Origin of the sequence: Blautia sp. AM47-4 (assembly GCF_003479865.1) — a bacterium.
In the GTDB taxonomy this organism is placed as follows: Bacteria; Bacillota; Clostridia; order Lachnospirales; family Lachnospiraceae; genus Fusicatenibacter; species Fusicatenibacter saccharivorans.
Window position 1 is genome coordinate 57,052 of the sequence record NZ_QUHY01000008.1, and the last position, 57,671, is coordinate 114,722.

At 50.5% G+C, this 57,671-nt stretch carries 45 protein-coding genes and 5 pseudogenes (2 of these 50 only partly in view); 11 read left to right on the plus strand and 39 right to left on the minus strand.

Annotated features, from left to right (window positions below; translation table 11 throughout):
• Window positions 1-565, plus strand: the end of a protein-coding gene (locus DW965_RS07425; RefSeq protein ID WP_117509487.1) for an HlyC/CorC family transporter. 689 nt of this gene lie to the left of the window's left edge; the window shows 565 of its 1,254 coding nt (coding positions 690-1,254); its start codon lies beyond the left edge, outside the window; its stop codon occupies window positions 563-565.
• A gap of 79 nt (window positions 566-644) precedes the next feature.
• Here the strand turns inward: DW965_RS07425 and DW965_RS07430 are convergent, their stop codons facing one another.
• Window positions 645-1,613 (minus strand): AraC family transcriptional regulator, encoded by a 969-nt coding sequence (locus DW965_RS07430; RefSeq protein ID WP_119198193.1) that lies wholly within the window; start codon window positions 1,611-1,613, stop codon window positions 645-647.
• A gap of 244 nt (window positions 1,614-1,857) precedes the next feature.
• On the opposite strand from DW965_RS07430, the gene DW965_RS07435 reads away from it, so the two are divergent.
• Window positions 1,858-2,289, plus strand: a complete 432-nt coding sequence (locus DW965_RS07435; RefSeq protein WP_119198194.1) for a MerR family transcriptional regulator — start codon at window positions 1,858-1,860, stop codon at window positions 2,287-2,289.
• A gap of 106 nt (window positions 2,290-2,395) precedes the next feature.
• Here the strand turns inward: DW965_RS07435 and DW965_RS07440 are convergent, their stop codons facing one another.
• From DW965_RS07440 to DW965_RS07450, 3 genes are read right to left on the minus strand one after another with little or no spacing between them, the layout of a single operon-like run.
• Entirely contained in the window at window positions 2,396-4,216 is a 1,821-nt protein-coding gene (locus DW965_RS07440) for a DUF6320 domain-containing protein (RefSeq protein WP_243036492.1), read from the minus strand.
• Window positions 4,217-4,229: 13 nt separating this feature from the next.
• Window positions 4,230-5,222: an alpha/beta hydrolase gene (locus tag DW965_RS07445; protein ID WP_119188530.1), complete on the minus strand. Its 993-nt coding sequence runs from the start codon at window positions 5,220-5,222 to the stop codon at window positions 4,230-4,232.
• Between the two features lie 18 nt (window positions 5,223-5,240).
• Window positions 5,241-6,359, minus strand: coding sequence for a DUF362 domain-containing protein (locus DW965_RS07450; RefSeq protein WP_055218644.1), 1,119 nt, complete (start codon window positions 6,357-6,359; stop codon window positions 5,241-5,243).
• A 246-nt stretch (window positions 6,360-6,605) separates the two neighbouring features.
• Between DW965_RS07450 and DW965_RS07455 the strand changes: the two genes are divergently transcribed.
• A complete protein-coding gene (locus DW965_RS07455) occupies window positions 6,606-7,958 on the plus strand; it encodes a 5-bromo-4-chloroindolyl phosphate hydrolysis family protein (RefSeq protein WP_119198195.1) in 1,353 nt (450 codons plus the stop codon).
• A 73-nt stretch (window positions 7,959-8,031) separates the two neighbouring features.
• Window positions 8,032-9,179: pseudogene (locus DW965_RS07460) on the plus strand (toxic anion resistance protein).
• A gap of 81 nt (window positions 9,180-9,260) precedes the next feature.
• Here DW965_RS07460 and DW965_RS07465 read toward each other — a convergent pair.
• The 19 genes from DW965_RS07465 to gpr form a co-directional block, all read right to left on the minus strand.
• Window positions 9,261-9,773: a dihydrofolate reductase gene (locus DW965_RS07465; protein WP_118659214.1), complete on the minus strand. Its 513-nt coding sequence runs from the start codon at window positions 9,771-9,773 to the stop codon at window positions 9,261-9,263.
• Window positions 9,770-10,651 carry an ATP-dependent sacrificial sulfur transferase LarE gene (larE, locus tag DW965_RS07470; protein ID WP_330410110.1) on the minus strand — a complete coding sequence of 294 codons (882 nt, stop codon included), beginning with the start codon at window positions 10,649-10,651 and terminating at the stop codon, window positions 9,770-9,772. Before larE ends, DW965_RS07465 begins: the two co-directional genes overlap by 4 nt.
• A 111-nt stretch (window positions 10,652-10,762) precedes the next feature.
• Window positions 10,763-13,366 carry a L,D-transpeptidase family protein gene (locus DW965_RS07475; RefSeq protein WP_117509497.1) on the minus strand — a complete coding sequence of 868 codons (2,604 nt, stop codon included), beginning with the start codon at window positions 13,364-13,366 and terminating at the stop codon, window positions 10,763-10,765.
• 187 nt (window positions 13,367-13,553) lie between these two features.
• The gene (locus DW965_RS07480; RefSeq protein WP_158565815.1) at window positions 13,554-14,654 is read right to left on the minus strand and encodes an LCP family protein; all 1,101 of its coding nucleotides are present in this window, start codon (window positions 14,652-14,654) and stop codon (window positions 13,554-13,556) included.
• 80 nt (window positions 14,655-14,734) lie between these two features.
• Window positions 14,735-15,883, minus strand: coding sequence for a UDP-galactopyranose mutase (glf, locus tag DW965_RS07485; RefSeq protein ID WP_118666362.1), 1,149 nt, complete (start codon window positions 15,881-15,883; stop codon window positions 14,735-14,737).
• Window positions 15,884-15,895: 12 nt separating this feature from the next.
• Window positions 15,896-16,168, minus strand: coding sequence for an HPr family phosphocarrier protein (locus DW965_RS07490; RefSeq protein ID WP_022462230.1), 273 nt, complete (start codon window positions 16,166-16,168; stop codon window positions 15,896-15,898).
• A gap of 11 nt (window positions 16,169-16,179) precedes the next feature.
• Complete coding sequence (locus tag DW965_RS07495) at window positions 16,180-17,496, minus strand: CdaR family protein (protein WP_158554979.1); 1,317 nt, start codon at window positions 17,494-17,496, stop codon at window positions 16,180-16,182.
• A complete protein-coding gene (gene cdaA / locus DW965_RS07500) occupies window positions 17,493-18,380 on the minus strand; it encodes a diadenylate cyclase CdaA (protein ID WP_330410111.1) in 888 nt (295 codons plus the stop codon). The genes DW965_RS07495 and cdaA overlap by 4 nt, the downstream gene beginning before the upstream one ends.
• Window positions 18,381-18,436: 56 nt before the next feature.
• Complete coding sequence (locus tag DW965_RS07505; protein ID WP_119198196.1) at window positions 18,437-19,615, minus strand: hypothetical protein; 1,179 nt, start codon at window positions 19,613-19,615, stop codon at window positions 18,437-18,439.
• Window positions 19,612-19,845, minus strand: coding sequence for a hypothetical protein (locus tag DW965_RS07510; RefSeq protein WP_119188535.1), 234 nt, complete (start codon window positions 19,843-19,845; stop codon window positions 19,612-19,614). Before DW965_RS07510 ends, DW965_RS07505 begins: the two co-directional genes overlap by 4 nt.
• A gap of 286 nt (window positions 19,846-20,131) precedes the next feature.
• A complete protein-coding gene (locus DW965_RS07515; RefSeq protein ID WP_158568322.1) occupies window positions 20,132-20,851 on the minus strand; it encodes a ComF family protein in 720 nt (239 codons plus the stop codon).
• Window positions 20,852-20,917: 66 nt separating this feature from the next.
• The gene (recD2, locus tag DW965_RS07520; RefSeq protein ID WP_119198198.1) at window positions 20,918-23,173 is read right to left on the minus strand and encodes an SF1B family DNA helicase RecD2; all 2,256 of its coding nucleotides are present in this window, start codon (window positions 23,171-23,173) and stop codon (window positions 20,918-20,920) included.
• A 6-nt stretch (window positions 23,174-23,179) separates the two neighbouring features.
• Window positions 23,180-24,178 (minus strand): rod shape-determining protein, encoded by a 999-nt coding sequence (locus DW965_RS07525; protein WP_117509505.1) that lies wholly within the window; start codon window positions 24,176-24,178, stop codon window positions 23,180-23,182.
• A gap of 168 nt (window positions 24,179-24,346) precedes the next feature.
• Window positions 24,347-27,175 (minus strand): excinuclease ABC subunit UvrA, encoded by a 2,829-nt coding sequence (uvrA, locus tag DW965_RS07530; protein WP_117509506.1) that lies wholly within the window; start codon window positions 27,173-27,175, stop codon window positions 24,347-24,349.
• Between the two features lie 124 nt (window positions 27,176-27,299).
• The gene (hemW, locus tag DW965_RS07535) at window positions 27,300-28,433 is read right to left on the minus strand and encodes a radical SAM family heme chaperone HemW (RefSeq protein WP_119198199.1); all 1,134 of its coding nucleotides are present in this window, start codon (window positions 28,431-28,433) and stop codon (window positions 27,300-27,302) included.
• 88 nt (window positions 28,434-28,521) lie between these two features.
• On the minus strand, window positions 28,522-30,336 hold the full coding sequence (gene lepA, locus DW965_RS07540; RefSeq protein WP_119198200.1) for a translation elongation factor 4: 1,815 nt from the start codon (window positions 30,334-30,336) through the stop codon (window positions 28,522-28,524).
• A gap of 95 nt (window positions 30,337-30,431) precedes the next feature.
• Window positions 30,432-31,067 (minus strand): stage II sporulation protein P, encoded by a 636-nt coding sequence (locus DW965_RS07545; RefSeq protein WP_330421020.1) that lies wholly within the window; start codon window positions 31,065-31,067, stop codon window positions 30,432-30,434.
• Window positions 31,061-31,837 (minus strand): hypothetical protein, encoded by a 777-nt coding sequence (locus DW965_RS19860; RefSeq protein WP_243036495.1) that lies wholly within the window; start codon window positions 31,835-31,837, stop codon window positions 31,061-31,063. Before DW965_RS19860 ends, DW965_RS07545 begins: the two co-directional genes overlap by 7 nt.
• Before the next feature lie 23 nt (window positions 31,838-31,860).
• Window positions 31,861-32,748, minus strand: coding sequence for a GPR endopeptidase (gene gpr, locus DW965_RS07550; protein ID WP_119198201.1), 888 nt, complete (start codon window positions 32,746-32,748; stop codon window positions 31,861-31,863).
• Window positions 32,749-32,929: 181 nt separating this feature from the next.
• Here gpr and rpsT point away from each other — a divergent pair, with 181 nt between their 5' ends.
• Window positions 32,930-33,193 (plus strand): 30S ribosomal protein S20, encoded by a 264-nt coding sequence (rpsT, locus tag DW965_RS07555; protein ID WP_022462214.1) that lies wholly within the window; start codon window positions 32,930-32,932, stop codon window positions 33,191-33,193.
• Window positions 33,194-33,362: 169 nt separating this feature from the next.
• Here the strand turns inward: rpsT and holA are convergent, their stop codons facing one another.
• From holA to argC, 11 genes and pseudogenes are all read right to left on the minus strand, one after another.
• Window positions 33,363-34,346, minus strand: coding sequence for a DNA polymerase III subunit delta (gene holA / locus DW965_RS07560; RefSeq protein ID WP_117509509.1), 984 nt, complete (start codon window positions 34,344-34,346; stop codon window positions 33,363-33,365).
• 71 nt (window positions 34,347-34,417) lie between these two features.
• On the minus strand, window positions 34,418-36,691 hold the full coding sequence (locus DW965_RS07565) for a DNA internalization-related competence protein ComEC/Rec2 (RefSeq protein WP_119198202.1): 2,274 nt from the start codon (window positions 36,689-36,691) through the stop codon (window positions 34,418-34,420).
• Window positions 36,688-37,611, minus strand: coding sequence for a GerMN domain-containing protein (locus DW965_RS07570; protein WP_119198203.1), 924 nt, complete (start codon window positions 37,609-37,611; stop codon window positions 36,688-36,690). The genes DW965_RS07565 and DW965_RS07570 overlap by 4 nt, the downstream gene beginning before the upstream one ends.
• A gap of 12 nt (window positions 37,612-37,623) precedes the next feature.
• A complete protein-coding gene (locus DW965_RS07575; protein ID WP_022462210.1) occupies window positions 37,624-39,102 on the minus strand; it encodes a sensor histidine kinase in 1,479 nt (492 codons plus the stop codon).
• Window positions 39,047-39,735, minus strand: a pseudogene (locus DW965_RS22080) (response regulator transcription factor). The gene DW965_RS07575 and the pseudogene DW965_RS22080 overlap by 56 nt, the downstream one beginning before the upstream one ends.
• 17 nt (window positions 39,736-39,752) lie before the next feature.
• Window positions 39,753-40,457 (minus strand): helix-hairpin-helix domain-containing protein, encoded by a 705-nt coding sequence (locus DW965_RS07585; RefSeq protein WP_119198204.1) that lies wholly within the window; start codon window positions 40,455-40,457, stop codon window positions 39,753-39,755.
• A gap of 113 nt (window positions 40,458-40,570) precedes the next feature.
• Window positions 40,571-41,002, minus strand: a complete 432-nt coding sequence (locus tag DW965_RS07590; RefSeq protein WP_055218605.1) for a DMT family transporter — start codon at window positions 41,000-41,002, stop codon at window positions 40,571-40,573.
• A gap of 292 nt (window positions 41,003-41,294) precedes the next feature.
• A pseudogene (locus tag DW965_RS07595) lies at window positions 41,295-42,484 on the minus strand (aspartate aminotransferase family protein).
• Window positions 42,471-43,367, minus strand: a complete 897-nt coding sequence (gene argB, locus DW965_RS07600; protein WP_117761227.1) for an acetylglutamate kinase — start codon at window positions 43,365-43,367, stop codon at window positions 42,471-42,473. Before argB ends, DW965_RS07595 begins: the two are co-directional and overlap by 14 nt.
• Window positions 43,368-43,474: 107 nt before the next feature.
• A complete protein-coding gene (gene argJ, locus DW965_RS22085) occupies window positions 43,475-44,698 on the minus strand; it encodes a bifunctional glutamate N-acetyltransferase/amino-acid acetyltransferase ArgJ (protein ID WP_117761037.1) in 1,224 nt (407 codons plus the stop codon).
• 52 nt (window positions 44,699-44,750) lie between these two features.
• Window positions 44,751-45,790 (minus strand): annotated as a pseudogene (gene argC, locus DW965_RS22090) (N-acetyl-gamma-glutamyl-phosphate reductase).
• 281 nt (window positions 45,791-46,071) lie between these two features.
• On the opposite strand from argC, the gene DW965_RS07615 reads away from it, so the two are divergent.
• Entirely contained in the window at window positions 46,072-47,304 is a 1,233-nt protein-coding gene (locus tag DW965_RS07615; protein ID WP_055218598.1) for an argininosuccinate synthase, read from the plus strand.
• 97 nt (window positions 47,305-47,401) lie between these two features.
• Here the strand turns inward: DW965_RS07615 and DW965_RS07620 are convergent, their stop codons facing one another.
• The 4 genes and pseudogenes from DW965_RS07620 to DW965_RS07635 form a co-directional block, all read right to left on the minus strand.
• Complete coding sequence (locus DW965_RS07620) at window positions 47,402-48,952, minus strand: N-acetylmuramoyl-L-alanine amidase (protein ID WP_119198205.1); 1,551 nt, start codon at window positions 48,950-48,952, stop codon at window positions 47,402-47,404.
• Window positions 48,949-49,218, minus strand: coding sequence for a hypothetical protein (locus DW965_RS07625; RefSeq protein ID WP_119198206.1), 270 nt, complete (start codon window positions 49,216-49,218; stop codon window positions 48,949-48,951). The genes DW965_RS07620 and DW965_RS07625 overlap by 4 nt, the downstream gene beginning before the upstream one ends.
• 15 nt (window positions 49,219-49,233) lie before the next feature.
• Complete coding sequence (locus DW965_RS07630) at window positions 49,234-50,418, minus strand: iron-containing alcohol dehydrogenase (RefSeq protein ID WP_119198217.1); 1,185 nt, start codon at window positions 50,416-50,418, stop codon at window positions 49,234-49,236.
• Window positions 50,419-50,441: 23 nt separating this feature from the next.
• Window positions 50,442-51,280: pseudogene (locus DW965_RS07635) on the minus strand (carbon-nitrogen hydrolase family protein).
• Between the two features lie 643 nt (window positions 51,281-51,923).
• Between DW965_RS07635 and DW965_RS07645 the strand changes: the two are divergent.
• Window positions 51,924-53,687 carry an ABC transporter ATP-binding protein gene (locus DW965_RS07645; RefSeq protein WP_055218593.1) on the plus strand — a complete coding sequence of 588 codons (1,764 nt, stop codon included), beginning with the start codon at window positions 51,924-51,926 and terminating at the stop codon, window positions 53,685-53,687.
• Window positions 53,688-53,754: 67 nt separating this feature from the next.
• Complete coding sequence (locus DW965_RS07650; RefSeq protein WP_119198209.1) at window positions 53,755-55,539, plus strand: ABC transporter ATP-binding protein; 1,785 nt, start codon at window positions 53,755-53,757, stop codon at window positions 55,537-55,539.
• Window positions 55,540-55,541: 2 nt separating this feature from the next.
• On the opposite strand, the gene DW965_RS19865 is transcribed toward DW965_RS07650, so the two are convergent.
• The gene (locus DW965_RS19865) at window positions 55,542-55,949 is read right to left on the minus strand and encodes a hypothetical protein (RefSeq protein ID WP_243036498.1); all 408 of its coding nucleotides are present in this window, start codon (window positions 55,947-55,949) and stop codon (window positions 55,542-55,544) included.
• Between DW965_RS19865 and DW965_RS07660 the strand changes: the two genes are divergently transcribed.
• The 3 genes in view from DW965_RS07660 to DW965_RS07670 are tightly spaced (each overlapping or abutting the next) and all read left to right on the plus strand, a layout consistent with a single transcriptional unit that may run on beyond the window.
• The gene (locus tag DW965_RS07660; RefSeq protein ID WP_243030493.1) at window positions 55,909-56,862 is read left to right on the plus strand and encodes a metal ABC transporter substrate-binding protein; all 954 of its coding nucleotides are present in this window, start codon (window positions 55,909-55,911) and stop codon (window positions 56,860-56,862) included. The two genes, DW965_RS19865 and DW965_RS07660, sit on opposite strands and share 41 nt — an antisense overlap.
• The gene (locus DW965_RS07665) at window positions 56,863-57,570 is read left to right on the plus strand and encodes a metal ABC transporter ATP-binding protein (protein ID WP_117804114.1); all 708 of its coding nucleotides are present in this window, start codon (window positions 56,863-56,865) and stop codon (window positions 57,568-57,570) included.
• A protein-coding gene (locus DW965_RS07670) for a metal ABC transporter permease (RefSeq protein ID WP_119198210.1) crosses the window boundary here: on the plus strand, window positions 57,567-57,671 show its beginning. Its footprint extends 720 nt past the window's final position; only the first 105 of its 825 coding nucleotides appear in the window; its start codon is at window positions 57,567-57,569; its stop codon lies off the right edge, out of view. Before DW965_RS07665 ends, DW965_RS07670 begins: the two co-directional genes overlap by 4 nt.

The window sequence follows — 57,671 nt, forward strand, 5'->3', positions numbered from 1 at the left end:
CGGATTTTCCCGGCTGCCGGTGTATGATGATGATATCGACCACATTGTGGGAATTGTGTATCAGAAGGATTTCCACAACCACATTTACCACACCAACAAACCGCTAAGCAGCATCATCCGCCCGGCGCTCTTTGTAACCGAGAATACGAAGGTCGGCCCGCTGCTGAAAAAAATGCAGGCGAAGAAATCGCATATTGCCATTATCATTGATGAATTCGGCGGCACCGACGGTATCATCACCATGGAAGATATCCTCGAAGAGCTCGTCGGCGAAATCTGGGATGAGCATGATGCGGTTGTACAGGAAATCCAGAAAGTTTCCGAAAACGAATACCTCGTGACCGGAACGGCAAGCATCGACAAGGTGTATGAAGAGCTCGATATTGACAAAGAATTTGACGTCTTTACGGTCAGCGGATGGATCATGGGGATCCTCGAGCGCGTGCCAAAGGAAGGCGATCATTTCGTCTCGGATGGCCTCGACGTAACCGTACTGAAAATGGCAGACCGGAGAGTCGACAAGGTACGGATCGTGCGGCTGCCGAAGGATGAAAATGAACAGTAAGTAATTGATACGATTTACACGCAAAAAACGGATCGAAAATCTGGTTTTAAGTTCAGATTCTCGATCCGTTTTTCTTGTCCTATTGTATTTTCTTCTCCACCCGGTACTTCTTCGGCGATATTCCATAGCGCTCTTTGAAAATCCGATGAAAATAACTCATGTTCTCGTACCCGACCCGCTCGCCGATGTCTGCCACGGAAAGTCCTGTCGTTTCCAGCAGATACGCGGCCTGGGTGATGCGTTTGTTCTGGACAAGTTCAGTGTAGTTTTTCCCGGTCAGGCGGCGGATCATGCGGCTTAAGGTGTAAAAATCGTAGTGCAGTTCTTCCGCCAGTTCCGAAAGACTGCCCTCCCGGTAATGTTCCTCGATATAGCGGTATACGCCGAGCAGCATCTCCTGTTCAAAATACTGCTCTCCCACCTGCACGCGTTCGGTGTAGTTCATGAGCTGCAGGAATAAAAGGCCCATCGTAATCTGATTGATGCTCCGCTTATTGCTCTGGTGATGTAAGAGCGTCCAGACGAGATTTTCGATCAGATTCTGCACCGGAAGGACATCCGCAATTCTGTAATGCAGATAACAGAGCGGTACCTCCCCGCTTTTCAGACAGCCGACGATAAAATCCTTTAACTGATTCTCCTCTGCCCCGATCATTCGCAGCGTCTGGTCAAAAAACTCCGGCAGAATCAGAAAGTTGATCGCGATATCGTCACGCCCTGCCGGTTCAATTTCCTGCACTGCATTCTGATTCAGAATCAGCAGCTCACCCGTTTTCAGCTCGATCCGGTCCCCGTTGATGGTGTGCACGGTGCTTCCCTGGCACATGTAGATCATCTCGACATAATTGTGGCTGTGCGCCGGAAAACGAATAAACCGCGTGTGCGGCCGAATATCAATCAATTTTCCCCTCTCCAGCAGCTTTCCCGCATCCATCACAAACTTCTGCCCGCTCGAATACCGCTCCTTTTCCACTTCCGTCTTGCCGTCCAGAATCGCCTGTTCCTCCTCCGTAATCCGGGACAGGTCTGCTATAATTTCCTGTTTCACGATTATTCCTCACATTTTTCACGTTTTTTCTGCTTTCTATTATATTCCATTCTAGTGCAAATAAGCAATGTACTTTTTCTTCTCACTTTCTGATAAATATTCCTTTCCTACGCATCAAAACAGCAAGTGCTGCACTGCCAAGTGAAACGTAACGAAGATTCTCTCTTTACAATTTCACTTTCTTAAAGTATACTTTAAGAAGTTATTCTACTATTCAAACTCTATCGTTCAAGGAGGTTTTTCCATGGAACAGCAGACCTACACCATTCGTGAAATGTCCGAGCGTTTTGGACTTCCGGCCTCTACGCTTCGTTATTATGAGGAGATCGGACTTTTGACGGATGTCATTCATACCGAAAGTAAGAAACGAATTTACACCCAGCAGCACATTGACTGCATGACCGCAATTCTCTGCTTCAAACGCACCGGGCTTCCGATTGCGGGGATTCAGGAGTTTTTCCGGCTTGAGAACGATATCCCGGGAAATATTGACCAGATGGTTGCCATTCTCAAGGAACATGAGCAGAATACACGCGAGAAAATCGAGCGCATGGAATCTGATCTCGAGCATATTCAGCAGAAAGTGCGGTATTACAGCGCGGTTCGCGATGCGATTAAAAATGGGGATGAAATGCCGTCGTGGGATTCCTGTAGCTGTGAGGAGAAGACGCAGTAGATTTCTCTCCAGGCTTTTCCGCCGCAGACACACACAAGTTTCAAAAGAGCAGGTAAGAAAAGGGACCAACATCCACTTTTCTTACCTGCTCTTCTTATTTTTTCTATCACCTTTTCCCTTCATACCCGGAATTTTTTCTGCATTTCCCGCATAAAATCTTTTCCGCGGAAAAAAACAGCCCGATCAGATACAGCACACTGAGGCCCACGCAGATCACGGACGGCCAGGTAATGCGGACAGTTCCCGTCAGCCACAAAATCGCTGGAACGATTCCTGCTGCTCCGGACTGCATCAGATAAAAAAGATATTCACTGACCTCCATTTTGTACGCTCTTGCCAGAATCTGCATCGTCGCGCCATTCAGAAGAACGGCGAGCGGAATTGCGAAATCGACAGACCAGCCGATCCAGCCCGTCGCATAATCCCACAGAATCGCACCGATCATAATAAAGATCAATTGCCACATACTGTTTTTGAGTGGATTTTTCCGTTTCTGATATCCCACCCGGATCAGAAGCCAGGCGCAGAACACACCCGCTGTCGCATAACCTGCCCACCACATCTGCGGCGTTGCAAGGAAATTCATCATCCAGCAGAGTACGACAGCCGCGATGCAGGTGAAAGAAAAAATTTTCAATCCCAGTTTGGCCGTCCCGTGCGGCTGTTCTTTCTGTCCCGGAAAATCATTTTCCTCCTGTTCACAGGCGATGCCCTCTTTCTGCAGCAGATGCATCAGGTTCCGTTCAATATTGGAATCGGCGATTTTAGATGTGATTCCAAGCACCATGCTGTCACCGTAGGAACAGGAACACATCTGTACTTTGTCGGTGCTGGTGAAAAATCCGAACCGCTCAATATATGTTTCATACTCCGGCGGCATCTGAATCCGGCCGATATTGGAATAGACGGTCGTAATGCTTCGTCCGCCGAGCGTTGTGCCCGCCATCAGCGCCAGATTTTTGATTTCCAGCGGCACGGCGCGCAGCACCGGATTCCGCTCAATCCGCACCAGATCGTTCATACGTGTGGAAATCTCCTGCTTCAGCGCCTCTTTCTGCATCGCGGCTCCCGTGATCTGCAGGGCATCCTCAAACGATGCCTCCGGCCCAAGATCACAGGCAATCTCGATCCAGCTCCAGAAATTCGTCATCGATGCGGATGGGAAAAAGTTGCGGAGATTGGCTGGAACCATCAGAGAAACCGGCTTTTTCAGCCTGCTTTTCGGGATTTCTTCATATACCGCATATACCAGCGCCGCCGCAAGGTACGCCGTCACCGACACGCCATGTGCTTTTGCGCACTTATGAACTGCTTCCGCGGAAAGCAGAATCTCGGTAATTTCCATCTCCTCCTGCTCCAGATACTCGCCTTTGATCTGGTATGCCGGGCGGCTTTTTTCTTTTTCATTTTTCTTTCCGGTGTAATACTGGGAAAAGCTGTCCTCCTCGAAATCTGTCTCTGTCAGCATGTCTTCGCTGACCTTTGAAAAGATTTCCTCGGGATGACACAAGATCAGATAATTGCTCACCAGTTCTTTCAGAAACAGCATCGCACCGGTGCCGTCTGTCAGGGCATGGAATACTTCGAAATTGATTCGGGTTTTATAGTAAGAAACCTGGAAAAGAAGCGTTTTGTGGTCGGGTACGTAAATCTCACTGCACGGCGGACGCTTTTCCTCTTCTACTTTTGCTGGCAGATCGCGCTGCTCCAGATAAAACCAGAAAAGACCTTTCCGCAGTACCATGGAAAACACCGGGTAATGCTCCATTGTCTGCTCCAGCGCTTTCTGCAGCAGATCCGCCTGGATGTCCTCTTTCAGCTGGCAGTAAAACCGGAAGACTCTCGTATCCTTTTTTCCGGTAGCCGCTGGAAATGCCTGTGCCGCGTTGTCCAGCTTTCTCCAGCGCGAAGAATGTTCTTTCTTCATTTTCTATGCCTCCTTACGCCTTCCCGTGTGTCAATTGTTTCTTCACTGCTGCTATGTTTTCCAGTTCTTCGTCTGCATTTTTCTGCTGTTTTTCTTTTCTTAAAAATGCATTCATATACTGAAAACTTTCCTGCACATATAGGTGTTCAATGCCAAGCGCAAAATAGCCGTGCAATGCGCCCTTGATCCGATGATGTTCAACCAGATTGCCAGCCCTTTTCAGCTTTTTCGCATAATCCTCGCCCTCATCGCGCAGCGGATCGTACTGCGCCGTCAGTACCAGCGTGTCCGGCAGTCCCTGCAGATTTTCTGCCAGCACCGGTGCAAAGTACGGATTTTTGCGGTCTTCTTCGGTCCGCTGATACAGAATTACATAATCTTCCATTTTGACACTGGTCAGAAGGTATCCGGTTCCATTGGTTTTCACGGATTTGTACGGTGATTTCTCTGTGTAACAGGAATTCACCGCCGGATAAATCAAAATCTGTTTCCCCGGCAGCAGTTCTTTTTTGTCCCTCGCCATCAGGCAGACCGCAGCCGCAAGATTTCCTCCTGCGCTGTCGCCCATGATCGTGACATTTTCCGGCGTTACCTCCAGCAGAATCTCCCCGCGCAGCATTGCCTGGGCGGCGGCGTAGCAGTCTTCTAAGCCTGTCGGGAAACGATGCTCAGGTGCAAGACGGTATTCTACCGATACAACAATCTGCCCCGTCGACTGCGCCATGCGTGCGCAGACACGGTCGTATGTCTCCACACTCTCGGTTGTCCAGCCGCCGCCATGGAAGAACAGAATCGCTTCTTTTGCACCATGCTCCTCCATTTTTTCATCCGGGAAGAACAGCCGAATCGGAACCTTGTAGTCCCCATTATATATTTCCATATCCAATTTTCGCAGAAAAATACGGATCGGATCCAGCTTCTTGATATCGGCAAGCCGACGGGCGGATTCTACTTCAATTCCGCCGTAGGACAATACATTTAAAATGGCTTTGACTGCTTTTTTCATTCACTCTCTCCTCTGTTGCTATTTTTCTGCTTCTGTTTTTCGTCTAGTTGCAATGTACTGCTTCAAAAATTCATACATCTGCTCATCGGTCGGTGGGCAGCCTTTCAGATTGTATTTAAACCCTGAAGTACAACTTCCCACACCAAGCGCCCCGCTCTTTCCCCGGTATCCCTGCCCGATGCAGATTTTTTCGTGGAGTTCCTGCAGCAGTCCTTCCTCCCTCAGCCGGTCGAGCGCCGGGATCAGATAGCCGTAGCAGGCACTGCAGGACTCAACTTCCTCTACGGCATCCTGCAGTTCCACGATCTTCCGTTTTTCCGGAATCACTCTTTTTTCACCAATTTCGCCAATTTGGCGGATTGAAAGCCGTGTGAGATCAGCGCTGCCCACGCCCAACTCTTCTGCCATTTTGACATACGGGACATCTTCTGGCTTATAATGCAGTTCCGCGCAGACATATGCATCGATCAACACCGGATCTAACCCAGCGAAAAGGCGATTCATAATAAACGGATTACCGCCATCCTCAAAGTCAAGGTCTCCGCAGATATTATCCACCAAAATAAAATCCTGATGAATCCCAAGCCCCAGATGCGCAATTGGCCGATGAAGTCCCATGGCATGAAAATGACGTTTTTCTTTATTCGGCAAGAGACCTTTCATGTTTTTCAGTGCGCAGGTAATTTTAGTCTGGCAATGGCCTTTCATGACCGGGACATTGATCATAAAATCCACCTTTTTCGCACATTCGCAAATCTGAAGTTCCATATCACCACACTGCACCGGCATGCTTTTTTCCTTCTGCGCATCGATAAGCGGAACGCCGTACTGTTCCGAAAGCATACGGTATCCACAGACCTCAAACGATTCCTCCGTCTTATCTCCCACCCAGGAGCCTTCCATGATTTGAAGGTTAGTAAATCCGTTTTCCTGAAGATATTCGATGATCCCCGCAACCACCTCCGGATGTGTCGTCCCTCCAAACTCCGCCGGGACAGGTGCTACCAGATTTGGCTTAATACCGATGAGACTGACCTTCGAAGGAATGAGCGTAGCTAAGGCACATTCGTTCAAAAGCTGTTTTGTCATTTCTTTATATTCCATTCCCTGTATCTGGATAATTTCGTTTTTATTCATTTGGTATTGCGGCCCCTTTATTCTGATTTGATTTTTTCTGACATTCGATATTCTTTAGTATATAATAGTTACTGCTTTCTTTCAACTCATCCAAAAACAAAATCATTTCCTGTGAACTGTAACCATTCCCGTCAGCTCCAGCTTCATAGAAAATTAAGCACTGTATGCTTGTAAGATTTCCAATCGCATTGTATAATAAATGGAAAACGGTACACAGAAAAAGTACCTCATCAGAAAGGAACTGTCATGAGTTTTGAAGATGATTTAAAGGATGTCGGCGACAGTATTGGAAAGCTTGTGGATAACGCTGTAAATTCTCAGGATTTTCAGGAATTAAACCAGAAGATTTCAGACACCATCAACCAGTTTGTCTACCCAAACCGGAAGGGACCATTCCGTGCAAATGGCACACAGGAGCCGTCCCGCGGCTATTCCGCAGATACTTCCTACAGCAGCCAGCATTCTTCCCATAATAATACAGCGCAGCAGACCGGACCGCATCACTATTCCTACGGGCCGGGAGGCACGATGCCGGGTAAGAGCGCGAACCCGGTTCCCAAACCTTCCCATACCTGGCAGACCCCGCAGAATACGGAATGGAACAGCCGCATACAGGAACGTCGTGTACTGCGCGAGCGCTTTATGCCATCCACCGATCTTGCACTTGTCGGCGGATTTCAGACGGCTGCCGGCTGGGGTGTCACCGGACTGTTCGGCTGCTGCACAACGCTTAGTCTGTATTCCTTATTTGCAGGTCCAGACAACAGCGCGCTGATTCCTTCTCTTATTTTTGCCGCATTTACCATCGGCGGCGGCATTCTTCTGAAAAAGGGAAGTAAAAACCGGCGTCTGGTCCGCCATTTCCGCCAGATCTGTACGCTGATCGGCACAAAGGAATATATTTCCACGAAAGAACTCTGCGACAGTATGCACTGTGAGAAAGGTGAGCTTCTGACCGATATTACGACCATGATTGATAAATCCATGCTGCGCCAGGGCCACCTCGACGAGAATGGTACCTGTCTGATGGTGACAAATGACTGCTACGACCAGTACCGCGCAATGCTCGCCAGCCAGAAGGAACAGCAGATTGCTGAGCAGAAAGCACGTGAACAGCTGGAGGCCTCCGGTGTAACGCCGGAATACCAGCAGATGCTGGAAGAATGTGAATCGTATATTCAGAAGATCCATCAGTGCAACCTGGATCTGCCGGGTGAAGTCATCACAGCCAAGCTGAGTCGTCTCGAAACGGTTGTTACCCGGATTCTCGAGGAGGCAAAAAAGCGCCCAAAAGAAGCCGCCGCCCTGCGGAAATTTATGGATTACTATATGCCGACAACCTGGAAGCTGCTCGACGCTTACCGTTCCTTTGAGAACGAACCAATTCAAAGCGACAATATCCTCCGAACCAAGAAGGAAATCGAGGACACACTGGATACCATCAATGCCGCATTCGAAAAGCTGCTTGATGATCTGTTCCAGACAACGGCATGGGATATTTCTTCTGATATCTCTGTTCTGCAGACGATGCTGGCGCAGGAGGGACTGACAAATCAGGCAGGTCCGTCAACGCAGGATATTGAGCCGCTTCACATGTAACTATTCAAAGCTATACAATTGAAATCAAATCACCGGTTACGTTTCCGTACCGAAGAAAAGGAGAATAGAAAACATGAATGATTTTGTAAAGGACACCACTGAAATTCCAAGCTTAAGTTTCGGCACTCCGGAGCCGGAACCGGAACTTCCGGTACAGCAGCCGGAAGAAAAGAAAGAGGTCATGGATGATTCTGTTCTGTCCGACGAACAGAAAGCCATGGTGGATGCCTTTGTTTCCCAGATTGATCTTGCCAATACAAACGGCATTCTGCAGTACGGTGCCGGTGCACAGAAGAAAATGGCAGACTTCTCCGAGAAAACGCTGGAGAACGTCAGAAGCAAAGATCTCGGGGAAATCGGCGATCTGCTCACCTCTGTTGTGACAGAGCTGAAAACGTTTGACGCAGAAGAAGAAAAGGGACCATTCTCTTTCTTTAAGAAAAGCACGAACAAAATCAATGCAATGAAAGCGAAGTATGACAAGGCAGAGGTGAATGTCAATAAAATCTGTGACGTGCTCGACGGCCACCAGCGGCAGCTTCTGAAAGACATTGCCATTCTGGATCAGATGTATGCACAGAACCTGAATTATTTTAAAGAGCTGACCATGTACATTCTCGCTGGAAAGAAAAAGCTGGAGCTGGTACGTTCCACAGAACTCCGTGATCTGCAGAATAAAGCGCAGATGACCGGAAAGGCCGAAGATGCACAGGCTGCCAAGGATCTCGAAGATCTCTGCAACCGATTTGAGAAGAAACTGTATGATCTGGAACTGACCCGTATGGTTTCGATCCAGACAGCGCCGCAGATCCGCATGCTTCAGAACAGCGATTCTGTAATGGCCGAAAAGATCCAATCCACACTCGTCAACACCATTCCGCTCTGGAAAAACCAGATGATCATTGCACTCGGCGTTCATCACTCGACTGAGGCTGCCAAAGCACAGCGCCAGGTTTCGGATATGACAAATGAGCTTCTGAAAAAGAATGCGGAGAATCTGAAGATGGCAACGATCGAGACTGCAAAAGAATCTGAGCGCGGTATCGTCGATATGGAAACCTAAAACAGACGAACCAGAGCCTGATCTCTACCCTCGATGAAGTGATGAAGATTCAGGAGGACGGCCGCCAGAAACGTGCCGCCGCTGAAGTTGAGCTGGTACAGCTCGAAAATGATATTAAGAAAAAAATGCTGGAGCTTTCTGCAGGCGGACAGCACTGATACTTTTTGTATCCTATATAAAAAAAAACGGAGAAGCCGCTTTTTCTGTGGTTTCTCCGTTTTTTACGTCCTGTCTTACCCTTATCTCGGGCGTTCTGCCTTTTCATTCTTTCTTCGGTATTCCGTGAAATAAAATTCAATATCAAAGCAGGTCTGCTCATCGCCCTCTTCTACCATCTCCCAATCCGGTGATTCGTCAAGATCCTCAAAGAAGGTATCCGCCTGATACGTCATGTCAATTCGTGTGACGTATGCCGTATCACAGTATGGGAGAAGCTGACGGTAAATTTCTCCGCCGCCCGCAACATAAATATCGTCGTCCTCATACGGCTTTAACACTTCCATCAGCTCTTTGATACTGTGGACAACGGTTGCGCCGCGGACAGTCCATTCCGAATCACGGCTTAAGATAATATTCGTTCTGCCTTTTAAGGGCTGCCCTGCCGGGAGTGTAGCAAGTGTCTTTCTTCCCATCACGACAACGTGTCCCATCGTAGTTTCACGGAAGAATCGCAGATCAGACGGAATACTTACCAGCAGCCGTCCCTGATATCCCAGACCCCATTTGCGGTCCGCACTTAAAATTGCTTTCATTTTGTTTCCTCTTTCTGTGTTATTTTCTCATCCATACTGCCGGAACGGAACCCTTCCAGATCCATCGTCAGGTAAGAAAAGCCGAGCTTTTTCAGATATGCAATCATTTCTTCTCTCTTCTCAAGCACTTCCCCCATACGCTCCGGTGAGATTTCAAGACGCACCACATCGCCATGTACACGCAGGCGGAGATTCTCTTCCGCACCGAACAGCGTATGAAGCCATGCTTCGCCGTCCGCAATCCGATCCAGAACGTCATAGTTAATTTCTGCCCCGTAGGGAAGGCGTGTCGCCATACATGGAGTGGATGGACGGTGTGCTACGGAAACGCCGTACTTTGCAGCAAGTGCTTTTACCTCTGTTTTTGTCACATGACACGCTGCAAGCGGGCTGATGACACCATATTCTCTCAGCGCTTTTCGCCCCGGCCGGTAGACATGAAGGTCATCCTCATTTGTTCCGTCGAGTACCTGGGTGACACCGTGATCGCGGGCAAATTCCAGAAGTTTCCCAAATAGATAGTGCTTACAGAGATAGCAGCGGTTTTCCGGATTGTAACGGATTGCCTCCTGCTCCAGCTCATCAACAAAAAGGACCTCATGAACAGCGCCAACCTCCTTTGCTACTCTTGTCGCTGTCTCCAGGTCGCAGGGCGGATGCAGCCGTGTCTGAAAGGTTACTGCATAAACCTTTGTTCCATATTTTGCAGATGCATCCATGACAAGCTTCAGCAGCAGACTGCTGTCCACACCGCCGGAGAATGCCAGACAGAGATCCTGTTTTGCAATCTCGTCAAGTTGGGTAAGCAATGCCTTTTCCTTATTCTGCATATCTGTTTTCTGTTCTGTCCGGTTCTTTTTCTTTTCCTGTAATTCCATCGTATCTGTCTTCCTTTCCTGTAAAATGGCCGATGTCTTCTTATCAGAAAATCCATCGGCGGCACTGCTGCCCCGATGGATTTTCTCATACAGGTATTCCTGTTCTATTTTTTATCGATATGTCGGATCGCTTCCGAAAGCACCGCCTGTCCAGGTATAACGGGTCGGGTTTGTCAGCGGATAATCCAGATTGTCGCCAATGCGGACCGTTGTTCCGCTGCTGACGTTATCATAAATCCATTTTGCATCGATTGCAGTCAGTCTGACACAACCATGTGACATCGGTGATCCCAGGGAATTGAAGTCTACGGCAGAGATCATATTCAGATCCGGTGTGCTGCTTGCTACGCCATGGAAGTAAACAGCGTCATAAATCTGTGATACATATGGTGCCCAGCACACATAATCTTCACCTCTCATTTGCTTCTTTTTCAACTGCCAGCCGATTTTATATGTTCCTGCTGCAGTGTAACTGATTGGATTTCCTACGGAGCAGATCATTGATTTGATCGGGGTATCGTAAGAACCGGTTGCACTGTTATAGCCGTAAATGGTGACACGTCCGCGGGTTCTGTCTACTGTGATGTATTTGGATGACGGATTGAAGATGCTTGTCACATCCTCCATCAAAGAACCGTCTGCTTTGCGGTAACGGCGGTATTTTCCGATGTACTCCCATCCTTCCGTGATTCTGCGTCCGGAAGCATCGAATTTGTACTGTTTTCCATTGATCGTAGCGGTGCAGTTCTGATATCTTCCGCCCCAGCTGCGGAAATAATACTGAGAACCGTTCAGTGTCAGCCACTGATCATGGTACATGCCGCCCCAGCTCTTGAAGTAGTACCAGTTCTTATCATGAAGAATCCACTCGTCATGTGCCATGCCGCCCCAGCTCTTCATGTAATAATAGTTACCGTCATGGTAAACCCAGCCGGTCAGCATTTTTCCATCTTTATCCAGATAATAATAATTTTTATCATAGAGGAACCAGCCTTTTTGCGTCCGTTTGGTTCCATCTGCATTAAACCAGTACCAGGTATCGCCGGACTTGCCCCATTCGTTTTTATACATACCACCCCAGCTCTTGAAGTAGTATTTTCCATCGAGCCATTCATTGGCAAGCATGGTTCCATCGGATTTCAGATAATACTTATTTCCTTTGTAGGTCAGCCAGCCGCTGGTATATTTCTTTCCATTTCCGTCAAAATAATACCATACATTGTTGACTTTTGCCCATGCGTTTTTGTAGGCCGCACCCCAGCTGCGGAAGTAATAGGTGTTATCCAGCCACTCATTAAAAGCCATTTTTCCATCGGCTTTCAGATAATAGCTGTTTCCATTGTAATCCAGCCAGGAATTCGTCAGCAGTTTTCCGCCGTCTGCAGTTGCCCAGTACCAGATTGTCTGCGTGCTGGTTTTAATTTTTTTCCATCCTGTTGTCGTCGAAACGGCTCCGTCAGCACCAACGTAATAATAATTTCCATTATAGCTTCCAACATCGTTGACACACATGCCGCCCCAGCTCTTGAAGAGATACATGGTTCCGTTCACATTCAGCGCGTTGTCTTCCATATGACCGTCTTCATGGAGATAATATTTATTTCCATCGTAATTGAACCAGCCTGTCCGTACGCCGCCCCAGCTGCAGAAGCTGTACCATTTTCCATCAATCTGTGCCCAGCCGGATTTATTTTTCTGATTACCGGTTTCCATCTCGAAACTTCCATCTTTCAAATTTCCGTTTGCATCAAAGGAAGCTGGTTTCATATAGTAGATTGCTGTATCTACCTTTTGCCATCCTGAAAGAAGTTCCCCTGTTTCCGCATCCACTAAGTACCAGTTAGAGCCAACCGTCAACCAGCTTACCGTACGATCTCCCTGCTGATACGCATTGTGATTTCCAAGAGATACAGTGCTGTCTTCTGCATTCAGATAATAGGTATGCGTTACATTGTTTTCATCAACAACAGTCTGGAAACCTGCCTCTTTTACGCGGGTTCCATCATTGCCAAACAGATATGTTACATCTCCTACTTTCTGAGTTGTGCTCCAGACTGCATAGCCTTCTTCATCGGCATAGTAATCATCCACACTGCCATCCTCAAATTTGATGGTAACAAGTTCATTTTTTTTCAGTTCCGGTGCAAATACTTTTCCTTCACAAATACCCTGCTGTCTCGAACCAAGTTCATCTTTTGCAGGATCTTCCCCTTCTGTCTCAAAGTAGTAGATTCCGGTTTTTCCATCTTCATCCGTCAGCTCTACTTCACCGGTCAGCATATAGCCATTTTCGTCAAACGCATAATCGACGCCGTCGATTTCTATTGGTCCGGTAGCAGCTACCACCTTATTATTCTCATCCAGAACTCCGTACTGAAACTGTTTCTTTCCATCTTTTTCAACGCTGTTCCAGCCTTCCTTCAGATTACTTACTTCCGGAGCCGGAGTTGCGCTCGGCGTCGGTGTCTCGGAAGGGGTCTCAGTTGGTGTTGCGGTCGGTGCTTCGGTTGGAGCCGGAGTCTCACTCGGTGTAACCTCTGGGGTCTCAGTTGGCGCCGGAGTCGGAGTCGTTTCTTCGTCTTCGGCCTGAGCTACAGTATCACTTTCCGAATTTACCGGTAATGGACTGGTTTCTGTAGAAGCTGCATATGCACCGGCTGGTGTAACACTTACCATGACGCCAAGTACGGCTGCGGCCAGAAACTTTCTTTTCATTCTTATTCATCCTCCCATTTTTTTACTCTTATACAATTTATAGCTTACTACATTTTTCCATCTATTTCAAGTTATCCGCCGGTAAAATACCTTACAAATTTCTTATGGTTTTTTCCTGTTTTTCGGGCAGAAAAAACCTCCTGACCCCGGTTTTCTGACCGGAAACAGAAGGCTTTTTACTGTTCTTTTATTCGTTTACCGTGGTAGATCCATAGATCTCTGTCTGAAGTCTCGAGATGGTTGCTGCGAAGTCCGGAACAAGCATCTCACCCTTGCTGGAGTACAAGTCGTCGTACGGTACACGGCTCTGTACAATCTCGTAGGACAGAATTGTCGGCAGCTCTCCGATCAATGTCATCAATGTAGACTGATCAATGTTATGGGTAACACTTGGAAGAATGGTATCCGCCAGTGCACTCAGTTCTGTTACGCTTGACGATTTCATTTTCTGCATCATCTTGCTTAAAACCTCTCGCTGACGCTCCGTTCTCTGATAATCAGAATTTCCAACGTAACGGATTCTTGCATATGCAACTGCCTGATAGCCATCCACATGCTGCTCTCCGCCTGCTGTATACTGATGGGCGGAAGCATCCACATTACGGAGTCTGCACATTTCATCAACATATTGGTTCGCTACACGGATTTCATCATCGCTCGGCGAAAGCTCGATTCCGCCGATGGCATCGATAATGTCAATCATGGAATCGAAGTCAACACTTGCATAATTGTCAATCGGCAGTTTGTAGTTGTCCTCGATGGTTCGTACAACCAGCGGACCGCCGCCATATGCGCAGGCTGCATTCAGTTTTTTCACACCGACATCCGGGATATTTGCATACAGGTCACGCATAAAGGATGTCATGTGGATCTGTTTTGTATCTTTATTGATGGACATCAGAATCATGGAATCGGAGTTTCCATACCACGTTTTGTCACGACGGTCAACACCGATCAGCAGAATGTTGTACACGTTATTGTTGTTTGGAAGTTCAATGTCCTGTGTCTCATTTAAAATCTCAGACTGCAGGGCATCCGTCTCCTCATCAGTCAACCCGGTACTTTCGGTCTCAACCTCTGTGGATTTATTGATCGTGATTTTATCATCGCTTACGTAGTTACTCTTGCTGTAATAGTGATTGATTACAGCATAGACACCGACGAGCACAACCAGTACAACTACGAGAAGGATGGTGAGCACATTAACCCAGCCGAATTTCTTCTTTTTCTTTCCTGAGGAATGGCGTCTTTCCGGGATTTCATCCTCGTCATCATATTCTTTTCTCATAACGACCTCTTTCATTTTCTTATTTTCCGGTATTTTCCAGCCGGATATCGTTTATAATATAGTCAAAAAACGGACTGCTGTCAAGTGTGCAGTCCGTTTTGATTGATTTCCGTTTGCAGTTCTTTTTCCTGCCGCTGCATTTTCTCCCACTGGTTCAGTGCAGCCTCAATGACTTTGTCCATATCGTAATACTTGTATTCTCCAAGTCTTCCGCCAAAGATAACCTTCTCTTCTTTTTCCGCAAGTGCGGCATATTTCTGATAAAGTTCCTGGTTTCTGGTATCATTCACCGGGTAGTACGGCTCCATCCCCTCTTTCCAGTCGGTGGAATACTCTCTGGAAATGACGGTCTTTTTCTGGGTTCCGAATTCGAAATGCTTGTGTTCGATCACACGCGTATACGGTGTCTCCCGATCGGTGTAGTTTACTACAGCCACGCCCTGATAATTGTCGGTATCCAGCACTTCTGTTTCAAAGCGCACCGTACGGTATTCCAGCTTACCAAGTGCATAATCGTAAAACGCATCAATCGCTCCGGTGTAAATCACTGTCTCACCCATCGCCAGGTACTTTTCTTTATCTTCCAGAAAATCAACACCTGTCTGTACATCCGCTTTTTCAAAAAGCCGCTCTGTCAGAACGTTATAGCCGCCAATTGGAATTCCCTGATAAAGGTCATTGAAATAGTTGTTGTCATACGTAAAGCGCACCGGAAGCCGTTTGATGATAAAGCTCGGCAGCTCACTGCAGTCTCTTCCCCACTGCTTTTCTGTATAACCCTTAACCAGCTTTTCATAAATATCTTTTCCAACCAGTTTGATCGCCTGCTCTTCCAGATTTTTCGGCTCTCCCGGAACAGCTTTTCTCTGCTCTTCGATGATTGTTTTCGCCTCTTCCGGTGTGCGGATTCCCCACATTTTACTGAAGGTATTCATATTGAACGGCATATTATAAATTTCGCCTTTGTAGTTGGCAATCGGCGAGTTTGTATAACGGTTGAATTCTGCCAGCGAATTGACAAACTGCCACACCTCTTTATTCGAAGTATGGAAAATATGCGCTCCATACTTGTGTACATGAATTCCCTCGATTTCTTCGCAGTAAATATTTCCGCCTGTATGATCTCTTCGTTCCAGTACAAGACAGCTTTTCCCTGCCTGACCAGCAAGATAAGCAATCACTCCGGAATACAGACCGGCGCCAACCAGAACATAATCATATTTCTTCATTGTTCTTTCTCCTTACAGTTCTTCCCCAAGTCCCGTCCGGATGGAATTGACAAGGAACTGCAGAGCTTCCTCCTCGTCCTCTCCCTCGCAGAACAGCTCAATTTCGTCTCCGCATTTGACGCATGCGCCAAGGACGCTTAAGACGCTCTTTGCATTTGCTGTATTTCCATCTCCGTAGTGGAATGTAATAGATGATTTAAACTGCATTGCCTGTTTGCACAGGGTTCCGGCCGGGCGAAGATGAAGGCCGGTTGGATTTTTCACGGTCACTTTTCCGCTTACCATTGGTTTCCCTCCTAATTTGTTCCTGTCGTTTTATTTGCTACTGCTTTTTCTTTGATATGAATCGTTGTCTTGACACTGTCTACGAGCTCATAGCCATCCGGCAGTGTGATTTTTACCGGTACCTCGTAATCCCCGACACCCATTCCATTCAGATCTATGGATGCGTTGATCTGGGAAGTATCTAATTTGGCCAGATTTTTGTCCGATGCTTTAATGCGGATTGCAAGCTGTGTCTGATCATACAGAACGGTATAAGTGGACTGAAGATTGCCCGTCTCGATCTGATCGACATCAAGTTCAAATTCCCTGCTCTCATTCGGCATAACCGTTACGTGAACGGTAACGGATGCAGACGAACTGGAAGATACTTTCAGATCTGTCACATCGGCGAGAACATCGCTTAAGTCAACCGTCGTCTCCACATCGGAGCGCTGTCCTGCAACGGAGGTATAGTCTTCCGGAATTTCAATCGTATTGCCTTCATCCGCCAGCTTTGCAAGTGCCTCCTCGGATCCGGCAACGGTGATTTCCTCCGGTGTGGTATAGATATTTTTAATCTGATAGCCGTCTGCCGGAGTTCCGCTGTACAGTGCACTCAGCTTAATACCGGATACACGGCGCCACAGTTCAATATCCACATCCACCTGCGGGGAGCCGCTGTCGAAATTCAAAAATTCCATCTGGGATTCCGGCATCTCATCCTGGTTTTTATCAATAATCATCAGATCCGCCGTGACGGTTCCGGAATTCCGCATATTGGTTACATCTACTTTTGCCACCACACTGCTGATCTTATTGATCAGGGACGTCGGGCCGGAAATGGTGATGCTCTCCGGATCGGAAGTCATCGTTCCCACTTCGTAATCTTTTGCCGGTTTCGTATTTCCTGCGTCAATTGTGATCGGGAATTTTTCGCTGTCCACATCCTCGATTTCCACAGGGATCGTTGCTGTCACTGTGCTCAGTTTTTCCTGTTTTACCATGGAGCACGCTGCCTTGATCGGCACATAAACCGGGTTTGTATCCATCGTCACAATCTGGGTCAGATCGGCCGTGACGGTGATATCCGATGCCTTCAGCCGGCTGACAACCGAGTTGTTGTCCGTGACAGTAACCGTGACCGTCTGGTATTCCTCCGCAATCTGGTATGTTTTCTTTCCGGCTGCGATGTAGGCTTCATTGGTCACCTGCACGGGGACATCAAAGCGCTCTTTCACAATCGGGTCATTCACACTGACCACAACGTACCAGATTACAATGGCAATCAGGATAGAAAGAATTTTCAAAGGGAGATTGTTCAGAAGCTTTTTCAGAATTTTCTTTTTCATTTCTTCTCTCCCTCCACTTTCTGACGCATTCCGCGGATATGCCATCCTTTCTTCTCTTCCGGTTTTTTCGCGAGCTTCTGGATTTTGTGAAGCTGCTCCCGAAGGTCGCTCGGTGTTACTGCCGTGTGGAGTTCTCCGCCGGAAGCATACGACACATTTCCGGTTTCCTCGGAGACAATAATCGTAAAGGAATCCGTCACCTCACTGATGCCGACACCTGCACGGTGGCGTGTTCCAAGATTCTTGTTCAGATCCATGTTGTCGGACAGCGGCAGGTAACATGTTGCTGCCGTGACACGGTTGTTCCGTACAATCACGGCTCCGTCGTGCAGCGGCGTATTGTGTTCGAAAATATTGATCAGCAGCTGGCTGGTCAGAACGCCGTCAATCGGGATTCCGGTCTTTTCATATTCCTCCAGGGTGATGGTCTTTTCGATGACGATCAGCGCTCCGGTCTTTACTTCTCCCATTTCAAAACTGGCCCTTACCAGTTCATTGATGGTTTTGTCACTGAACCGTTCATTTTCCTCCTGGCCGCTCGCAAAAGAAATGGCAGACAGCGGATTCTTTTCTCCAATCTGCTCGACCACTCTTCGAAGCTCCGGCTGAAAGATAATTACAACCGCTGTGATCGCCGCCCCGCCGATGTTTCCGAACAGCCACAGAATCGTCTGCATTTTCAGCACGTTTGCAATGATGACAAAGACACCAATCAGAAAAATACCTTTCATCAGCGTATAGGCCTTTGTATTCTGCAGCCAGCGGATCAGGTGATAGACGAAAAATGCAATGAGCAGAATCTGCACAATATCAATCAGTTCAATTTGTTTTGGCAGCCCGTAGTCTGCCGTTCTTGTGACAATCCAGTTCCACACGCCACGCACACTGTCACTTCCTTTCTTTTCCCCCGGCCGGTTTTCTTCTGATTTTCAAAATTCTTTTAAAGATCCTTTAAGGTGTCCTCCAGCATGCTCTTATAATCCACATCCTGATAATCGCCCTCGTCCAGCGGCGGAATTTCTTCTTCCTGAATTTCTTCTGTTTCGTTTATTTCTTCTGTTTCGTTTATTTCTTCTATTTCTTCTTTTTCCTCGATCTCATCAAGATCCCTGCTGTTCCCGGATTCTTCTGTATGTCCAAGATTTGCCAGAGCATCGAGTTCCTCGTCTGTCAGATCCGGTTCTTTTTTCTTTTCATTCCGAATATAAGTCACACGGCGCTGTGCCTTTGTCACATTGAATTTTGGAACGGCTTTTACGTAGTAATAATAATCGTCGTCATCATATTCCAGGTATTCTGTCCGGGTGTAGTCTGCACCGAACAGGAAAAACTCCAGAACAAATCCAACCAGACAGCCGGCCGCCGCCCCGATCAGAACCATCGGGAGTGCAATCTGTACATCCAGTGCCAGGCTTCCGGCAATCATAATAACCGCATAGGCAACCGAACCTGCCACAATGGAAATCTGCCATGCATAGTCCGCACTGCTGTGGCGGATTGCATTGACAAGAAGTACGGTCAGTGCGCAGGCGATCAGAACCAGCAGCATTTCCTCATTGCGGAAGAGGCCGTTGAAAAATTCCTGTACGACTGCCGTGATCTCCGGTGCTTCCGCCGCATGAAGCAGCGGCTCCATTTTTCCGTGAATCATGTCGCACATATAGTAGACAACGACACCGCAGGCTGCTGAAAATGCAGAGAGCGGCGTGCCGGCAAGACCATAGGCAACCGGAACGGCAGATGGCACGTGAAGCCAGAATGCGAGCGGTGTCAAAAGGAGTGCCGGCGCATCCTTCGGCACAAAGCGAAGATATAGAAACCAGAGCACCAGCAGAACCAGCGCCGCAAGACCCGCGACTACCATGTGAAGTGCAAAGCAGTGGCCGATGATCACCAGCATTGCAAGGAAAACCATTCCATTCAATGGCAGGATGGCGCAGATCAGTGACAGAATCAATACCACATACATGCTGTTCAGCATCTTCAGATAACCGAGATTGGAATTAATACCACGAAATACAGCAAGAGCGAGCAGAAATTTCACAATCGGAAGTACGATTCCGCTGCAGGAGCCGTAAAACTCTTTTAATTTTTCTTTCAGTTCAATCAATACTGTCATGTTTCCTTCCTCCTGCGCCCGGATTTCTTCCCGCTTTTCTCCTGTTCCTCATACATGTTCTGCAGGTCATCCAGCTCTTTTCCATACCATTTCAGCTTTTTCTGTGCTCCCTGGTAACGGATCGTGCTGATCACATACACGGCAATGGAATAGACTGCCAGAAAACACAGATAGGACGCGATCAGACACCCTGCTGCAAACTGCAGGTCGATTGTGTCTATCTCGTCCACCAACCATTCAATATGATATAAGACTGCAACCGCAAGTACCAGAATGTATCCGATGGAAGCCAGAAAAAAATTTTTCAGAAGCTCTTTTCCGATGTAATCACTCCGAAAATAGCGGCCGATTCGTAAGGCATTTTTTTCTTCTTTTTTTCAAAAAAAGCCAGTTTTGTCATCTGACGAATCCTTTTTTCGTCCAACATGCCTCTTGGTCTCCTCTTCCCGTTCTAAATTATGTTTATTTTACCATATGTTTCCGATATTGGAAAGCTATTCTCAAAATATTCACACACTATTTTACAATTGCCGCACAAACAAAATCCACCTGTTCTGCTCCATTCACTTTCAACAGTGACGCAATGGCATCAACCGTGCTTCCCGTTGTGTAAATGTCATCTACCAGAAGAATCCGGCAGTATTTCATCTGTCCCGGCTTTGCCAATGCAAAAGCTCCCTCCAGGTTTTTCCGCCGCTCGGCGGGACTAAGCTCTTTCTGGCGTTTTGTTTTTTTCACACGGCGGATCAGGCGGGCATTCATGGGAAGTTCCATTTCTTCTGCCAGCTTTTCTGCAAATACCTCCGCCTGATTGTAGCCGCGCTGCCGCTGTCTCGCCGGATGAAGCGGCACCGGAACGAGCACCTCCGGATTTCTTCTCTGGATCTGCTTTCCCACATAGAAAAACGCCGCGTGAGCATAAAATCCAGCGTATTCCTGCCGTTCATGATATTTGAACCGCATCAGGGAAGCCTCAAGTTCCCCGTGGTAACCGTACGGCGCAAAACCGCGGTCGAAGCTGTGTCTCGTTCTGCTGCAGTCCCGGCAGAACTCTTCCTCACTGCCCACGGGTTTCCCGCATTTTTTGCACCGCGCACCCAGAATCGGATGGATCTTTTCCACACAATTCCGGCATAGATACAGTTCCTCACGTGACAGCAGTCCGTCACAGATGGGACATCGTCTCGGATAAACTGCGTTTAAAAGCCAGTTTCCTGTTTTATTTTTTTCTTTCATGTAACCTGCGCTTTCCCTTATCCACTCTGCCGGATGCAGCCGCATCCATGCCCCGGAAAAACGTGTTTACGCGTTTTCTTCCTGCATTTCCCAGATTCTTCTGGCGAGCGTTGTATACCGGTTCGCCTCGATATGATTTCCGATCATTGCCTGGAATGTCACATCACTTCCAACGATGGTGACGCACTTTCTGGCTCTCGTCACGGCCGTATACAGAAGATTCCGCGTCATCAGCATGCGCGGGCCGCCGAGCAGCGGAATCACAACCGCCGGGTACTCGCTTCCCTGCGCTTTATGTATCGTTGTGGCGTAGGCGAGCTCCAGCTCGTCCGCCTGTTTGAACGTATAGTCTGCGAATTTTCCTTCCTCAAACTCCACGGTGATCACCTCGGTATACGGGTTGATACTCCGGATCATGCCGAGGTCTCCGTTGAATACACCCATACCGCGCTCCGCCACGATTCCGTTGATGCCGCGGATTTCCCACTCCATCTGGTAATTGTTGCGGATCTGCATGACCTTGTCGCCCTCGCGGAGGATATTACCTCCATTTTCCCGCTCGGCTTTGTCCGGTGCGGGCGGGTTCAGGTATTTCTGCAGAATCTGATTCAGATTTTCCACGCCGAGTGCACCTTTCCGCATCGGAGTCAGAATCTGGATATCCTGCGGGCGGGCATCCACATAACGCGGCAGTTTCTGGGACACCAGCGTCACCAGCACTTTCCAGATCACGTTGACATCGTACCGTTTCAAAAAGAAGAAATCTTTGCTCTTATTGTCCAGTATAACCTCTTCCCCATTATGGATCTTATGTGCATTGACAACAATATCGCTCTGAGATGCCTGCCGGAAAATGTGCGTCAGGCAGACAATCGGAAAGCATTCCGAACGGATCAGATCCCGGAGGACACTGCCCGGGCCGACACTTGGAAGCTGGTTCTGGTCTCCCACCAGGATCAGCCTTGTTCCCGGCACAATCGCGGAAAGAAGGGCATGCATCAGGTGGATATCAACCATCGACATCTCATCAATGATGATGACATCCGCGTCGAGCGGATTATCTGCGTTCCGCTCAAAATGCACATTTGCCGAGGAGTCATCCACATTTCCCGTCAGTTCCAGAAGACGATGGATCGTGCATGCCTCACAGCCAGTTGCCTCTGTCATTCGTTTCGCCGCTCTTCCGGTCGGCGCTGCCAGGAAAATGTCGAGGCCTTCTGCCTCAAAATAATGGATCATCGCATTGATGGTCGTCGTTTTTCCGGTTCCGGGACCTCCGGTCAGGATCATAAGACCGCTGTATGCCGCCTCAACGACTGCCGTCTTCTGCATCTCATCCAGCTCGATCTGATATTTTTTCTCGATCTTTCCGATCCGCTTTTCGATTGCCTCACGGTCTTCCTCGCATGTAATATTCAGCTCATGCAGCATGCGCGCCGTACTCAGTTCCAGATAATAATACTGGCTGGCGTACACAATCCGCAGCGGCTCATCCCCTTCCCGTTCGGCCGGGAGCTCGCGGATGACCGCTTTTTTGTCGATTGCCATATCCTGCAGAGATTTCTGCATCCGCTCCGGTTCTACGCCGAGAAGTTCCTGCCCTCTCCGAAGCAGCACCGGTTCCGGCAGATAGACATGGCCTTCTGCCGTCGCCTGATTCAGCACATACGAAAGACCGCTCTTGATGCGGAATTCGCTGTCCACGGCAATCCCGATTTTTCCGGCAATCTCATCCGCCGTCCGAAATCCCACGCCTGCGATATCTTCCGCCATTTTATACGGGTTTTCCTTTAAAATCCGGTACACATTGTCCCCGTACTGCTGATAAATCTTTGCACCGAGATTCAGTGCAATGCCATATCCCGAGAGGAAAATCATCGCATTCTGCATTTCGGCTTTTTCTGCCACCTGCTGTGCAATTTCACGCGCTTTCCGCTCGCTGATTCCCTTTACCTCCGCGAGGCGCTCCGGCTCTTCCTCGATGATCCGAAGCGTATCGTCACCGAAGCGGCGCACAATTCTTGCCGCCAGCGCCGCACCGACTCCTTTGATCGCACCGGAACCGAGATACCGCTCCAATGCAACAGAATCCTGTGGAACTTTCGTCTCATAGGATTCAATGCGGAACTGCTTTCCATAGGCAGCATGTTCAATATAATCTCCGGAAGCCTCGATCAGCTCGCCCTCTCCGATCATCGGAAGCGTGCCGACGCATGTCAGCGCGCGCCCCTTCATGCTCAGATTCAGGACGGTATAGCCGTTCTCCTCATTTCGGAAAATAATGTGTTCTACGTAGCCTTCTACTTTTTCTTTTTCACTCATCTTTTATCAAAACTGGCTTTCAAATTCATTCATCACTTCGCGGTACTGGCCGGTTCCAAGGGCAACGACGCTCGCCGGATTTTCTGCTGTCACGGTATTGATGCCGGTCCGCTCCTGGATCAGCTCGTCCATTCCGGCAAGGAGACTGCCGCCTCCGGTCAGGATAATGCCGCGGTCGGAAACATCGGATGCCAGTTCCGGCGGCGTTTTTTCCAGCACGGCACAGATCGCGTCCGCAATCTGGTTTGTCGTCTGGACAAGGGCACCTCGGATTTCGTCGGAGGAAACCGTAATCGTCGCCGGAAGTCCGGTGATGACGTTTCTTCCCTTGATCTCCATCGTTTTCTCCTCGGCCCGCGGATAAGCGGAACCAATCCGGATTTTCACTGCCTCTGCGGTCTGTTCTCCGATAAATACGTTGTATGTTTTCCGTACATAGCGGATGATATCCTGGTCAAATGTCTCACTGGAAATCTTGACCGAATTGGAAACAACGGTTCCCGCAAGCGAGATCACAGCGATATCCGTCGTGCCTCCGCCGATGTCCACGATCATATTTCCGCATGGTTTCGTAATGTCAATTCCGGATCCGATTGCCGCTGCCACCGGCTCCGGCACGATCAGCACTTCCCGGGCTCCCGCCTGGTACGTTGCCTCCTCCACAGCCTTCCGCTCTACTTCCGTCACACCGGACGGCACACAGATGCTGATTCTCGGTTTCCGGAATGCTCTTCTTCCCATTGCCTTCTGGATAAAGTAGCGCAGCATGCGCTCGGTGATCAGAAAGTCCGTGATCACGCCCTGCCGCATGGGCCGGACCGCCATAATATTGCCCGGTGTCCGTCCAATCATCTGACGCGCTTCTTCTCCAATTGCCCGTACTTTATCTGCATCTTTATCATACGCAACTACGGACGGCTCCTTTAATACAATGCCTTTTCCCTTGGCATAGACCAGGATGCTGGACGTCCCCAGATCAATTCCGATATCGGTCGTTGCAGCCATAGTAATCCCCTTTCCTGTTCTCTTTTATTTTTCTTTATTTTAATCTGTTTGAAATTTGTATAGAATAAGTTCGGGTTCAAAACACCCGAAACCCAAAAGGATCGAATGTGCTCTGAACCCAACCCGCTTCTTATTATATACAATCCCTTTTAAAATGGAAAGGATTTTTTAGAGATATTTTTCGACATATTTTCCGGTGTAGGATACCGGGCTCTTGGCCACTTCCTCCGGCGTTCCGCACGCAATCACGGTTCCGCCGCCGTCTCCGCCCTCCGGTCCGATATCAATAATATAGTCCGCCGTCTTGATGACATCCAGATTGTGTTCGATGACAACGACGGTATTTCCGCCCTCGGACAGGCGGTGCAGAATCTCCACCAGTTTGTGGACATCCGCAAAATGAAGTCCCGTCGTCGGCTCGTCGAGAATGTAGATCGTTTTTCCCGTGCCGCGGCGGCTCAGCTCTGCTGCGAGCTTGATACGCTGCGCTTCTCCGCCGGACAGCGTGGTGGACGGCTGGCCGAGGCGGATGTAGGAAAGGCCGACATCGTACAGGGTCTGTAATTTCCGGAAAATCGACGGTACCGGCCTGAAGAATTCCAGTGCCTCCTCGACCGTCATATTCAGCACATCGTAGATGCTCTTTCCTTTGTATTTGACTTCCAGTGTCTCACGGTTGTACCGTTTTCCATGGCAGACCTCACACGGCACATAGACATCCGGCAGGAAGTGCATTTCGATCTTCAGGATACCGTCGCCGCCGCAGGCCTCGCATCGGCCGCCCTTCACATTAAAACTGAATCTTCCCTTCTTGTAGCCGCGCGCCTTGGCATCCTGCGTTGCCGCAAACAGGTCGCGGATCTGATCGAACAGACCTGTGTACGTTGCCGGATTGGAACGCGGTGTTCTTCCGATCGGGGACTGGTCGATGTCGATGACCTTATCGAGCTGTTCCATACCGATGATGTCTTTGTGTGCACCCGGAATCGTCCGCGCACGGTTCAGATCTCTTGCCAGCCGTTTGTACAGAATTTCATTGACAAGGGAACTCTTTCCCGATCCGGAGACTCCGGTCACGCAGGTCATGACACCGAGCGGGAAATTCACGTTGATATTTTTCAGATTGTGCTCTTTTGCTCCGACTACCTTCAGCCAGCCCGTCGGCTTTCTGCGCTCGGACGGAACCGGAATTTTCAGCTCTCCGCTTAAGTATTTTCCGGTGATGGAATTCGGATTTTTCATCAGATCTTCCGCCGTTCCGATCGCCACCAGCTCTCCGCCGTGCTCACCGGCTCCCGGGCCGATATCGACAACGCAGTCAGCGGCGCGCATCGTATCCTCGTCGTGCTCCACGACGATCAGGCTGTTTCCGAGGTCACGCAGATGTTTCAGCGTCGCGAGAAGTTTGTCGTTGTCTCTCTGGTGAAGACCGATGCTCGGCTCGTCGAGAATATAGGCGACACCGACAAGGCCGGAGCCGATCTGCGTTGCCAGACGGATTCTCTGCGCCTCACCGCCGGACAGCGATGCCGTTCCGCGCGCCAGGGTCAGATAGTTTAATCCGACATCCGCAAGGAAGCTCACACGCGCACGGATCTCTTTTAAAATCTGCTTTCCGATCAGCAGCTGCTGTTCGGAGAGTTCGAGGTTCTGCATAAACTTCTGCAGATTGTCGATGGAAAGGGATGTTACTTCAAAAATATTTTTATCTCCGACCGTCACACCAAGCGACGTCGGTTTCAGACGCTGGCCATGGCACGCCTGGCACGGGGTCACACGCATGAAGGTTTCGTATTCCTGTTTTGTAGAATCCGATCCGGTCTCACGGTAGCGGCGCTCTACATTTTTGATCAGCCCCTCAAAAGCCACATCGTACACACCGACGCCGCGCTGACCGCGGTAATGCACCTTGACGGATTTTCCGTTCGTTCCGTAAATCAGGATATCGTGGATTTTTTTCGGATATTCACAGAACGGAGTGGAAAGGGAAAAATCGTACTCCTCTGCGAGCGCATCGAGAATGGCTCTCGTATAGCTCGATTTGTCCGTGCAGGACTGCCAGCCGAGCACGGTGATGGCTCCGTCTGCGATGGATACGGTCTTGTCCGGAATCATCAGATCCTCGTCGAACTCCATCTTGTAGCCAAGGCCGGCACAGCTCGGGCAGGCGCCGAACGGGTTGTTGAAGGAAAAGCTTCTCGGCTCAATCTCCTCCATGCTGATGCCGCAGTCCGGGCAGGAAAAGCTCTGGCTGAAGTTGAGCTGATTTCCGTCCATCGTGTCGACCACCAGAAGGCCGTCCGCCAGATCCAGTACGTTCTCGACGGAATCCGTCAGACGTTTCTCAATGTCCGGTTTGACTACAAGACGGTCCACAATAATGGAAATGTTGTGTTTCAGGTTCTTATCCAGCGTGATCTCCTCGGACAGCTCATACTGGCTGCCGTCGATCATCACGCGGACATAGCCGCTGCGTTTTGCCTGTTCGAGCACCTTTTCGTGTCTTCCCTTGCGGCCGCGCACAACCGGCGCGAGAAGCTGGATTTTCGTCCGCTCCGGGAGTGCCATGATCTGATCGACCATCTGGTCCACCGACTGGCGGCTGATGACTTTTCCGCACTTCGGACAGTGCGGAATACCGATTCTCGCGTACAGAAGACGGAAGTAATCGTAAATCTCCGTCACGGTTCCGACGGTGGAACGCGGGTTCCGGTTCGTCGATTTCTGATCGATCGAAATAGCAGGCGGCAGGCCTTCGATGCTGTCCACATTCGGTTTTTCCATCTGTCCTAAGAACTGGCGCGCGTAGGAGGAAAGGCTCTCCATGTACCGCCGCTGGCCCTCCGCATAGATCGTGTCAAACGCAAGCGAACTCTTTCCTGAACCGCTGAGGCCCGTAAATACAACAAACTGGTTTCTGGGGATATCGACATTCAGTGCTTTCAGGTTGTTCTCCCTGGCTCCCCGTATTCTGATAAACTCTTTTTTCTCTGCCATAACTGTTCCTCTTATTAATTGGAATCCCTGTCCGGACAGGGACAGGAATCTTGTCTCGTTTTCTACCATTATAGCACACCGCCGTGCGTTATGCAAACATTTGTTCTATTTCTTTATCATCTTTTTACAGCAGAAAATCTGCCAGAATCACATTGCTGACGGAAATCCCATCGCGTGTCAGAGCCAGACGCCCGCTGTGTTCCTGTAAAAGATGCATCGCTTCGTATTTCTTCAGAACCCCGCCGTATACGGCATGGATCTCCTTTCCAAACTGCTCCTCAAACTCCGCCGTCGAGATCCCTTGTGTCATTCGAAGGCCGAGAAACATAAATTCTTCCATGGCATCCTGCCGGGAAAGAATTTCCTCATCCTCACGGATCTTTTCCAGTGCTCCGCACGCTTTCAGATACAAAGATCGATCTGCCGTGTTCGTCCACCGGCGGTTTCCGAATAACGATGCCGCGGAAGGCCCGAACCCCAGATAATCCGTCCTTTTCCAGTAGCCGATATTGTGGCGGCATGCGAAGCCCGGCTTTGCATAATTGGAAATCTCATACTGGAAAAAGCCGTATTCTGCGAGGATTTCCGCCGTTCTGGCATACATTTCGCGTTCTGTGTCCTCATCCGGCAGATCCAGTTTCTGCTCCGCAAACGGGGTTCCCGGCTCCACGATCAGGCTGTAGGCGGAAATGTGCTCCGGAGAAAGCTCCGCGATCGTCCGAAGACTCTCTTCCCATTTCTTTTCACTCTGCTCCGGCAGACCTGACATCAGATCCACGTTGATATTCGCAAACCCGGCATCCCGTGCCAGTGCAAAACTCTCCTGAAATTCCGCAAACGTGTGGATTCTTCCCAGCCGTTTCAGCTCCTCATCGTGAACCGACTGACAGCCGATACTGATCCGGTTGAAGCCGCTCTTCCTGTAACATTTCAGTTTTTCCGCATCCAGCGTTCCCGGATTGGCCTCCAGCGTAATCTCAGCATCCTCTGAAAAAATGTACTTGCTCCGCAGTTTTTCCATCACACGGGCGAGCATTCCGGCATCCACTGCGGATGGTGTTCCGCCGCCGAAAAAGGCGGAAATCACTTCACTTTCTGCCGTCTCTTCCGCTACATCGATTTCTGCCAGCAGAGCCTCTTCATACTCCTTCTGCATTGCTTTCGTGCCCGGTCCCGAGACAAAATCACAGTAGGCGCATTTCCGGATGCAGAACGGGATATGCACATAGAGTTCCAGTGGTTTTCTTTTTTTATTCATTCTGCTTTTCCTCCGTACGATCGAAAGACCGGCCCCTGCGCTCCCGCAACAGCAGGCGGCGCCGACAGGCCGGTCTCATTTTTATTTCTTAATTTTCATCCAGTTTCAGCACGCTCATAAAGGCTTTCTGCGGAATCTCCACGTTTCCTACCTGGCGCATCCGCTTCTTACCTTCCTTCTGCTTCTCCAGCAGCTTCTTCTTTCGGGAAATATCGCCGCCGTAGCACTTGGCGAGGACGTCTTTGCGCATCGCGCGGACGGTTTCTCTGGCGATAATCTTTGATCCGACAGCCGCCTGGATCGGGATTTCGAAGAGCTGCCGCGGAATCTCTTCTTTGAGCTTCTCGCACATCTTTCTTCCGCGCTCGTAGGCAGATCCCTCGAATACGATGAAGGACAGCGCATCCACTTCTTCTTTATTGACGAGGATATCGAGTTTTACAAGCTCGCTTCTCTCATAGCCGAGCAGCTCGTAGTCGAATGACGCGTAACCTTTGGAGCGGGATTTTAAAGCATCAAAGAAATCGTAGATAATCTCATTCAGCGGGAGATGGTAATGAAGCATCGCACGCGTCGTCTCCATGTATTCCATTCCATGATACTGGCCTCGCCTCTGCTGGCAGAGCTCCATGATCGGTCCGATGTAGTCGGTCGTCACCATAATCTCTGCTTTTACCAGCGGCTCTTCCATATAATCAATCTCGGACGGGTCCGGCAGATTCGACGGGTTGGTCAGGTCAATGACGGTTCCGTCGGTTTTGTGAACCTTATAGATAACGCTCGGTGCGGTCGTCACGAGATCCAGATTGTACTCACGCTCCAGGCGCTCCTGAATAATTTCCAGGTGAAGCAGTCCAAGGAAACCGCAGCGGAAGCCAAAGCCCAGTGCTGCCGATGTCTCCGGCTCGTAGAAGAGGGATGCATCGTTTAACTGCAGTTTTTCCAGCGCGTCGCGCAGATCGCCGTACTGTGCGCCGTCGGCCGGGTACATGCCGCAGTATACCATCGGGTTGACTTTTTTGTAGCCCGGCAGTGCTTCTGCACACGGACGGTCGGCATCGGTCACGGTATCACCCACGCGGGTGTCGCGCACGTTTTTGATGCTGGCGGTGATATAGCCTACCATTCCGGCGGAGAGCTCGTCGCACGGGATCAGACGGCCTGCGCCGAAGTAGCCGACCTCGACAACTTCCTCGACAGCGCCTGTCGCCATCATGCGGATTCTCGTTCCTTTTTTCACGCTTCCTTCCATTACACGGCAGGAAATGATGACGCCGCGGTATGCATCGTAAACAGAGTCGAAAATCAGTGCTTTTAACGGTTCCGTCGGATCACCTTCCGGTGCCGGAATTTTCTGTACGATCTGTTCGAGCACCTCGTCCACGTTCAGGCCGGTTTTTGCGGAAATCCGCGGAGCATCCTGCGCTTCCAGTCCGATGACATCCTCGATCTCTGCAATTACACGGTCCGGCTCGGCGCTTGGAAGGTCTACTTTGTTGATGACCGGGAACACATCCAGGTCATGGTCAAGGGCGAGATAGACGTTGGCAAGGGTCTGCGCCTCGATACCCTGCGATGCATCGACAACGAGCAGCGCGCCGTCGCATGCGGCAAGGCTTCTGGAAACCTCATAGTTGAAGTCAACATGGCCCGGGGTGTCAATCATGTTTAAAATGTACTCCTCGCCGTCGGCCGCTTTGTATACGGTACGGACCGCCTGTGCCTTGATCGTGATGCCGCGCTCACGCTCCAGATCCATATTGTCCAGCACCTGATCCTGCATCTCACGCTCGGTCAAAAGGCCTGTTTTCTGAATAATACGGTCCGCAAGGGTTGATTTTCCATGGTCGATATGGGCAATAATACAAAAATTACGAATTTTACTCTGATCTATTCCTGACAAGTTTTTTCCTCCTGCTTTTTCACGGGTTAAATATCAATTTTATCTCATGTCTATTTTGTATGATACGAAATTCCACTCAAAAAAGCAAGATAAATTTATCCGCCTGATGCCGGACTTTTGCCCGACAGAACCTTATGCAGGATATCCGCAAACGGCCCCATTGCATTTTTCACCTCCTCGACCGTATTCGTCTGCGCACCAACCTCGAGAAGAACAGATCTCGGGCGGAGATGGAGGTTGTAGCGGTAGCCTTTTAAATAGATACAGCGTGAAAAGCCGGGATAATACTGTTTTGCCTCATACTCCATCTGAAAGGAAAATGCAAGGTTTTCCGCCTGATACGGATTGGGCAGGCTTGTCAGTTCGCCGCTTTCTTTCGTGCGGGAAAGGCCGTTGAAAAACATGATCTGCGCGGTCGGCTTTCCGTTGATTTCTGTCACAAGACGTTTTGAACCATTGACCCCGTCCCGGTGCAGGTCGATCACGACCTGAATGGACGGGTGTTCTTCCAGCGCCGCTGCGATGACCGGCTCCGCGTAGTTGTAGGCGCGGCTCCGCTCGAGACAGCCTTCTTTCATGTCAAATGCCTCTGTAATATGAAGCACTTCGTATCCGTACTGCTTTTCCAGAAGCTCCTGCAGATCATCACCGAGGCCGATTACCGTGTCCGCTCTTTCTCCCGGACGGGAATCGGCGAAGGTTTCCTGCGAATGGGTATGATAGATCAGAATCTGCGGGCCTCGGCATTTTCCGGCAGGGTCAGGTCTTTTCCGAGCAGGGTGCTGCCGTCGATCTCGCCCGGCAGGACCGAAGTGTTGGGATCGACAACGAAGAAGCGGTTCAGGAGCGCCTGCGGGTCAGCAAGAAGGTCAGGGGAAATTGTCTCCTGAATCGTGTCGGCCTCCGGATAGAGAATCTCACGCGGTGCGCCGCCGGTTTCGATGGTCTCCTCCGGGACAGACTGCGGCGCTTCGGGTTCTGCCGTTGATGCCGACTCTCCGGCCGCCGGTTCTGTGATTCCTGTTTCCGTCTGCTCCGGCTCCGTGATTTCCATTCCATCTTTTTGAGTTTCATCTTTTTGAGTTCCATCCTTTTGATCTTCCTCAGTTCCCTGCTCCTTCGATTCTGTCTGCCCTCTTTCTGCTCCCGGTCCCGGATTCGAATCCTGCTTCGCCGTATCCGTTTCCGCTGCTTCTGTCCCGGCAGACAGCGTATTTTCTGCCGTGCTTCCCTCCCGAAGCGCCGGTATCTGATCCCGCACTGCCGCGAGGAGATTTTCCATCCATCCCCTTCCGTCCTCTTTTCCGTCATAAAAAAGAAGCGGCATCATCACATCCACGGATAACTGCTCCGCCTGTGCTGCCGCCCGCTGCAGCAGAACTTTCCCCTCTGAGAAATGATTTTTCCGGAGAACCGCTGCACTGCGGAACAGCAGTATACTGCAGGACAGGAAAAGACATCCCCATCCGAACCATCGTCCATTTCGCCTGGCATTCCACATATTATCACCATATTCATGATATGTTACAGTTCCCCGGAAAATGCCTGATTCATACCTGCCGCAAGAACCCCGGCCAGGCGGCGGACCATCTCGTCGATCTCTTTTGTCGTCACGTAAAGGCTTTCGAGCGCCGGTGAAATGACTTCTCCCAGAAATTCATCCATCTCGGACTCCTCCAGCGATTCCAGAACGCCTGCGACGGCATCGTGGACGATCGTTCCTGCCCCTACAACGGTCGGCACACCGATTCCGATGACCGGCACGCCGAGCGTCTCCTGATTTAAGGCATTGCGGTGGTTTCCGACGCCCGAGCCCGGCCAGATTCCGGTGTCGGCAAGCTGGATCGTACAGTTCAGCCGGTGAATACTGCATGCGGCAAGGGCATCCACGGCGAGAATCACATCTGGATGGGTCTGTTCTGCCGTTCCGCGCAGGATTTCCACTGCCTCCATGCCCGTCTGTGCCATAACGCCGGGAGCAAGGGCACTCACTTCCCAGCCCTTCTTTCCGTAGGTGCGCACCAGATGGCGCGTAACGTTAAGCTGCTCCACCGTCTCCGGCCCGAGCGCATCCGGCGTGATGCCGCGGTTGCCGAGGCCGGCCACAAGAACGGATCCGCACGCTTCCGGCACCATTTCCATCAGACAGTTGGAAAACTCCTCCGCCGCTTTCCGGCTCTCCTCCTCGTCTGCCGTCAAAAGCAGCGGCGCTTCGATCGTCACATACGTCCCTTTCGGCTTTCCCATCATTTTTGCACCCTGCTCCGATGTGATTTTCACAATGGTTGTCTGAATTTCCGCCTTTCTTTTCTTCTTCTCAATCTCGACCCCGGAGATCTCCACATGGTCCCTCTCAAATTTTTCCTGATTCTCCATCGCCAGGTCTGTCCGCATCCTATACTTTCCTATCATACTTTTCTCCTTCTCCTGTATTTTTGTTGTAGTTTTTGCAATTTTTTCAAAAATATGTATTGACAAAACATGCGAAATATTATAGGATAATAAAGCATGTTTCAGTGGAGCGCCCGTGTCTGTTCCATTGAATAACATCCCTTAAATCACATTAATTTTAAAAATATTGGAGGTGTACAGTTTGGCTAACATTAAATCCGCAAAGAAAAGAATCCTGGTAAATCAGACAAAGGCAGACCGCAACAAAGCAATCCGTTCTGCAGTTAAGACTTCTATGAAAAAAGTAGATGCTGCTGTTGCTGCAAACGATAAAGAGGCTGCTGCTGCTGCATTAGTAAATGCGATCTCTACCATCGACAAGGCTGCTTCTAAAGGCGTTTATCATAAAAACAACGCTGCCAGAAAAGTATCCAATCTGAGCAAAGCTGTAAACTCAATCGCATAATAAAGATATAAACCAAAGAGAACTTAGTCATACCGTCATGTGGCTGGGTTCTTTTTTTATGCTTACCAAAAGAGTGCGCCGCGACAGATCTTTTGATAAACACAGAACAAGGCGTACCGGTACAGGAAAACTGGCCGATACGCCTTGTTCTTTTTAGAAAACTCTGCTCTTACGCCGCCCTGCTGTATTTCGTAATCAGCAGCTCCACGCTCAGCAGATCGGAAATTTTTCCCGTCTTCACGTCCTCTTCCATCTGCACGCAGTCATTGACCGCCGCTTTTAATTCCTCCGCCGCATACTGGCGCGACATGGGAATATAGTTCCGCACAACGAAGCTCTGCAGTCCCGTCCGTTTTGCGATCGTCGCCTGATCGCAGTGCTCTGCCAGCAGCTCTTTGACCTGCAGTAGCAGATTGAACTGGCGTGCCAGCAGAAAGAGAATCCGCATCGGCGGCTCCTTTAAAGCCAGCAGATCCTGATACAGATCGAGCGCTTTCCGCTGCTTCTTCTCCGTTACCGCGCGGATCATCTCGAAAATCCGGTTCGTAATCTGCGTTGTGCAGACTGCCTCGATATCCGCCCGCGTGATCACATCTCTTCCCATCGTATAGCTGAGCAGTTTTTCCAGCTCCTGCGAGATATTTCCCATATCCGCGCCCGTCTTTTCCAGAAAATCTTCCATATCCTGGCGCGTGATCTTTTTTCCCTCTTTTTTCATCATGCCGAGTACCCAGGTCATCAGCGTCTTTTCGTCCTGACGAGCAAATTCCACTGCTCTTCCCTGCTTCTGCACCGCCTTGTACATACGGTTCCGCTTATCGACTTCCTCCTCCACGAAGATCAGCACCAGATAATCCGGCAGGGATCCCATGTAGTCTGCCAGCGCGTCGGCTTTGTTTTTGAAAAATCCTGTATTTTCCAGCAGAATCACACGGCGGTCCGCAAAAAACGGCATCGTCTCCGCAAGGTCAATCACTTTGGGAATCTCGGTTCCTTTTCCCTCAAAGCGGGAGAAATTCATCGTGTCGTCCTCCGGCAGCAGTGCGTTTTTCAGCTTGTTTTTATACTGATGCTTCAGATAGGCTTCTTCTCCGTAGAGCAGGTAGGCCTGCTTAAAATTCTGCGTTTTGATATCTTCTAAAATGCTTTTCATTCCATCCTCTTTCTTTCGTTCCGGCAGAAGCACGTTTGCGCAGTGCCGCAGCAGCCGGAGCTTTTGACCATTCAGGAGACGGGAAATTCCACATCCGACCGGTATCCGTGAACCGCCAGGCGGTCACGCTTCAGCTGTACTGTCACGGCTCCATCCACCGGTGTTCCGTAGATATGGCTTTTGCAGGCACGAAGCCGCTCCAGCAGCTCCCGGTGCGGATGGCCGTACCGTCCCGGCCACGCGCAGGAAATCAGGCTGATCTGCGGCTGTATGCGGTTCAGAAATGCCTCGCTCGTTGAATTTCTCGAGCCGTGGTGCGCCACCTTTAAAATCTGGCACCGCTCTGCCGCTCCCAGGACCTCTTCTTCTCCGCTTCCCTCCAGATCTCCCGTCAGAAGTGCGCGGCAGGCACCGCAGGAAAGCTGTAATACAACACTTCCGGCGTTTTCCTCTCCCGTATAGTCTTCGCCCGCTCCCGGATGAAGTACCGATACGGTGAGTTCTCCTGCACGGATCTCGTCTCCCTTTTTTAGATATTCTACCATAATTCCCGCTTTTTGTGCGGCTAAAATAAAAGGATTTTCTTTTTCGCTTCCTTTCATCCACACAGGCAGGAACAGATGGCGGATGCGAAGCGCCGTTTTCTGCTCCCTGATCAGCTCCAGCAGTTCGAGGATTCCGTTCGTGTGATCTGCGTCCGGGTGCGTGACAACAACGGCATCAAGAGCGGCAATGCCGCGCTGTTTCAGATATGGGAGAATCCTTTTTTCCCCGACCGCAGACGCACTGCTGCTCCCGCCGTCATTCAGCATCACAAAACGGCCGCTCTCCACCACCAGCGAATCGCCCTGGCCGACGTCCAGCGCTGTAATGGAAAACGTTTCCCGGGGACGGTAAAAAAGCAGAACACAGGCAAAAAACATGGTAATACCAAAGAGCATCCGCTCCCGCTTTCGTGCCTGCGCACCTTTTCGTTTTGCCCCATCCGGATTCATCTCCCGTTTTCGTTTTCGCACATACAGTATCACCAGCAGACCGGTCAGAATGATTCCATATCCTGCCATCTGCCATTTTTCCGGCTGACCGCAGATCCACACATTTCCCGGAATCTGTGCGACCGCCGCTGTCATCTGCCGCAGAAGTGTGAGCAGGAACCGCGTCGGAAGCAGAACAACACTTCCCGCTTTCACGCTTGCCAGTCCCGCCAGAAGCCCCGCAGCACCCGTCAGCAGCACCGCCGTCATGACAGCTCCTGCAAACAGATTCGGCAGAAACGCAAAGAGCGGAATCTCATAAAAATACCACGCCTGCAGCGGGATCATGACAAGCTGCAGGGAAAGGTACACCATCGCAGCCTCTTTTCCTTTCGCCGCAAGCTTTTCCAACCCCGTTTTTTCCCCGCGTCTCTTCCGTTCCGCCTTCTCCCCCGCCAGAACCGGATAAACCCCGGAAATGGCTGTTACTGCTCCAAACGAAAGCCAGAACCCGCTCTGCTCCAGATACGAGGGGTTTTCTGCCAGCATCAGAATTGCCGCAAGAGAGAGCGCACTTAAGGAATCATACGTCCTTCCCACTGCGACAGCTCCCATCCGCACCGCAAACATCACCACTGCACGCACGGTCGCCGTTCCACTGCCGGTAAACATGCCATACAGCACCATACCGGCGGCCGCTGCCAGAGACGCGGAAGTTTTCGGCAGATGCAGCGCCATCAGCAGCCGTCGGAGTGCCATGCCGAGCAGCATCAGATGCATGCCGGAAACGGAAATCAGGTGCAGCAGACCGCTCTGCTGATACGCCAGATACGTCTCCTCCGTGAGTTCCGACCGTTCCCCGAGCAGCATCGCAGAAAGCACACCTGCCTCCTCCTCCGGCATCATTTCTTTTAAAACGGCACAGCACCGCTCCCGCTCCAGCCGGAGCGCTTCGCCGAGATTCCACCGCCCGGCATCCACAACTTCCTCCCGCTCCGAAATCACGTAAAACGCACAGCCTTTTCCCTCATAATATGTTTTCTCATCAAACATCCCCGGATTGCGCGGGCTTTCCGGCTTTTTTACAGTTCCGTACACCCGCACAGCGGCTCCGACCGGCAGATCTCCCCGCTTTGCGAGCAGATAAATTTTCCCTTTGCTTCCCTCCCCACGCAGCACATACCCGTTGTTGCTGCTCTTTTTCTCATACGTTTCAATTGTCCCTGCAATCCACACCTTCCTGCCCTGCTGCGCTTTGTTTTCGTATTTGGGGTCAGAAAAAGGCGTGCCAAGAGGCACGCCCGCAATCCGCAGCAGCACAAGCACCAGCATGAATCCAAGACACGCCAGGCACATGGGCCGTTTTCTCATGTATCTTTTTCCTCCAGATAAGACAGGTCTTCCTCGTAGAACTGATTGAGTTTCATCGTTTCACGGAAGGTTACATCGCTCTCTCCGTTGATGGAAAACTGCACCTTATCCACCTTACAGTTCGCCGTGATGGAATCCACCACCGCGTAAATCGGAATCTGCTCCGCCACACTCGAAAGCGCAGAATCCTTAAAAGATTTGTCAAAATTCACATAGGCAATCCGATCGGATGTCGTGACACTTAAGACATTCATCGTATCCGGCAGCACTGCATAGTGGCCGTCTCCTTTCGGTCCCTTCATCAGCTGCTCCACCACGACACGTTCCAGCGGAATGTTCGTGCTGTACGGCACCCGCCGCGTCTCTTTCACAAGATGATCGCCTGCTTCATTTGCAAAATACAGTGTCAGCGTCGCATACTGATACTGATAAATTTCCCTTCCGGAATTTTCCAGAAAGCTGTCCGCCGTCATCGTTCCGATCTCGCGTCCTTTGGAATCCTTTAACGGATCCCCGTCAATCAGAAGCGTCACGCGCTCCACCTCCGGAACCTGCACAAAGGTACGCACCAGTCCTGCACGCACCAAAACCTCCTGCGGCCGCGCAAGCTCTCCGTACTCTCCACTTAAGTTCAGCGTAAGGAGCCCGTTCTCCAGCGTATACGTCTTGATGGAAATCCCATTGGAAAGAAGTGCCTGGTTTCCGTCCTTGGCAGGTTTCTCCTGCAGCGCGTCAACCAGCTCCTTGATCAGTTTCTGATCCGTTCCTTCTTTTGGTTCATACGGCTCCTGCACCAGTGTTGTGCCGGTTTTGTCCAGGCAGTACAGGTGATACGCCGACTCCTTCTGGCTCTTCTGCCACTGCCCGCAGCCGCTAAGAAGCAGCACGCCGGCCAGCAGTACGCCAAGTATCCGTTTCATGTGCGCCACCTCCTACATCACGTAATTCAGAGGAATCCGCACGGAAAATGTCGTTCCCTCGTTTTCTTTGCTGTATACACGGATCGCTCCCCGGTGCATGACAATCGCGCTCCGCGCAATCGCAAGGCCAAGGCCGGTTCCGCCGATTTCCCGCGAGTGGGACTTGTCCACGCGGTAGAAACGCTCGAAGATATGCGCAATCGACTCCTCCGGGATGCCGATGCCGGAGTCTGCCACCGTCACGTAGAAATATTTGTGATCCGCATTTAAGGATACACGCACCCATCCATTCTCGTTGTTGTATTTGATGCCGTTTTCGATCAGGTTCGAGAACGCCAGCGAGAGCTTCGTCGCATCCACCTCCGCATTGACCGGGCGGAAGCTGTCGAGAATGAGCTCCACATTTTTCTGTGCGGCAATCGGATGAAGCCGCTTCAGCAGCTGCTCTAACAGCTCGTTGATATTGACCTGGGTGATATTGAGGTCTGCCACCTTTTTATCCATCTTGACCAGCGACAAAAGGTCGGTAATAATCTGGTTTTCGCGGTCGATCTCCGAGGTAATATCCTGCATGAACTCCTGATAAAGTTCCACCGGAACGCCCTCCTGCCCGTTCAGCGAATCCGCCAGAACCTTCATGGACGCAAGCGGCGTCTTTAACTCATGCGAGACGTTCGAAACAAATTCCTGGCGGGAATCGTCGAGCGTGCGGACGCGGGTCAGCATCTTGTTGAATGCGTCCGTGATCAGCTCTGTCTCGAGGTAATCCGGAACAGAAATGCTTTCGTCGAGATAGCCGTCGGTGATGTCCTCGATGGAACGGGTGACCTTCTGGAACGGCTTCATCAGAATGCCCGCGAGCAGATAGCCAAAAACCAGCACGAGAAGCGCAATGATCGAAAGAATCGTCATTCCCTTCGTCTCCAGAATTTTCATATTCGCACGGATCTCATCCGTCGAAATGCTGACGAGCATAACGCCGAGCGTCTCCTTCGTCTCGGTATTCTGAATCCGCACCGTCATTTCCAGATAGCTGTTTTTCCGGTCGTACTGGCTCGTCTCCTTGCCCTGAAAGCTCTGGATGACCTCCTGCGAGATAATCGTCTTTCCGCGGTCCATATCGTACGTATCTTTGATGACGCGGAAATCCTGGTCGATAATCAGGATTCTGCCGCCGTAGATATTTGTCAGCATACTGAGCTGTCCGTTGATGACATCCGATCCAGGATCTTCCATGTAATTCTGCTGGATGAGCTGGTTGCAGATAATATCGCACTGATTTTTTACGGTAATGCTGCGCACCGATACCGCACGGTCCTCATAGCTGTTTACGATGCTCTTCTCAAGGATCACACACGGTACAATGCCGATGATCACAAGAATCACCGTGATGCGGAAGCGCAGACTCCGCAGAAACTTCCATTTTTCTTTGTTTTTAAGCCTGGAAATAGTAACCAACTCCCCACTTTGTGTGAACGTACTTCGGTTCACTTGGATTTTTCTCAATCTTTTCGCGCAGACGGCGGATATGTACATCTACGGTGCGCACGTCGCCCGGGTACTCATAGCCCCAGACAATATTCAGCAGGTTCTCTCTGCTGTACACCTTGTTCGGATTGAAGACGAGAAGCTCGAGCACATCGAACTCCTTCGCAGTCAGATTGATCTCGCGGTCTCCGATGAAGACTCTTCTGCTCTCGCAGTCGATCCGCAGGTCTTTCACCTGTACGACTTTTGCTTTCTCTTCTTTTGGCTCCTGGCGGGCCGCACGGCGCATGATGGCTTGATGCGTGCTTTTACTTCCAGAATGTTGAACGGCTTTGTGATGTAATCATCTGCGCCGTATTCCAGTCCCAGGATTTTGTCCATGTCCTCGCCCTTTGCGGTCAGCATGACGATCGGAACGTTGGAAAATTCACGGATCTGCTGGCAGACGGACAATCCGTCCAGCTTTGGCAGCATCAGATCCAGAAGGATCATATCGTATTCTTTTTCTTTTGCCATGGAGAGTGCTTCCTCGCCGTCGTATGCGCAGTCAACCTCCATGCCGTCCTGCTCCAGGCTGAAGCGGATTCCTTTTACGATCAGTTTTTCATCATCAACTACAAGAACTTTCTTTGCCATTTCTTCTCCTTCTTGTTCTAAACCTCGATAGAACCCCTTATCTTTTCAAACATCTTTCCCTTGATGCCCTCAATGTTCATAATCTCCTCAATCGAACCAAACGGGCCGTTTGCTTCGCGGTAGGCGATGATGGCATCCGCACGGCTCTCTCCGATGCCGGAGAGTGTCATCAGTTCTTCTTTTCCGGCCGTGTTCAGGTTGACTTTGCCGGAACCGGAAGCCTGCTCCGTGCCGCCCGTATTCTGCTGCGGCGTTTCCGTGATTTCCATGTTTTCTGCCTCCTCGCGCGTCCAGACGGTGATCTGCTCTCCGTCTTCGATTTTCCGTGCAAGATTGAGGATTTTTTCTTCAGCATCCGGCAGAAATCCGCCTGCCGCTTCCACAGCCTGCACTACGCGGCTTCCGCCCGGCAGCGTGTAGACACCGGGGGAAGCGACCGCACCGCAGATATAAACCTGCACCGTTTCTTCCGGTGCTGCCTCCTGTGCCTCACGTTTTTCCGGAATGCCTGTGGTTTCTCCGGCGCTTTTTCCGGAAACCGTCTGCTCCTCATCCACTTCCTTCTGATTCCCGAAAACGGTTTCCGCCGTACTCCCGCCTGTGCTATCTGACAGTTTGTATTCTGTATCCCTGTGGTTGCATCCGCAGAGCAAAAAAACCAGCATCGCCGCCAGTATTTTTGCATGTTTTCTGCCTCTGTTCTGCTGTTTTTTCAATTTCATGCTGTGTACTCCCTTCCGCTTCGCATCTGACGCGCAAGGGTCCCTTGTGTACGCATAACTACGTTTCTATTGTATCGAAGAAACCATAAAAATACAAGTAGAAATCTTAATCGTTATTCCCACTGAAACACTACAATTCCCACAACTGCCACTGCCATGCCGAGCAGCTTGCGCACGGTGAAATCTGTTTTTTCCATGCCGAAAAGTCCGAACAGTTCAATCAGCCACGCCGCCGCAAGCTGGGAAATGACGATCAGCATCGCCGCCTTCGCCGGGCCGAGCCCTGCCATACTCCAGATAACCGTGATCGTGATAAACGCGCCAATTGCCCCGCCGAGCAGCAGATACCACGGCTTTACGCGGAACAGATCCCCGATCGGCTCCCTCCCGGTGATGCACCATGCCGCAAGACAGACGGCAAACGCACTAATCTGCACCCAGCCGGCCGCCAGCCATGTACTCGTCTGTTTCGTCACCTCTGTGTTGAAAACGCCCTGAATACTCATCAGTGCGCCGGAAAGCAGCGCTGTTAAAATTCCCGCCATTGATTTTTCCTCCTGCTGTTTTTTTATGTACTCTCGGAGTCTTTCTGCGCTTGATTTTACGAGAAGATTTTTTGTCAGCTGCACCCAAATTTCTGAGGCGTACGCGGTGCGTACGTTGATGAAATTTGGGTGCAGCTGGCGGAAAATCGGCCGTAAAAGCAAGTGCAGAAAGGCCCCGAGAGTACATTTTATACTATTCCTTTTTTCCCCGTTTTTATACAGAACTCAGGGACAGCAGGAAAACAGCCGCCCGGTCTCCTGCCTAGGAAACCAGACGGCTGTCTATTCCACATTACTGTAATGCTTTCTCCAGTTTTTCAATCATCTCATCGATGTCATCTTTCGTAATCACAAGCGGCGGTACCATACGAAGAACGTCGCTTCCGGCGGAAATCACAAGAAGTCCGTTCTCAATCGCGCGGTTGATGACTTCTCCGACCGGACGGCCCGTTACGACAAGGCCCTGCATAAAGCCTTTTCCACGGCGTGCTGCGAGGCAGTCATATTTTTCCACCAGTTCGTCCAGCTTTTTCTCCAGATACGGAGCCGTCTCTGCTACATGCTCTACGACATGCTGTTTCTCATAGCATTCAAATACAGCATTGACAGCCGCGCAGGCCAGCGGGTTTCCGCCGTATGTCGTTCCGTGGTCTCCCGGAACGAGCGAATGCTCTGCCGTCTTTTTATTCAGCACGAAGGCGCCGACCGGAACGCCGCAGCCAAGTGCTTTTGCACACGTCATGACATCCGGCTGTACGCCGTAATCCTGCCATGCGAACAGCTTTCCTGTTCTTCCCATGCCGCACTGGATCTCATCGAGGATCAGCAGAATGTCGTGCTCGTCACACAGATCGCGCACGCCCTGTAAAAATTCTTTCGTTGCCGGATAGATACCGCCCTCGCCCTGTACAGTCTCCATGATGATCGCACATGTCTTGTCGGTAATCTGTGCCTTTACGCTCTCCAGATCATTAAAATCCGCAAATTTAATGCCGCCGATCAGCGGTTTGAACGGATCCTGATAATGCGTATTTCCTGTTACAGAAAGCGCTCCAAGGCTTCTTCCATGGAAGAATGGTTCATCGCGATGATCTCGTGATCGTTGCTGCCGTCTTTTAAGTAAGCGTATTTTCTCGCTACTTTGATGGCTCCCTCGATCGACTCCGTACCGCTGTTCGTAAAGAATACTTTATCCATGCCGGATGCCTTCGCCAGCTTTTCTGCCGCGGAGCCCATCGGAACATTGTAGAACAGGTTGGAAACATGGATGACTTTGTCCACCTGGTCTTTCACTGCTTTTTTATAATCGTCATTGCTGTAACCAAGCGCATACACCGCGATGCCGGCTGCAAAGTCCAGATATGCTTTTCCGTCGATGTCATACAGATGAACGCCCTCCCCGTGGTCGATCACAAGCGGGAAACGGTTATACGTGTGGAGCACATACTGCTCGGTCTGTTCCATATATTCATTTGTCTTCATGATTGAATTTCTCCTTGTTTTCCCCTAAAATCGCCGTACCAATTCCTTTGTTCGTAAAGATCTCAAGCAGCAGGCAGTGCTGGATTCTTCCGTCCATGATGTGGACTCTTGAAACACCGTTCTCAATCGCGTCGATACAGCCCTGGAGCTTTGGAATCATACCGCCGCCGACATTTCCGTTGGTGATGAGATCTCTTGCTTCCTGTACGTGGAGCTCGGAAATCAGGCTCTCCGGGTCCTTCGGATCTTTGTATACACCCTCGATATCGGTCAGGAATGCCAGTTTTTCTGCATTTAACGCCTCTGCGATCGCGCAGGCTGCGTCGTCTGCGTTAATGTTGTAGGTGTTGAAATCATCGTCCATGCCAACCGGGCAGACAACCGGCAGGAAGTCGTTGTCCAGAAGATCGTACAGCACCTTCGGATTTACATTTTTGATATTTCCAACGAAGCCGATGTCCTCTCCCTTGGACAGCTTTTTCTCTACGTTTAAGAGACCGCCGTCTTTTCCGCTGATGCCGACTGCGTTGACACCGAGCGACTGAATCATGGTGACAAGCTCTTTGTTGACCTTATTCAGCACCATCTCTGCCACTTCCATCGTATCCGCATCCGTTACACGAAGGCCGTTGACAAACTTCGGTTCCATGCCGACCTTTCCGACCCAGCGGCTGATTTCCTTTCCGCCGCCGTGTACGATGATTGGTTTGAATCCAACCAGCTTCAGAAGAACAACGTCCTGAATAACGTTTCTCTTCAGCTCTTCATCCACCATCGCGCTTCCGCCGTATTTGATGACAATGATTTTGCGGTTGAACCGCTGAATATAAGGAAGTGCCTCGATCAGCACATTTGCTTTGTCCAGATACATCTGATTTACCATGATTTTTTCCTCGCTCTCCTCTTTTGATTCCTGGTTCTGCTGTACCGGAAACACGATTTCCCGGCACGTTTTCGTTGTATTCCCTCAGAATTTCATCCGAATGTTTTTTAAGAACGGTAATCCGCATTAATTTTTACATAGTCATAGGTCAGGTCGCAGCCCCATGCCGTTGCTGTCGCCTCTCCCAGGTGGATGTCGGCGATCGCAGTTACTTTCGGCTCGGAGAGGATCTTCGTTGCCTCCTCCTCGCTGTAGTCAACGGCAACACCTTTCGTGATAATCTGCAGTTTTCCGGCTGCGCTCTCAAAGTAGAGATCTACATTTTCCGGATCGAATTTTGCTCCGGAGTAACCCATCGCGCAGAGGATTCTTCCCCAGTTGGCGTCATGGCCGAAGATTGCCGCTTTCGTCAGACTCGATGTGATGACGGATTTTGCCAGTGTCACGGCCTGCTCTTTGCTCTCGGCTCCCTGAATCGTCACTTCGAACAGTGCGGTTGCGCCCTCGCCGTCGCCTGCGATGTGCATCGCCTGTGTTTTATTGACTTCAAAGAGTGCTTCTTTGAAAATCTTGTAATCCTCGTTTTCTTCCGTAATTTCCGGGTTTCCGGCAAGACCGTTTGCCAGAAGTAGAACGGTATCGTTTGTGGAAGTATCACCGTCTACGGAAACCATGTTGTAGGTGTCCGGTACGACTTCGCTCAGTGCTTTCTGCAGCATCTCTTTCGAAATATTGGCATCGGTTGCCACAAAGCTCAGCATGGTGCACATATTCGGATGGATCATGCCGGAGCCCTTGCACATGCTGCCGATCGTTACGGTTTTTCCGCCGATTTCGATCTGAACAGCAACTTCCTTCGGATCGGTGTCGGTTGTCATGATCGCCTGTGCTGCTGTAGCTGCGGCTTCTCTTGTAGCTGCAAGCTGCGGTTTCAGCATTTCCACGCCGGCTGCGATCTTATCGATCGGAATCTGTTTTCCGATAACACCGGTCGATGCAACGAGAACGGAGTCCTCTGGAATGGAAAGTGCAGCCGATGCTGCCTCTGCGGTTTTTCTGCAGTAGCCATAGCCCTCCTCGCCGGTGCATGCATTGGCGATTCCGCTGTTGCAGACGATTGCCTGTGCGGTTGGATGGTTGTATACAATCTCCTGGTCCCATTTGACCGGAGCTGCTTTTACGATGTTTGTAGTAAAGGTTCCTGCTGCTACGCACGGTACCTCGCTGTAGACAAGTGCCATATCCTTTACGCCCTGTTTTTTAATTCCTGCTGCGCCGCCTGCTGCCTGAAAACCTTTTGCAGCAGTGATGCCTCCTTCAATCTTTTTCATTCTTTTATCCTCACTTTTCGTAAATTCCGTCTGTTGTCTGCTTCTGTCTTTTTTACGGGAACATCGGCGGCATGCACAGGCCTCGTTTTCCGGCAGGCCGAACATCAGGTTCATATTCTGTACCGCCTGTCCTGCTGCGCCTTTGACCAGGTTGTCCATCGCACCCATCATGATGATTCGTTTCGTTCTCGGATCGATCTTGAAGTTGACATCCACATAGTTGCTTCCCTCGACCCATTTCGTCTGCGGGCAGACATCCTTATCGAGAACACGTACAAACTGCTCGTTGGCATAATACTTATCATAAACGGCTTTAACCTCTTCGTAAGTCACATCTTTTTTCAGGGATGCATATGCCGTTACGAGAATGCCGCGGTTCATCGGAACAAGATGCGGGGTGAAGTTCAGGGTGATCGGGTAGCCGGCTGCATAGGAAAGCTGCTCCTCGATCTCCGGTGTGTGGCGGTGGCCGGCAACGCCGTATGCCTTGATATTTTCATTAACCTCGCAGTAGAGGTTGTCCACTTTCGCTCCTCTTCCTGCTCCGGAAGTTCCGGATTTTGCATCGATGATGATGGTGTTGCCATCAATGAGATCTTCCTTTAATAAAGGATAAATCGAAAGAGTTGAGCAGGTCGGATAGCATCCCGGGTTTGCCACGATGCGCGCCTGTTTTACTTTCTCACGGTTGATCTCGCACAGTCCGTAAACTGCCTCGTCGATATACTGCGGGGATTTATGCTCGATCTTGTACCACTCTTCATACGTTTTTACATCTTTAATACGGAAATCGGCGCTCAGGTCGATGACCTTTACTTTCGAAAGAATTTCATCATTTACCAGGGAAGCACAGAGTCCCTGCGGAGTTGCTGTAAAAATGACGTCTACTTCCTTTGCAAGCTGCTCCATGTTGTCGTCCTTGCAGACATCGTCTACTAACTGAAACATATTCTGGTAAACCGACGCATATTTCTTATCGATATAGCTTCTGGAACCATACCATTTAATCTCCACATCTTTGTGTCCCAGGAGAATACGCACCAGCTCGCCTCCTGCATATCCTGTAGAACCGATAATTCCTGCTCTGATCATACCTTTTTCTCCTTTTTTCTTTCGCCCGTTTTCTTGTCTTGCCGGACATTTTTTCTTTTCTCTTTATGATAGCTCAATTATTTTCTTTTTTCAATGAAAAATCTTTGTTTTCTGCTGTCATATACTGTCGATTGCATAAGTATACACCTCGAATGTATATTATGCAAGTTTTTTTGAATTTCTGAAAAAAAGCTTGCATAATCCTGTCGTATGATGTATATTTTAGTCATTGACGATGCACCGCGCATATAGGTGCACGAGAAATCCAAGGAGGATCTTACATTATGAAAGAAAAAGTTGTACTTGCCTATTCCGGCGGACTTGATACTACTGCCATTATTCCGTGGCTGAAAGAGACCTTTGACTACGAAGTAATCTGCTGCTGCATCGACTGCGGCCAGGGAAACGAGCTGGTTGGCCTCGATGAGAGAGCAAAACTTTCCGGCGCTTCCAAATTATATATCGAAAACGTTATCGACGAGTTCAGTGAAGACTTCATCATGCCATGCGTAAAAGCAGGCGCTGTTTATGAGAACAAATACCTGCTCGGTACTTCCATGGCACGTCCGGTTATCGCAAAGAAACTCGTTGAGATCGCAAGAAAAGAAGGTGCTGTTGCCATCTGCCACGGCGCTACCGGTAAAGGAAATGACCAGATCCGTTTCGAGCTCGGCATCAAAGCCCTTGCTCCGGATATCAAAGTAATCGCTCCTTGGAGAATGACCGATGTATGGACCATGCAGTCCCGTGAAGACGAGCTGGCTTACTGTAAAGCACACGGCATCGACCTTCCGTTTGATGCAAACCACAGCTACAGTCGTGACCGTAACCTGTGGCACATCAGCCATGAGGGACTTGAGCTTGAGGATCCGTCCAACGAGCCGAACTACGACGATCTTCTCGTACTGACCACTCCTCCGGAAAAAGCTCCGGACGAAGGCGAGTACGTAACCATGACCTTTGAGGCCGGCGTTCCGAAGACCTTAAACGGAAAAGAAATGAAAGTTTCTGAAATCATCACCGAGCTGAACAAGCTGGGCGGAAAACACGGCATCGGTATTGTTGATATCGTTGAGAACCGTGTTGTCGGCATGAAATCCCGCGGTGTTTATGAGACTCCTGGCGGAACCATCCTGATGGCTGCACATGAGCAGTTAGAGGAGCTGATTCTCGACCGTGAGACCCTGAAAACAAAGAAAGATCTCGGAAACCTGCTTGCTGAGGTTGTTTACGAAGGAAAATGGTACACTCCTCTGCGCGAGGCAATCCAGGCATTCGTTGATGTAACCCAGAAATATGTAACAGGCGAAGTAAAATTCAAACTGTTCAAAGGCAACATCATCAAAGCCGGCGAGTCTTCTCCGTACAGCCTGTACAATGAGTCTCTTGCTTCCTTCACCACCGGCGATCTCTACGATCACCACGATGCAGACGGATTCATCACACTGTTCGGTCTGCCGCTGAAGGTTCGTGCGATGAAAATGCAGGAGCTGGAGAAAAACAACAACAAATAAGATCTGATCCTATGGATTCCCAAAAGAAAGCGGACTCGCTCCGCTTTCTTTTTTTGCATGCAAAAAGGACCCGCCCATTTCAGACAGGTCCCTTTGTTTATTCGTAATATGCGTCGATTCCGTCCGCAATTCCCTGTGCCATCTTGTTTCGGTAATCCTCGGTTGCCATCAAACGGTCCTCGGAAGGATTGCTCATGAAGCCAAGCTCAATGATCGTGACCGGAATGGTACTCCAGTTGATGCCGCTCATGGAATCGGTGTAAATCACATCGCGGTTCTTCGCACCGGTGTCTTTGCAGAATGCTGCGATCATCTTCTGGGAGAGCTTCTGGCTCTTGCTGACCACATCACCGGAAAGATACGTATTTCTGCTGCTCGGTGCCATCGTGAGTGCTCCGTAAACCGACTGGTTCGAATCTCCGTTCGCGTGTACACGCACGAGAATGTCTGCTCCGTTCTGCACGGCAAGTTTTGCACGCTCGGAGTTGCTGATATTGACGTCGTGCGTCTCGCGGATCATGTAAACATCGTAGCCGCGCTCCTCAAGGATATCGCGTACCTTTAAAGATACCGCAAGGTTCAGCTCATACTCATTGATGCCGGTTGCCACACCGCATGTTCCGGAAGCAACCTTCGCCTTATAGGTCGATGATCCCGGTCCGATCGGCTCTTTCTCGCTGTTTCCTCTTCTCTGGTGTCCTGCGTCGATTGCCACGCAGATATTTTTGCTGTTCCGGCGGACACCGTTTTTATCAACGTAATAGCCGTCGATGTAGGTATCCTTATAGATGCCGCCCCAGCTTCGGAAGTAATACGTTTTTCCGTCCACTTCCTGCCAGCCGTTCTTGTAAATACCGCCCCAGCTCCGGAAGTAATACGTTGCGCCTTTGATCGTTACCCATTGGCTCTTATACATGCCGCCCCAGCTCTGCAGGTAATACCAGTTATTATCATACCACAGCCATTCACTGTGCATCATTTTGCCGTCCTGCCTCAGATAATACCAGTTCTTGTCATACAGCAGCCAGCCTTCCCCTTTTGGGGTTCCGTTGCTGTCCATGTAATACCAGTCACTGCCCTTGGCCGCCCAGGCGTTCACGCGCATGCCGCCCCAGCTTTCAAAGTAATAATCAACGCCGTCAATCGTCTGCCAGCCGGTACTCATCACACCGTCTGCGTCTACATGGTACGTTCTTTTATCATGCACAAACCACTGATTCGTTCTGAGGCTTCCGTCCTCATTCAGATAGTACCATGTTCCGCCGACTTTTTTCCAGCCCTGGAATCCGGCTCCGCCCCAGCTCTCGAAGTAGTAGAGCGTTCCGTCAATCTTCTGCAGTCCGGTGCTCATCACACCGTTTTCATCTACATGGTATGTTCTCTTGTCGTGAACGAACCATTCATTCGTTTTGACGCTTCCGTCCTCGTTCAGATAGTACCATGCCCCGCCGACTTTTTTCCAGCCTTTGTATCCGGCTCCGCCCCAGCTCTCAAAATAATAGAGCTTTCCGTTGACCATCGAAAGACCCGTGCACATGATTTCGTCTGCATTCAGATAATATCTCCGGTTCAGATGGGTGATCCACTCGCTGGCGGCCATCGTGCCGTCCTCTTTTCTGTATTTCCAGCTTCCGTCCTCCTGTTTCACCCAGCCGGCAGGAAGTTTCTCTTCCGGCTCCTGTTCGTTGTCCTCACCTGGAATCGTAACAGCCGGCGTCTCGTTTTCCGAAGTACCGCTCTGCTCCTGCGCTGCCGCTTCCTCATCCGATTCTGCTCGGAACTTTCCGTCTCATCCTGCTGCCAGGTTACGGCCGTGCCGTCATTTTCTGCTGCGCTTACCCTTGCCGGAAGCGCCCAGCCTCCCGCCGCAACGGCCGCTGCGATCAGCAGTGCTGCGATTTTCTTTTTTGCCATCTGTTTTTCCTCCTTTTATCGCGCCATCTGGTAAATCTCATATACTTCCTGTGCGCCCAGCTTGCGGATGCGGGACAGTTTTACAGTGTCCTGCTGTGTTGCATCCATGGAAAGGGCACGCAGATCCTCATCCGACGGGTTCAGAATATCAAGCTCATGCAGGGAGGTCGGCATGCCGAGCGAATGGAAGAACGCTACTGTGCGCTCAATGCCTTCCGTTGCCCGTTTGTGATCGCTTCCCTCTGTGATGCCCCAGACTTTTTCTGCAAACCGTGCAAACCGCCAGAGAACCGTCTCCTCATCGTACTGGTATTTCGCCCAGGCACCCCAGACTGCCGCCAGGGATGCGCCGTGTGCTACACCATATTTTGCACTTAACGCATGGCCAAATTTATGTACCGAAAAATCTTTGCCGCGTCCGCACTCCGTCAGTCCATTGTGTGACAGGCTTCCGCACCACATGATTTCCGCCATCGCATTGTAATCGGATGGGTTTTCCAGAACCTTCGGTCCGTTTTTGATTACGGTACGGAGGAGTCCCTCTGCAATCTCGTCCGTCATCTCGCACTGGCTCTCCGGAATGAAATAGCGCTCCATCGTGTGCATCATGATGTCGGTTACTCCGCAGGCAATCTGGTATTTCGGCAGGGTTGCTGCCAGCTCCGGATTCATGATGGCAAATTTGCAGCGGTTGAACGGCGTGTTGATGCCTGCCTTTTTGCCGATTGCCTCGTTTGTCAGAACGGCGGAATCACTCATCTCGCTTCCGGCTGCCGGTATCGTCAGAACCGCTCCTACCGGGAGAGATTTTGTCAACGGTACTTTTTTCGTCCAGATATCCCAGAGTGCCTCCTCCGGATTTGCAGCTCCGTGTGCAACGGCTTTTGCGGTGTCAATCGAGCTTCCGCCGCCGACGGCAAGAATAAAGTCTGCCTGCATTTCCACTGCTTTTTTCACACCCTCCTCGGCAAGGGCAAGTCTCGGGTTTGGTTTTACGCCGCCAAGCTCTTCAAAGGCAAGGCCTTCTTTTGCAAGAGATGCTTTCACTCGGTCCAGAAGACCGCTCCGTTTCGCACTTCCGCCTCCGTAAACGACGAGCACCTTTGTGCCGCCCCATTTCTTTACCTCAGCGCCTGCCTGGTTTTCAGTCTCTTTTCCGAACACGACTTCCGTCGGGGTATACTGTATAAACTGATCCATCTTCTTATTTCCTCCCTGCATTTTTATTCTTCATAAATCCGTACGTTTCCCGAGCTTACACGGTAAAGATCGTCTCTCCTGTTTTCCAGAGACGGGATTTCATTTCTTGTCCGCTCCAGCACTTCCGGATCCAGCTCTGCGATGAGTACCTGCGGGGTATCATCTGCCTCCGCAAGAATTTCGCCGTCCGGCGCAATGATCATGGAATGGCCGTACGCCTCAAACCGCGCTTTCTGGCCGCACTGGTTGGCGGCGAGCACGTAGCATCCGTTTTCAATGGCGCGCGTGCGCAGCAGTGCTTCCCAGTGGCGCTCTCCCGTTGCTTTCGTAAAATCCGCCGCTATCAGAAATGCATCTGCTCCGGAGGATGCCATCAGCCGGTACTGTTCCGGAAAGCGGATATCGTAGCAGATGCTCATGCCGAACAGGCCAAGCGCCGTGTCCGCAAGAACAATTTCATTTCCCGGGCAGATCTCGTGTGATTCTTCGTAGGAGACACTGCCCGGAATATTTACATCAAACATATGTATTTTGCTGTATTCTGCAATCGTTTCTCCATCTGGTCCGAACAGAAACGACGTGTTGGACGGACGCCCCGGATGGCGCCGTACCGTCATGCTGCCGCAGTGCAGATAGACACCGTACCGTTTGGCAAGGCTGGAAACCGGCGGCTGACGTAGCCCGGCACTGCACTTGCGTGCCCCGGCATGTCTGCTCCCGTGTATTCTGCGGTCTCCGGGAAAAGAATCAGCTTCGCTCCCTGTTCCGCCGCCTCCCGCACATACTGCTCGGCCATGCGCATATTTTCATTCATATCCGGCCCAGAATCCATCTGCACCAGGCCTGCAATTATTTTTTCCATCTTTTTGTCCCCTCGTTTCACATGTTAGCTTGTGATTTTTCCGCTTATATTCTCGTTTATTATATCGCATATTCCCCGAAACAGCTACCCAAATTCGCAATTTTCATACCTTTTGCAGCTTTTATTTTTTAATTTTTGAAAATAACAATTGACAAATCCAGAAAACAGGAGTAGCTTAGAACCATAAGCTGTCGTGTTCGATCAGATGCGGCAGAAAAAATCACGAAAGGAGAACACCACTTATGATCAATCTTATTTATGCATCCAGCGTAAAACAGAATAAACTTCGTATGGCGATCAAACCAGGTGGCTGCCCTTCTTTCGAAATTCTTTGTAAGCATTAACTCTGCATAACAAATCTCTATGCATTCTTTATGCCTGCTATTTCGCACAGAAGGCGCGGTACGTCGATACTGCGGCTTTTTTTATTGCTATAAACAGTACGAAACCGTTCTTTCCGGCTTCGCTCCGTTTCCGGCAGGCAGATTCCGCGGTCTTCTTACCGCATCGATTCCCTTCTTTTATATACAAACGCAGCCTTCGCTTTCGTTTCCCGTTGTTCCGTTCCCACACTTACGGAGCTTTTGAAAGCCTATGTTCTGCCAGACACCCAAACGACATCAATGAGGAGGTTTTAACATTCATGAAGAAAAATCCAATCGGTAAGTACCTGCTCCAGAACTGGTACTACTACGTTTTCGCTTTTGGTTCCATGGCCTTAAGTGTCTTTCTCGATATGCTCGCGCCGCTTGTCACGCTGCACATCGTGGATGACGTGCTGGTCAGTCACAAAATGGAACTGCTCTGGAAATACCTTGCCGCCTTTCTTCTGATCGGTGCCGCAAAAGCCCTGTTTCAGTACATCAAAGAATTTTTATTCGATGTCAGCAGCGTCCGCGTCGCCAGCCAGATGAGGGACAACCTGTTCCGCCACGTCCAGCGGCTTTCGGTGGAATACTTTGACAAAAACAATACCGGCGAACTCCTCGCCCGCGTGCGCGATGACGTCGACCGGATCTGGGATATCCTCGGCTTTGCCGGCATGCTGATCTTAGAAGGCCTGATCTGTATCATGATGGCAATGGTCAGTATGGTCAAACTGGATCTGCCGCTGACACTCGTCTCCGTGGCGATCCTTCCTTTCGTCGCAGGCATCGCAATCCGCCTCGAAAAAGAACTCGACCGTGTCTACGATGCGATCAGCGAGGAAAACGCCGTCATGAATACCGTTGCACAGGAAAATCTCGCCGGTGTCCGCACCGTCAAATCCTTTGCACGGGAACCGTATGAGATCAAAAAATTCCGGAAACACAATCAGAAATACTGCGATCTCAACATGGATCAGGCGCGCGTCCTGATGAAATACGATCCCGCCATCTCGTTTCTTACGAAGCTGATGCGCGTGCTCGTCCTTCTCGCGGGCGGCTACGGTGTCATCCACGGACGCATTACGCTCGGTGTTTTAACGGCCTTTATGGAGTACACCTCCAAGATCACCTGGCCGATCGAAAACGTCGGCTGGCTCGGCAACTGCTTCGCTTCTGCGATTGCTTCCAACAAGAAGCTGAACAAAATTCTCGCAGAGGAGCCGCAGATAGCAGAACCGGAAAATCCGGTGGAGCTTTCAAAACTTCCGGGTGACCTGGAATTCCATCACGTCGATTTCTCCCTGCATGACACACCGATTCTGCAGGATATCGACTTTACCTTAAAGCAGGGCCACACACTCGGCATCATGGGTATGACGGGTTCCGGAAAAACAACCATCGTCAATCTGCTTGAGCGTTTTTACGATGTCACCGACGGTTCCATCTGTCTCGACGGCCACGACATCCGCACCCTGCCGCTGCGCACCGTGCGCGATACTTCTTCCGTCGTCATGCAGGACGTCTTCCTGTTCTCAGACACGATTTCTGAGAATGTCCGCCTCGGCAGCCGCAGCACAATGAAATCCGAAGAGGTACATAACGCCGTCTCCGCTGCGTGTGCTTCCGAGTTCGTCGATCACCTTTCCGATCAGTACGAAACGGTCATCGGCGAGCGCGGCATGGGACTTTCCGGCGGTCAGAAGCAGCGTCTTTCCATCGCACGCGCCCTGGCAAAACAGGCTCCGATCCTCGTACTGGATGATTCCACCTCGGCGCTCGATATGGAGACCGAATACGAAATCCAGAGCCATCTCGCCGAGAAAAAAGATGTTTCCAAGATCATCATTGCCCACCGCATTTCTTCGGTGCAGAATGCCGATGAGATCCTGTATCTCGATCACGGACGCATCGCCGAGCGCGGCACGCATGAGAGTCTGATGGCACAGAAAGGCCTGTACTACTCCACCTGGGAGGCTCAGTACGGTGATTACCATAAAGCAAAGGCAGCCCTCGAGCAGGCACTTCCTGCCAATGCTTAATTCAATTTAATCTGTTACCCGACAACTTCTGTATTTACTTACCCGTTAAGAGAGGAACAATACGATTATGGCTATCAATTCCAGTAAAGTAGATGAAGAGCAGAAAGAGGTCTTAAAGAGCGCGACCATCCGCCGCCTCTTCTCCTACTTAAAAAATTATAAACGCCAGGTTGCCGTCGTTCTCGTGGTTCTCGCCGTTACCATCGCGATTTCCACTGTGAACCCGCTGCTCCTGGAGTACGCCATCGACGTCAATATTGCGCAGAAAGACTGGCGTGGGCTTGTTGCCCTCTGCGTATTCATGGTTGTGATCAACCTGGTTTACGCGGCCGGTGTCCGCCTGCGGATGCTTCTGATGGCGCGTATTACCAACAACATTCTTCTGGAAATCCGTGACGAGCTCTACACGCATATCCAGACCTTAAGCTTCAGCTTTTTCGATACCCGCCCGGCCGGAAAGATCCTGGCGCGCATCATCGGCGATGTCAACTCGTTAAAGGATGTGCTGAACGACGGTGTCACAAAGCTGATTCCAAACATTCTCACGATCATCGCCATTCTGGTGATCATGATGATCAAAAACATCTGGCTCTCCTTAAGTGCGATTCTCGTGCTGCCGCTGATCGCTATCGGCATGTATTTTATTCAGATCGTCGCACACAAGAGATGGCAGACGTTCCGAAAAAAATCTTCCAATGTTACGGCGTATATCCACGAGGACTTCTCCGGTATCCGCATCATCAAGAGCTTTACCGCAGAGCAGGAATCGCAGGGCGAGTTTGACCGGCTTCTTCTTGAGCATCAGAACTCCTTTATCCATGCGGTCCGCCTGGCGGATGGTTTTTCCGCTGTGATCGAGGTGACCTGGGGCATCGGAACGTTTCTTCTGTATTTTATCGGTATTTCCGTGCTCGGCGTGGATGCCGTTCCGATCGGTACGTTCACGGCGTTTGCGATGTATCTGACGATGTTCTGGGATCCGATCCAGAACCTGGCCGGTTTTTACAACAAGCTGATCACGAACCTTTCCGCTGCGGAGCGAATCTTTGAGATCCTCGACACACCGGCGGAGGTTGCCGACAAGCCTGGCGTCACAGAACTGCCGCCGATCAAAGGAGAAGTAACGTTCGACCACGTCAGCTTTGCCTACTCCGATGATCCGGACACGCTGGTTTTAAAGGATGTCAGCTTTACAGCGGCTCCCGGTGAGACGATCGCACTCGTCGGCCCGACCGGCGCTGGAAAGACGACCATTGTCAATCTGATCAGCCGTTTCTACAACATTACCTCGGGAACGGTCCGCGTCGACGGCCACAGCCTGACAGATGTCTCCATCAACAGTCTGCGTGCGCAGATGGGCGTTATGACCCAGGACAACTTCCTCTTCTCCGGCACGATCCGCGACAACATTGCCTACGGAAAGCTCGATGCCACAGAGGAAGAGATTATTGCCGCTGCAAAAGCGGTGCATGCCCATGACTTTATCATGGAACTGCCGGACGGCTACGACACCGAAATCAGCGAGCGCGGCGCCCGTCTTTCCAACGGCCAGCGCCAGCTTCTCGCGTTTGCAAGAACCATGGTGTCCGACCCGCGTATTCTGATCCTCGACGAGGCGACATCCAGCATCGACACGCAGACAGAAATTCAGGTGCAGCAGGGTATTGAGAGCCTTTTAAAAGGCCGTACTTCTTTTATCATTGCACACCGTCTTTCTACTATTAAAAATGCCGACCGGATTTTCGTGATTGACCACGGAAAGATTTTCGAGCAAGGAACCCACGACGAACTGATGGCAAAGCAGGGCGCGTACTACCAGCTCTACCAGGCACAGTTCCGCCGGGTATCCTAAAATCAAGAAATTTTCTCAAAACTGCCTTTCTTTTTTACAGGGAAAGGCAGTTTTTTTCCCTCTTTTCTATAACTGGTTTTCCTTTCCTTGACAAATGAATCCTCCCTGCTATATGATGATAACTGATCTTTTTTCGGGGACATTTGTTCCCGTCTGCCGCTTCCCACTCCTGCGGCATTTGTCACGAAACAGTCTGATACGGAGCTTTTTCGAATGCCTCCGTGTTTTCTTTCAGAAAGGAGTATCATGACATTTTTTTCAAAAAAAACGTTACGCCTTCTCCTCCTTCCTGCCCTCCTTCTTCTGACGGGCTGTGCGGGATCCTCAAAAGAGACGGCGGATTCCCAGGAGAACACGAAACTCTCCGCCGTGGCGACCATTTTTCCGCAGTATGATTTTCTGCGCGCCATCGGCGGCGATCACCTCGATCTCCACATGCTGCTTTCCCCGGGTGCGGAAAGTCACTCGTTTGAACCGACACCGGGCGATATGATTACGGTTTCCGAATGTGATCTCTTCGTCTACGTCGGCGGCGATTCCGATGCCTGGGTCGAGACAATCCTTGATTCTGTCGATACCTCGAACAAAGAGGTAGTGACGCTGATGGACTGCGTTGACACCGTTGCCGAGGAAACCGTCGAGGGAATGGAGACCCACGGCCACGCACACGATCATGAGGACGAGGATGCGCACGACCATGAGGACGAAGATGCAGATCACGAGGATGTACACGACCATGAGGACGAGGATACACACGACGAATCTTCCCATGATCATGCGCACGAATCCCACGGCGAACAGGACGAGCACGTCTGGACCTCGCCGAAAAATGCAATGCGGATTGTCCAGAAGCTCTGTGATTCCCTCTGCCGCCTCGACCCGGAGCATGCGGATGAATACCAGGCAAACACCGCCTCGTATCTTGCTTCGCTTGCCTCCCTCGATGAGGAATTTTCCGATGTCACCGCAACTGCAAGCCGCCATACCATTGTTTTCGGCGACCGTTTCCCGTTCCGCTACTTTGCGGACACCTACGGCCTCGACTACTACGCGGCGTTTCCCGGCTGCTCCTCGGAATCCGAGGCAAGTGCCAAAACCCTTTCTTTTTTAATTGATAAAATCAAGGAAGAACAGATTCCCGTCGTTTTCCACACCGAGCTGTCCAATGAACAAATGACGGACTCCATCTGTGAGGCGACCGGCGCGAAAAAGCTGCTGCTTCATTCCTGTCACAATGTATCCAAAGATGATTTCGAAAGCGGCGCTACGTATCTCTCCCTCATGGAACAGAACGTTTCCGCATTAAAGGAGGCTTTAAACTAAATGGCTCTACTTACCTGCAGTGATGTCACCTTCTCCTACGAGGGCATCCCGGTCCTGACCGATGTCAACTTTGCCCTGGAAGCCGGCTCCTACCTCTGTATTGTGGGCGAGAACGGTTCCGGAAAAAGTACTCTGATCAAGGGACTGCTTCACTTAAAAAATCCGTCCACCGGCTCGATCACAACCGGCGACGGGCTTCATCCAAGCGAGATCGGCTATCTGCCGCAGCAGACCGCCGCACAAAAGGATTTCCCGGCGAGCGTCTGGGAAGTCGTGCTGTCCGGCCGGCAGAACCACCCGCATTTCCCGCCGTTTTACACAAAGGCAGACAAAGAGGACGCGCTCCGCAATATGGAGCTTCTCGACCTCCTTCCATTAAAGAAACGATGCTACCGTGATCTCTCCGGCGGCCAGCAGCAGCGTGTGCTTCTCGCTCGTGCGCTTTGCGCCACAAAGAAACTGCTGCTCCTCGACGAGCCGGTCACTGGCCTTGACCCGGTCATGACAAACGAAATGTACCAGCTCATCCGCCGCATCAACCGCGAGCAGAACGTTACGATCATCATGGTTTCCCACGATATTCGCAATATTCTGCCGGACGCAACGCACATTCTCCAGCTCGACCAGAAGCAGGTCTTCTTCGGTCCGACGAACGAGTATCTGAAAACCGAGGCTGGAAAACAGTTTTTAGGAGGTGCCGACTTATGATTTCGAATCTGCTGAAAATGCTTTCTTATCCGTTTATGCAGCGTGCCCTTGTGGTCGGTATTCTCGTCTCGTTGTGCGCCGCACTGCTTGGCGTCAGCCTC

Excerpts from the sequence above, each read along its gene's own strand:
- DW965_RS07435 (WP_119198194.1), top strand. The coding sequence starts at position 1,858 with ATGGAACAGCAGACCTACACCATTCGTGAAATGTCCGAGCGTTTTGGA.
- DW965_RS07440 (WP_243036492.1), bottom strand. The coding sequence starts at position 4,216 with ATGAAGAAAGAACATTCTTCGCGCTGGAGAAAGCTGGACAACGCGGCA.
- DW965_RS07445 (WP_119188530.1), bottom strand. The coding sequence starts at position 5,222 with ATGAAAAAAGCAGTCAAAGCCATTTTAAATGTATTGTCCTACGGCGGA.
- DW965_RS07450 (WP_055218644.1), bottom strand. The coding sequence starts at position 6,359 with ATGAATAAAAACGAAATTATCCAGATACAGGGAATGGAATATAAAGAA.
- DW965_RS07455 (WP_119198195.1), top strand. The coding sequence starts at position 6,606 with ATGAGTTTTGAAGATGATTTAAAGGATGTCGGCGACAGTATTGGAAAG.
- DW965_RS07465 (WP_118659214.1), bottom strand. The coding sequence starts at position 9,773 with ATGAAAGCAATTTTAAGTGCGGACCGCAAATGGGGTCTGGGATATCAG.
- larE (WP_330410110.1), bottom strand. The coding sequence starts at position 10,651 with ATGGAATTACAGGAAAAGAAAAAGAACCGGACAGAACAGAAAACAGAT.
- DW965_RS07475 (WP_117509497.1), bottom strand. The coding sequence starts at position 13,366 with ATGAAAAGAAAGTTTCTGGCCGCAGCCGTACTTGGCGTCATGGTAAGT.
- DW965_RS07480 (WP_158565815.1), bottom strand. The coding sequence starts at position 14,654 with ATGAGAAAAGAATATGATGACGAGGATGAAATCCCGGAAAGACGCCAT.
- glf (WP_118666362.1), bottom strand. The coding sequence starts at position 15,883 with ATGAAGAAATATGATTATGTTCTGGTTGGCGCCGGTCTGTATTCCGGA.
- DW965_RS07490 (WP_022462230.1), bottom strand. The coding sequence starts at position 16,168 with ATGGTAAGCGGAAAAGTGACCGTGAAAAATCCAACCGGCCTTCATCTT.
- DW965_RS07495 (WP_158554979.1), bottom strand. The coding sequence starts at position 17,496 with ATGAAAAAGAAAATTCTGAAAAAGCTTCTGAACAATCTCCCTTTGAAA.
- DW965_RS07505 (WP_119198196.1), bottom strand. The coding sequence starts at position 19,615 with ATGACAGTATTGATTGAACTGAAAGAAAAATTAAAAGAGTTTTACGGC.
- DW965_RS07515 (WP_158568322.1), bottom strand. The coding sequence starts at position 20,851 with ATGAAAGAAAAAAATAAAACAGGAAACTGGCTTTTAAACGCAGTTTAT.
- recD2 (WP_119198198.1), bottom strand. The coding sequence starts at position 23,173 with ATGAGTGAAAAAGAAAAAGTAGAAGGCTACGTAGAACACATTATTTTC.
- DW965_RS07525 (WP_117509505.1), bottom strand. The coding sequence starts at position 24,178 with ATGGCTGCAACGACCGATATCGGAATTGATCTGGGGACGTCCAGCATC.
- uvrA (WP_117509506.1), bottom strand. The coding sequence starts at position 27,175 with ATGGCAGAGAAAAAAGAGTTTATCAGAATACGGGGAGCCAGGGAGAAC.
- hemW (WP_119198199.1), bottom strand. The coding sequence starts at position 28,433 with ATGAATAAAAAAAGAAAACCACTGGAACTCTATGTGCATATCCCGTTC.
- DW965_RS19860 (WP_243036495.1), bottom strand. The coding sequence starts at position 31,837 with ATGTGGAATGCCAGGCGAAATGGACGATGGTTCGGATGGGGATGTCTT.
- gpr (WP_119198201.1), bottom strand. The coding sequence starts at position 32,748 with ATGATAGGAAAGTATAGGATGCGGACAGACCTGGCGATGGAGAATCAG.
- holA (WP_117509509.1), bottom strand. The coding sequence starts at position 34,346 with ATGAAAAGCATTTTAGAAGATATCAAAACGCAGAATTTTAAGCAGGCC.
- DW965_RS07565 (WP_119198202.1), bottom strand. The coding sequence starts at position 36,691 with ATGAGAAAACGGCCCATGTGCCTGGCGTGTCTTGGATTCATGCTGGTG.
- DW965_RS07570 (WP_119198203.1), bottom strand. The coding sequence starts at position 37,611 with ATGAAACGGATACTTGGCGTACTGCTGGCCGGCGTGCTGCTTCTTAGC.
- DW965_RS07585 (WP_119198204.1), bottom strand. The coding sequence starts at position 40,457 with ATGAAATTGAAAAAACAGCAGAACAGAGGCAGAAAACATGCAAAAATA.
- DW965_RS07590 (WP_055218605.1), bottom strand. The coding sequence starts at position 41,002 with ATGGCGGGAATTTTAACAGCGCTGCTTTCCGGCGCACTGATGAGTATT.
- argB (WP_117761227.1), bottom strand. The coding sequence starts at position 43,367 with ATGGTAAATCAGATGTATCTGGACAAAGCAAATGTGCTGATCGAGGCA.
- argJ (WP_117761037.1), bottom strand. The coding sequence starts at position 44,698 with ATGAAAAAGATTGAAGGAGGCATCACTGCTGCAAAAGGTTTTCAGGCA.
- DW965_RS07625 (WP_119198206.1), bottom strand. The coding sequence starts at position 49,218 with ATGGCAAAAAAGAAAATCGCAGCACTGCTGATCGCAGCGGCCGTTGCG.
- DW965_RS07630 (WP_119198217.1), bottom strand. The coding sequence starts at position 50,418 with ATGGATCAGTTTATACAGTATACCCCGACGGAAGTCGTGTTCGGAAAA.
- DW965_RS07645 (WP_055218593.1), top strand. The coding sequence starts at position 51,924 with ATGAAGAAAAATCCAATCGGTAAGTACCTGCTCCAGAACTGGTACTAC.
- DW965_RS07650 (WP_119198209.1), top strand. The coding sequence starts at position 53,755 with ATGGCTATCAATTCCAGTAAAGTAGATGAAGAGCAGAAAGAGGTCTTA.
- DW965_RS19865 (WP_243036498.1), bottom strand. The coding sequence starts at position 55,949 with ATGGCGCGCAGAAAATCATACTGCGGAAAAATGGTCGCCACGGCGGAG.
- DW965_RS07665 (WP_117804114.1), top strand. The coding sequence starts at position 56,863 with ATGGCTCTACTTACCTGCAGTGATGTCACCTTCTCCTACGAGGGCATC.